The sequence below is a fragment of the Achromobacter animicus genome (genome assembly GCF_902859585.1).
GTDB lineage: Bacteria > Pseudomonadota > Gammaproteobacteria > Burkholderiales > Burkholderiaceae_B > Achromobacter > Achromobacter animicus.
The window spans coordinates 1-57,671 of record NZ_CADIJM010000020.1; the positions used below are offsets into that span (position 1 = coordinate 1).

The following is a 57,671-nucleotide window of genomic DNA, read 5'->3' on the forward strand; positions in this document are numbered from 1 at the left end:
CCTGACAAAGCGCGCAGAGACCATGGGCTACAGCTTGGTACCGTTGGCCACCCCAGAAAAAGCCAATGAAATATCAACAGCTTAGGAGGAGTTTCTTGAGAGGGAAGGCCGTAGGCCTGGACGAAGATGACGACGGGGCAGTCCGGAGCGAAGGCTCCGGACCGCAATCGTGGCCCCGCGCGCCCCGGGACGCCACCGTGCCGGACGCCTCAAGAACGATACTCGCCACCGCACCGGACGTCTCAAAACCCGAAGCACGTCACCGTGCTGGACACGTCAAGAACGAACACCGCATCACCAGCAAGCAACGTACAAAGACCTACGGTGCTAGGTCAAAGCCAGCCAGAAATTACGCAAATCAAAGCACCCGAGCAATCGCATCCCGAGCCTGATGCGACAGCTCCAGCCGCGTCGGCAGACTCCCATCCGGATGACGCGCAGCCAGCGGCGGCAGAAACACCACTTCGACGGATAAACCCGTCACGCCCAGCACCCGCCAAAGGTTACCCACCAAAGACTCCTCGCCCACAAACGCCGCATATCCGCTGCGCTTGCCGTGCTGCATGAACCGCAACGCCACGGGTTGGATTTCAACCGCCGCCGCGCGGGCGGGTTCGAAGAGGCTGGCGTGGAAAGGGAGGAGCTCGAAGCCTTCGGTCGTCGTGCCTTCCGGAAACAGGCCGACCGCGTCGCCCTGTTTGAAGCGCGCCTGCATCGACTCGCCCATCGCGTGCACCGCGTGGCGCTGGCCGCGTTCAATGAACAGCGTGCCTGCGCCGGCGACCAGCCAGCCGATCACCGGCCAGGCGCGGATCTCGCTCTTGGCCACGAAAGACGTCGCGCGGGCCGAGTTCAGGACGAAGATGTCGACCCAGGACACGTGGTTGGCCACCAGCAGCACCGGTCCTTCGAGGCGTGGTTCGCCCTTGAGGATGACCTTGATGCCACAGGCTGCCATCAGCCAGCGCGACCACCGGCGGTTCAGCCGGGCGCGGGCTGCGGGGCGCATCAGGGGGTAGGCCAGGCCCACGCTCAGCAGGCCGAAAATGATCAGGGGCAGGACAAGGCTCAGCCGTAGGACAAAGCGCAGCAGCTTCAAACTGGAGTCTCCCAGGCCGGTTGGCCACCGACCACGGTGGCTCGTACTCGACCGGGCAGCATCATACCTGCGAAAGGTGTCTGGGCGCTGCGGCTTTGCAGCGCTGCCGGCATCACCATCCATTCGGTGTCCAGGTCCGCCAGACACAGGTCTGCCGGCGCGTCCACGCCCAGGTGGCCGCATGGACCCACGTGCGGCGCGACGGCGGACAGCACGGCGGCCGGGCCCGACGTCACGCGTGCCAACGCGTCGCCGACTGAACGGCGGCTGTCGCGCGCCCACTTCAGGGCCAGCGACAGCAGCAGTTCAAGACCGGTTGCGCCCGGTGTGGCGGCCGCGAACGGGGCGGCCTTGCCTCGTGCGTCCACCGGCGTGTGATCTGAGCACAGCGCGTCGATCACGCCCTCCGCCAGCGCCGACTGAAGCGCGTCGCGGTCACGCTGGCCGCGCACCGGCGGCGACAGGCGATGATTCGTGTCGAAGAAGCCGATGTCCACGTCCGTCAGCAGCAGGTTGTTCGTGGACACATCCGCCGTGACCGGCAGCCCTTCCCGGCGGGCCGCGCGCAACAGTTCCACGCCGGCCGCTGTCGACAGGCGCGACAGGTGCACGCGCGCGCCGGTCGCGCGCTGCAATTCGAAGATCGTCTGCAGCGCCACCGTCTCTGCCTGCGCCGGCATGCCTTCCAGGCCCAGGCGTTCCGCGTACGCGCCGCTGGCGGCCGAGGCGCCCCGTGCAAGCCAGGGGTCTTGCGCACGCAGCCATAGCGTCTGGCCCAGACCGCTTGCGTAACGCATCGCGCCCCAAAGCACCCGCGTGTCCGCCACGAGCGACTCGCCCTGTGCGAACGCGATGCAGCCTGCCCGCGCCAACAGCGCCATTTCGGTCAGTGTTTCGCCGGCCAGGCCCACGGTCATCGCGCCCAGCGGGTGGATTGCGCACTGCCCCGCCTGCGTGTGGCGCAGCAGCGCCTCGAGCTTGGTCGGTTCGTCCGGCGGATTTTCGGCATCGGGCGGCAGCACCAGGCGCGTCACGCCACCGGCCAAGGCCGCGCGCAGTTCGCCGGGCGCAAATCCCGCGTTGCCCGGCTGCGTCACGCGCGCCGACAGATCGATCAGGCCCGGCAACACGGCCAGGCCCGTTGCATCAATACGCCGATCCGCCTGGAAGGCGTCGGGCGCCGCGCCCACCGCGACGATGCGGCCCGCGGCAATGTAGAGATCATGCTGACCATCCACGCCGTTTGCGGGATCGATCAGCCGGCCGTTGGCTATGTGCAGTCTCATGGCGCCGCTCCGGCCAGCACGCGCAGCACCGCCGTGCGCAGGGGTTGTTCAAGCGCCGCGACGCGTGCCTCGGCGGGTTCGAGGGCGGCGGCGATGTCGCCATCCACTTCCACGCCCGGCACCAGCCCGCCCGCGGGCAGCAGCAGCACATCCGGCTTGGCAAACGCCAGCGCCGCGAGCGTGATGCCGTGGGTGCAGGCATATTCGCGCGCCGACGGAAGCTGCGCGCCGCTGATTTCTTCGACATTCAGCGGCAGCGCGATCACCACGTCCGCATCGCTCAGGCTTTCCTGCAGCGTTGCGCACGCGCGCACGCCCAGTTGGGCCAGGCCGTCAGGCAGCAGCGTGCGCGGCGCGGCGACGCGCACTTCGGGCACGCCCAGAGTGGTGAGCAGATGGATGACGGAACGTGCCACACTCGAATGGCGGATGTCGCCCACCAGCGTCACGACGAGGCTGGTGAGGTCAGGTTTGATCTCGATGATGGCCTGTACCAGCGCCAACGCGGGGACGGGATCGGCATGCCGGCCGTCGCCCGCATTGAGCACGTGCAGGCCGGGCGCGGCATGGGCCGCGGCGCAATGGGCCGCGCCGCTCTGGCCGTGGCGCAGGATCAGCACACCCGGCGCCAGCGCAGCGGCCGTTTCCGCAAGCGCCTCAATGGCTTGCGCTTCCAGCGGCACCGGCAGCATCGCCAGGCTGGCCGCGGCAGCGGCGTAGGCGTCGCGGGCCGCGGTGTCCGTGTCGGGCAGACACAGAAATACCGGCATTTCCGGCGCGATGGACGGCGGCGAATCGTCGGACGCCGACGGCGCGCGCGCCATCTCGAGCAGCCGCTCGACGTGCCGGCGCGGCAGTCCTTCGGTAGTCAGCAGATGCGTGAGTTCGCCGCGGCGGTCGAGTTGCGGATTGAGCATGGGCAAGACAGGCCGCGGCCGTCAGACCGCGGGCAAGGCATCCAGATAGCGTTGCAGGATAACCGCCGCCGCCATCGCGTCGTCCGCGGCATGTGTGCCGAGCAGGCGTTGCGCCTCCATGCTGGAGCCGCGTTCGTCCACCAGTTCCACGGCGATGCCGAAACGGCCATTCAGTTGGTTGGCAAAGCGGCGGCAGCGTGCCGTGGCGGGTTGTTCGCCGCCTTCGGCGTCCAGCGCCAGACCGACGACGACGCGGTGCGGCTGCCATTCCTGCAGCAGTGCCGCGATGCGGCCGAAGCGCGCGTCGCGGACTTCACTGAAGATGATTTCGAGCGGACGCGCCTGCCGCGTCAGCGTATTGCCGATGGCAATGCCGATCTTCTTTTCGCCGAAATCGAAGGCAAGCAGGGTTTCTTCAGGCATGGCCAGCGTCGCCCGCCAGCATGACCGGGTCGATGCCCAGCAGCTTGAGCGCGGCGGGGTAGCGTTCCTCGGGCGGCACGTCGAAGATGATGTGCGCGTCCGCGCTCACGCTCAGCCAGGCGTTCTGGCCCATTTCGCTTTCGAGCTGGCCTGCGCCCCAGCCGGCGTAGCCCAGCGTGACCAGCATGCGTGCCGGCCCGTTGCCATCGGCCACCGCCTGCAGCACATCGCGCGAGGTGGTCAGCGCCATGTCGCCCAGCTTGATGCTGGAACTGTAGTCGCCGGCGGGCGCGTGCAGCACAAAGCCGCGATCCGTCTGGACCGGTCCGCCAAAGAAGACGAACGTGTCCTTGACGGGTCCGATCTCGAGCGTCAGGTCGATGCGTTCGAACAGCGTGCCCAGCGTGAGATCGGTGGGACGGTTGATGACCAGTCCCAGCGCGCCGCGGTCAGTGTGCTCGCACACGTAGATGACGGAACCCGCCAGGCTTCCTTCGACCATGCCCGGCATGGCGATCAGGAACTGGTTGGCGAAGTTGGCCGCCTCGGTGCTGGCGTTTTCGTGGTGTTTTTCCGTCATGGCAACCCCTTCATGGGTAGTCTGAGAAAACCGTTGGGAGTGATTGCGCAGACGCAAACGTCATGCCTGGCGGCAGTCCGGCGGTTACGAAGAATGGGGTATGCCCCATCTTACGAGCCCTGGCGGAAGTTGTCGGCGTGACGGTTTCAGATTTCCATCAGTTCGAAGTCCTCTTTGCGGGCGCCGCATTCGGGACAGACCCAGTTTGGCGGCACGTCTTCCCAGCGGGTGCCGGGTGCAATGCCTTCGTCGGGCAGGCCGGCCTCTTCGTCATAGACCCAGCCGCAAATCAGACACATCCAAGTACGCATAGTTCTCTCTTACATCAAAACCCCACCGGCGTCCCCGCGGTGGGGCAAAGGTGAGGGGCTTCCATTAGAATGGGGACAATCTTACCGAAACCCAATAGGGGTTCCCCTGATTCATGCCAAATGAGCCGGGGCGCCCTCAATCAAGCACTGTCACGTGGCCCCCGTTACTCCCCCTCTCGTTTTGGTCTTCGGCCCGCTCGATCCCTCGGGATCAGACGGTTTGCCCGCGGATGCCGTCACCTGCGCCCGTCTCGGCTGTCATGGCCTGGCGGCCGTGACCGCGCTGACCGTGCAGGACACCGCCGGCATCGAAGAAATCCACCCCGTTTCCCCCGATCTGCTGGACGACCAGGCGCGTTGCCTGCTCGAAGACATGTCGGTTCAGGCCATCAAGGTGGGCGGACTATACACCGCGGAAACGGCAAGCGTGGCGGCGCAGGTTGCCGCCGACTACAGCCAGGTCCCGCTGGTGCTGCACCTGGGTCAGCGCGCGCAGGTGCCCGCCAATGCCGCCGACGAGGACGAAGCCGACGACCTGCTGGCCGCGACCCTCGAACTGGTGCTGCCGCAGACCGACCTGCTGGTCATTGAACACCTGCGCCTCGCCCAGTGGCACGCCGACGGCGACATCGATATCGGGGACGCACCTACTCCCATGCACGCCCTCGTGGCGGCCGGCGCGGCGTGGGTCCTGGTGCTGGGCAGCCCCCAGCGCCCCGGCCACTTCGCCAACGTACTGCTCGGACCCGGCGGCCAGACCCATACGTGGCCCTGGCAGGCGCCCCCCGACCGCAACGGCGATGCCGGCGGCCTGGCCGCCACCGCGATCACCGCCATGCTGGCGCAGGGCCTGGAAATGCCGGAGGCCGTGCGCCAGGGTCTGGTCCACGCCGACGCCGCCGTGGCCGCCAGCTTCCTGCCGGGCATGGGCCGGCGCATTCCCAACCGGATCCTGCCCCAATGAAATCGCTGCGTTTTCCCACCGGCCTGTATGGCGTGACGCCTGAATGGGACGACACCGACCGCCTGCTGAAGGCTGTGCGTGACGCGGCTGCGGGCGGCATGCGGTCGCTGCAATTGCGCCGCAAGAACGTGCCCGACGCCGTACGCGCCGCGCAGGCCCGCGCCCTGGCGCCGCTGTGCCGCGAACTGGGTGTGGTGTTTCTCATCAATGACGACTGGCGCCTGGCGTTGGACGTCGGCGCAGACGGCGCGCACGTGGGGCGCGACGACGAAAGCCTGGCGCACATCCGCCGCGAAGCCGGCCCCGATCTGATCCTGGGCGGCTCCAGCTACGACGACCTGACGCGGGCACGTGAATTGCTCGACGCGGGCGCAGACTACATCGCGTTCGGCGCCATGTTCGCGTCCACCGTCAAACCCGACACGGTGCGCGCGCCGCTTTCCGTCCTGACCGAAGCCCGCCGCCTTGCCGACGAGCGCGACGCGCCCCGGCCCGCCGTGGTCGCCATCGGGGGCATCACGCCCGCCAATGCGCCGCTCGTGGCCCAGGCCGGCGCCGACGCCATCGCCGTCATCACGGCGCTGTTCGAGGCGCCCAGCGTCCGGGCCGCCGCCGCGGCCTGCTCCGCGCCCTATTCCGCCAACTCCAACCGTAAGCCTTGATCGCCATGTCCAGTAACGCTCAGCTCTTCGACCGCGCCTGCCGCAGCATCCCCGGCGGCGTCAATTCGCCCGTGCGCGCTTTCCGCTCCGTGGGCGGCACGCCGCGCTTCATCAAGCGCGCGCAAGGTCCGTATGTGTGGGACGCGGAAGACAAGCAGTACATCGACTACGTGGGTTCGTGGGGCCCGGCCATTCTGGGCCACTCGCACCCGGAAGTGGTGCGCGCGGTGCGGGAAGCGGCCGTCAACGGCCTGTCGTTCGGCGCGCCGACTGAAGCGGAAATCGAGCTGGCCGAAGTGCTGATCTCGCGCCTGCCGTCGCTGGAACAGGTGCGACTGGTCAGCTCGGGCACCGAAGCCACCATGACGGCGATCCGTCTGGCACGTGGCGCCACCGGCCGCGCCAAGATCGTGAAGTTCGAAGGCTGCTATCACGGCCATTCGGACAGCCTGCTGGTCAAGGCCGGCTCGGGACTGTTGACCTTCGGCAATCCCAGCTCGGCCGGCGTGCCGCCTGAGTTCGTCTCGCACACGCTGACCCTGGAATACAACAACCTGGATGCCGTGCGCGAAGCCTTTGCGCAGCACGGCGCCGACATCGCCTGCATCATCGTGGAGCCGGTCGCCGGCAACATGAACCTCATCAAGCCCGCGCCCGGCTTCCTGGAAGGCCTGCGCGAGGTCTGCACGCAACACGGCGCGCTGCTGATCTTCGACGAAGTCATGACGGGCTTTCGCGTGGGACCGCAAGGCGTGCAGGGCCTGACGGGCGTCAAGCCCGACATCACCACGCTGGCCAAGGTGATCGGCGGCGGCATGCCGGTGGGCGCCTTCGGCGGCAGCGCCGAAGTCATGAAGCACATCGCCCCGCTGGGCGGCGTCTACCAGGCCGGCACGCTGTCCGGCAATCCGGTGGCCGTGGCAGCGGGTCTGGCCACGCTGCGACTGATCGGCGCGCCGGGCTTCTACGAGAATCTGTCGGCGCAGACCGCCAAGCTGGCGCAAGGCTTGCAGCAACGCGCGCGCAAGGCCGGCCTGCCCTTCTCGGCGGACTCGGTGGGCGGCATGTTCGGCATCTACTTCAGCGACAGCATCCCGGCCTCGTTCGCGCAGGTCTCGGCCTGCGACACGGCGGCATTCAACCGCTTCTTCCATGCCATGCTGGACAACGGCGTGCACTTCGCGCCGTCCGCGTTCGAAGCGGGCTTCGTGTCGGCCACGCACGACGACACCGTCATCCAGGCCACGCTGGATATCGCGGACAAGGTGTTCGCAGGGCTTTAAGCGGTTGTCCGGAGCGGGCTTCGCGCCCGCTTGCGTCACGGCGCCTTGTACTGCTCGTACAGCGCCGTCACATTCTTCACATAGGCCTGGGTTTCCGCATACGGCGGCACTGCGTCGTACTTGCGCACCGCGCCCTCGCCCGCGTTGTACGCGGCCAGCGCAAGATCCAGGCGGCCCGGATACCGGTCGATCAGCCGGCGCAGGTGGCGCGATCCGGCCTGCACATTGGTCGCCGGATCCACCAGCGCACGTTCCACGTCATCCACCGATAGCAACGGCGCCGCCGTGGCCGGCATCAATTGCATCAGGCCCAACGCACCCTTGGGCGAGCGGGCATCGCTGCGAAAGCCCGATTCGATGGCGATGACGGCCGTCAGCAACGCCTGGTCGACTCCCGAATCCAATGCAGCGCGGGCGATCAGATTGTCGTGCTTGGTCGTGGGTTTGACGGTGCTCCAGCGCAACGCCGGTTCGGCGGGCGCGCGTGTGACGCGGCGGGCGCCATCACCGGCTTCCGGCTCACAGGTCAGGCACAATTTCTCGGCGCCGCCGCGCAGCGCGGTTCTTGCTTGCGCGCGCTTGTAGTATTTACCGGTGCCGGTTGGCACCTTCATCGTGCGCCAGACGCCGAACGGATCCTTGTAGCGGTAGGTGTCGGCGGCCTGCACGGGCGGGGCGGCCGCCAGCGCCAGAGCACCCGTCGCCAGCGCCGCCATCCCGCCGGCGCGCGCCAGGATGGCGCGCGTGGCCGAAAGAATGGAGGAAGGTGGTTGGAACATGGGACGGGGCTCCGGCGGCGTCCTGAGACGCGTTGGCGAGCCCTTATGCTGCTTGCGCCATCCCGGTCCTGTCTTTCCTGCCGATGATCTAGATCGCGATGGCGCGCACGTTTCCCAGGGAAAATCGGGGACGCGACTAGGCCATGCGGCCGATAAATTTTGACTGTTACCGCCGGTAAAGATCGTCCCGGCAAAGAATATGACGTAATATTTCGTTCAATTACCAAATGATTGAACCGGCCGCTCGTGCCGGAATCGGAGAGAGGGTGAAATGGGCGCAGAAAACTTGCTCCAGTTGATACTGGATGCCGACACCAACGTCCTGACGGCGGTGTATACGCCGCCACCTCGTCCCGAATCCGCCGTCGCCGACGGCGCACCCGGCACAGCGAAAGCGGAAGGCGGCGACCCTGCCGATGCACCGGCTGGTTCACCGCCCGCCTCCCGGGCCGATGCCCAGACCGCCGACGAGGATGCCGACGTTGCGGTTGCCGACGAAGCCGACGCCCTGCCGGTCAACACCGACCTTCCGACGTGGGACGTGCTGGTCGCTGCCGCGGCCGCGCAAGGCTGGGGCCCCGATGCGCTCGACAATCACGCCATCGTCGCCTTCATCGACCTGTGCCGCACGGCCACCGAGCCCGTCCAGAGCCCCGTCGGCAAGGTCGTGGACGGCAGCTTCGACATCGAGCTGAACGCCACCCTCATGGCGGCAACGCTGACGCTGCACCCGCCCAAGGGCGGCAAGCCCATCACGCTGGAAGCGGTGCGCCAGGCCCTGGCGGATCAGGGCATCGTGCATGGCGTGCTGGACGGCGCGCTGGCCGAGGCCGTGGCGTTGGGACGCGCAGAAACCATCCTGGCCGCGCAGGGCACGCCGCCCACGCGCGGCACGCCCACCCGCTTTGAAAGCCTGCTCGACCGCCTGAAGCCTCGCGCCGAGGACATCGACGAATTGGCGCAGGTGGATTACCGCGATCTCGGCAGCCTGCTGCTTGTGTCGCCCGGCACGCCGCTCATGCGCCGCTTTCCGCCGCTGCCCGGCGTGGACGGCACCAACGTGCTGGGCGAGCCCGTGCTGCCCGACGAGTTGCCGGACACCCCGTTTTCCAAGGAACTGTCCGGCGTCGAGATCGATCCGGTAGATCCGCTGCTGCTGCGCGCGGCCATTTCCGGCACGCCGACGCTCATCACCCACGGCGTGCAGGTCAACCCCATGGTGGAGGTGGACGCCGTCAACCTGTCCACCGGCAACATCAACTTCGAAGGCTCCCTGCAGGTGCGCGGCGACATCGCCGCCACCATGGAAGTGCGCGTGACCGGTGACGTGGTCGTCAACGGCACCATCGAAGCCGCGCTGGTCGAGGCCGGCGGCAGCGTCACCGTCAAGGGCGGCATCATCGGCATGGCCGAAACCGTGCACGACGCCTCGGGAACGCCGCGCACCGCGCACATCGTCTGCGGCGGCACGCTGCGGGCCAAGTTCATCGAGAACGCCGTCATCAGCGCGGGCCAGGACATCGACGTCGAACGTGAAATCCGCCAGTGCAGCATCGCCGCCGGCGGCAGCGTGAACGTCGGCCCGCCCAACACGCAGCAAAGCGCCATCACGGGCGGCGAGACCCGCGCGCTGCTGGCGGTGCGCGCCGGCACCATCGGCTCGCCCGCAGGCATTCCGACGCTGGTGCAGGCAGGCCTGGACCCGCACGCAGACATCAAACGCTCGGCGCTCACGCGCAAGCGCCTGAAGATGAACGAGGAAAAGGCCAAGCTGGAACAACTGCTGATGTTCCTGCAGGCGAACCCGCAACGGGCCACGGGCGACGTGGTCGAACGCGCGCGCAACACGCACACCAAGCTCATCGGCGACCTGGCCGGGCTGGAAACCGAGGAAGCGCAACTGGCCCGCGACCTGCTGCCCCAGCAGAACGCCACCATCGCCGCCACGCGGCGGTTCTGTAGCGGCACCAAGATTCAGCTGGGCAACAAGATGCAGGAGTTCCTGGAAGACCAGGTGGGCGGCAAGGCTGGCCTGGAAGAAGGCGAGATCGTGATTCGCTGATGGGCGCGCGAAGGCGTTGGCAGCCGCGCAGCCCTCGTGCGGAACGGACATAGCACCCAATCGGGGGGCTGCCCCCCCTGCGGCTTACCCCTCCGACCGGCTTAGGACTAAGTCGGGTGTCTGACACCCTCTCAGGCGGCCCTCTCAGGCGCCCCTCTCAGGCGCCGTCGTCCGGCATCAATTCCTTGAACCACACGCGCGGCGAGATGCCGCGGTCCGGGCCCAGGATCGAGAAGCCGCCGTCCACGGGAATGTCGACGCCCGTCATCCACGATGCCGCGTCGGAGCACGCAAAGCACACAGCAGCCGCGATCTCCTCGCCGGAACCCACGCGGCCAAGCGGATGAAAATGCGCGCCCACCGCATCGGCTGCCTGGCGCGATCCGCCCGACAGCTGTTCCACCGACGGCGACCAGGTCCACGCCGGCGACACGGCCAGCACACGCACACCGGCCGGCGCCAATTCCACCGCGAAATTCTTCGTGATCTGCAGCAGCGCCGCCTTGGACGCCGGATACAGCGCGCGTCCGGCCGCGCCGAACTTGCCGCCCGTGCTGCCCAGATTCACGACCACGCCGCCGCGGGGCAGATGCGCAGCCGCCAGCTGCGTGAAGATCGCCGCCGACACGAGGTTCGTGTCCAGCGTCCGATGCCATTCCTCCCGCGACGATGCCAGCCCGCGGTCCGCATACTGGCAGGCGTTGTTGACCAGGAAATCCAGCCGGCCAAAGCGCGCCAGCGCGGCGTCGATGCAGGCCTGGATCTGGGCGTCCTCCCCGATATCGGTTTCGCAGAACAGCGCGCGTTCGCCCAACGCCTTGGCCAGCGCCTCGCCTGCCTTGGCGTTGCGGCCGACCAGCACGACGTTGGCGCCCGCCGCCGCCAGGCCGCGCGCGATATCCGCGCCCAGGCCTTGCGTACTGCCGGTGACGATGGCGGTCTTGCCCGCCAGGCCGGGAAAGCCTGAGAAATCCATGTGTCTTCCTTGTCAGTTTGGCGCGGCGGCCCAGCGTACCGCGTCGTGCACCGAGCCCGTCTGCGCGATCAGCCGCATGCTGGCCAGCGACGCCTCGTGCACCGCCGGATCGGCCGACGCGCAGGCATCTTCGGCCACCATCACCGAGAAGCCGATATCCGCGGCATGGCGCACCGTGCCCTCGACCACCGAATGCGTCGCCACGCCCGCCACCACCAGCCGCCGCGCGCCCAGCAGCCGCAGGGTTTCCTCCAGCGGCGTGCCGTAGAACGCGCTGATGCGCGTGTGCTTGACGACGAACTCGCGCGCGCTGCCCGCCAGCGGATGCAGGCCATCGTAGAACGCGCTGCCCCACTGCCCTTCCGGCACCGCGCCGATCGTGGCCACGTTGCGGAAGATCTCGCAATTGGGCAGCAGGTCCGCGTAGTCCGGACGAAACGCGATGCGCACGTGCACGATGGGCAGCGCGTGCGACCGCGCGCCCGCTAGCAATGCCGCGGCGTTGTCCAGCAGGCGCTGGCGCGCCCCGCTGTCGGCATCCAGCCCGACGCGGATCTTGCCATCCGGATGCAGCACATCGTTCTGATAGTGCAGCGCCAGCACCGCCACGTCCGCGCTCATCACACAAACACCTCGAACGCATCGTGCGCATCGTCGCAGTTCACGAGGTCCACGCGCTTCATGCGGATGCGCCAGCCATCGCCCTCGGCGGCCAGCTTGTGCGTATAACGGCCTGCAAGCTGGCGCGGCTGCCGCTTGCGCCATTCGGTCATCTGAAAGACCGAGTGCACCACCAGGTTGCCGGCTGCATCCACACCCTCGACCTGCACGCCGCCCACCAGCCGCACGCTGCGCGTCGGCGGTTGCTGCGACCAGTTGCGCGGATGCTCCAGGCGCCGGATGCGCACGTCGCGCAGCATGCGGTCTTCCCAGAAGATCGAGATGAAGTCGTACGGACTTTCCTGACCATGCTTGCGCGGCATCCAGTACATGCCGTCCTCGGTCCACAGCGCCTGCCACTCGTCATAGCGCCGCTCGTCCAGCAACCGCGCCTCGCGGTACAGGAACTGCGCGATGCGATGGTAGGCGTCGGCGGGCACGTCGGCCGGCGCAAGATTCGCGGTGCCGACGTCGAAATCCAGATCTAGCAGCATGCGCCGTCTCCCTTGGCCGTGGCGTCTGCGCCGGTCCCGGCGCCCGCCTCCATGTAAGCCTTCCACGCGCGGAACTGATTGCGCATGGGCAATTCGCTGGTGCCGTTCACGGACACCATGCCGTCGGGCTCGACGCGGTCCGTGCCGTGATACCGGTGCATGCTGACCCAGTCGCCGCCCCGCGTCGCGTTGCCTTCCTGGCAGCGGTTGTAGAGCTCGATGTCGTCCGGCATCACGTTGGACGACGGCGAATTGATGACGTTGGCGTACAGCATCGCGCGCTTGAACACGCCCTCCGGCGCGCCCTTGCAGCGAAACGTCTGGATCTCGATCAAGGTGCGATCCACCGCCACCGGACGGATCACGCGGAACTGCTGGAACACCGTGTGGGGCGAACCGCTGCCGTAGATCACCGTGTTGTGGCGGTTCATCCCCAGGATCTCGCGAGCGCGTTGCTCGCCATAAGCGCCGGTCAGCGACTCGAAGTGCGCGCGCGACACCGGATCGCGTTCGGCGGCGCCCGGATTGAAGATGCCTTCCATGTAACCGTGGCCGTTGTCGTAGGCGCGCAGCTCCAGCTTCTCCCAGAATTCGTAGGGCTCGCCGTTGCCATCCATGATGTGCAGCTCGAGCGGCATCTCGCCCATTTCCTTGGCCTCGTCGCGCGCCGCGGCATACGACGATTCATGCGTAACGCGCGCGTGCATCGTGTCATGCAGGTTCTCGTAGAACACCTTCCAGTTCGACCGCTGCATCACGCGGAAGATGCCGCCCGCGACTTCCACCTCGCCCACCGGCGAACGGTCGCACAGGTTGTCGATGGACGAGCGCACGCCGCCCAGAAAATCCACAAGCGGCTGCCCTTCAGCGGATTGGCTCGCGAACACGAAGCCGCGGTAGCTCTCGACGCGCGGCAATCGCCGCATCGAAAACGACGGATCCGTGGGATCGTACGACGTGCCTTCCAGCCCTTGCTTGAGCGGCACGCCCAGATGGCTGCCGTCCAGCTTGAACGTCCACGCGTGGTACGGGCAACGGAAAAACTTGCCCGCACAGCCTTCGCCGTCGGCCACCACCTTCGCGCCCTTGTGCGGGCAGCGGTTGTACAGCACGTGCACGCGCCCATCGGCCGCGCGCACCATCAGCACGTCCTGATCGCCCAGGCGCGTCGTGTGATAGTCGCCCGTCTTGGGCACCTGGCTTTCGTGGCCCACGTAGATCCACGCGCGGCCGTAGATGCGCTGCATCTCGATGTCGAAGATCGCCGGATCGGTGTACAGGGCCCGGTGCACGCTGTCGCCGCGCACCAGCCCCGCCAGTTGTTCGTCGGTATATGGCATGTCGTCTCCCTACTTGTTCGCGCTGTCCTTCCAGCGCGCCATCAGCGTGTTGGAAGGCAGGGTTTCGTCCAGCAGCTTGGCCGCCGTCTCGCGGCCCGCAGTGGGCAGGCCGGCCGGATTCAGCAGGCCCACCTGAACCAGCACGCTCGCCTGATCCCAATAGATGTGCTCGTGATAAAGCTTGTCGCCGCGGAACTTCACGATGGCCACCAGCGGGATCTCCACATACTTGCCCGTCGGCGCTACGCCCGGCAGCATCCAGTCGATCTCGGTCGTGTGGGTAAAGCAGAACAGCAGTTCGTCCACGATCTGCGTCGCGCCCACCGTGCGCGACAGCGGCACCAGCCGCGTGTCCGGCGGGTTGCTGTTCACGAAATGATGCTGATAGAAGCGCGACAGCTCCTTGTGCCCCACACCGCCCGTCATCGTCGGAATGTGGTTGACGTAAGGCTCGGCCACCATCGTCGCCATCGTCGCCGCCACGTCGCGCGTGCCGAATTCATATTCGCAGTGCTTGTCCCACAGATACGAATAATCGAACTCCGGCCCGATCGTGCGCTGCAGCGCCGCCATGCTGCGCTGGTGCGCCATCAACGCCGACGGCTTGTCGTAGTGATCGCCGCCCGTGCGTGCAAACGCATGGTCCACGCCGGGATACACGTACAGCTCCACGCCCGGCTTGCCGCCCAGCGCTTCCAGGATGCGCTTGCGCGCCTCGGGCGGACAGAACCCGTCCTGCTCGGCAATGTGCAGCACCAGGCGGCCACGCAGGTTGCCGGCTTCCTCAAGGCTGTCCTCGATGCCCACGCCGTAATACCCCACCGCCACATCCGCGTCCGTGCGGCACGCCGCCAGATAAGCCAGCTTGCCGCCCAGGCAATAGCCCAGCACGCCAGCGCCGCCTTCCTGTTCGGGCAGCTCGCGCAGCACCGCCAGCGTCGACGCAATGTCCTTGATGCCCAGATCCACGTCAAAGCCCTTGTACAGCTCGAACGCGCGCGGCATGTCCGCCGGCCCGTCCGTCAGCTGGATGCCCGGCTGCTGACGCCAGAACAGATCCGGCACCAGCACCACATAGCCTTCCTCGGCCAGCAGTTGCGCGCTGCGCCGCATGAAATCGTTGACGCCGAAAATCTCCTGGCACAACACCAGGCCCGGGCCGCGGCCCGAGGCTGGCACCGCCAGATAGGCGCCGAAGGACTTGCCATCGTGCGAGGCGATCGTCACCTCGCGCGTCGTAATGCGTTCAGTCATGCGTATCTCCTGTTTTGCAAAGCCGCGGCGGCCTACTTCATCTGGCATGCGGCGGCGAAGGGATCCTGGTATTGCGTCAGCACCGTGCCCGACAGCTTGTTCGACAGCTTGCCGCTGGCGTCCGCCTCGACCACGCGCAGGTAATAGTTCTGCACCGGGTACTGATTGCGGTTGAACTTGAAATCGCCACGCACCGACTTGAAGTCCGCACGCCGCAACGCCGGACGCAGCGCCTCGGCATCCAGCTTGCCGCCCGTCTGGCGCACCGCGCTGTCCAGCAGCATCGCCGCGTCATACCCCTGCGACGCATACAGCGACGGGCTGCGGTTGTAGGTCTTCTTGAAATCCTCGACGAACTTGCGGTTGGCCGGGTTGTCGAGTTCGGCCGCCCATTGCGCCGTATTGCGCAGGCCCTTGATCGGCGCGCCCACTGCCGCGATCGTGTCTTCATCCCCGGAAAATCCCGGCGCCAGCAGCGCGATGTCCTTGGACAGCCCCGCGCCGTTGAACTGCTTGATGAAATTCACGCCCATCCCGCCCGGCAAAAAGAAAAACACCGCGTCCGGCTTGCTCGCGCGCAGCTGCGTAATCTCCACGCCATAGTCCAGCTGGCCGAGCTGCGTGTAGATCTCCTCGGCCACGCCGCCCTTGTACAGACGCTTGAAGCCGTTCAGCGACTCGCGCCCGCCCGGGTAATCCGGCGCGATCAACGCCACGCGCTTGTACCCCTGATCGGCCGCGTACTTGCCCATCGCCGCCGGAATGTCCTCGTTCTGCCAGGCCACCGCAAAGAAATTCGGATTACAGCCCGCGCCCGCATAGTTTTCCGGGCCAGTATTGGTGCTGAGATAAATCGTGTCCGACTGCAGAATCGCCGGCATCACCGGCAGCAGCACATTCGAAAACACGATGCCCGTCATCACGTTCACGCGGTCACGCTTAAGAAGACGTTCCACCGCCTGACGCCCGGTATCCGCCTTCTGCTGGTCATCGGCCACCACCACTTCCGCCGCCAACCCGCCCAGCTTGCCGCCCGTATGCTGCAGCGCCAGATTGAAGCCGTCCCGGATCTCGTTGCCCAGCGCCGCGCCCGGCCCCGACAACGTCGTCAGCAGCCCCACCTTCACCTTGTCGGCCGCTGACGCCACACCCGGCGCGCCCACCGCAGCGCCCATGCAAACCAATGCCGCCAGCGCGCGCCGGCTCCATCCATTTCGATTCATGTGCCACCCCGTATTCGCCGCCAGCCACGCTGGCGGAAAGCTGACAGAACCCGTCTGCCGTCGGTACACGCATGCCGCCGATCCAAGTCGCCCAGCTTACGCGCCGCGGCGCCTCCATTCCAACAGGCCCGCCCACCGTGCACGCGCCTCCCGGCAAGATTAGGCCCGCGCCCCCCCCCGCTCTATCCGAATTCCGCCAGGCTTATCCGGGATTCACTTAATTCCCAATGACGCGCGATTCCATTACGCTGCCCCCAGATACGGGATCGGTCCCGTCCCGGAGGCTTCCATGCACGGCTGGTCCCGACTAGAGCTGGCGCCCTTGCTGAAACGGCGCGTCTTCAGCTCCACGCAACAGGATGAGACCCGCGCCCGCGTGTCCGAAGCCCTCAAGGACCACCGCCTCACCTGGAAAGGCGGCCGTGTCGACGCCGAACTGAACCGCGGCCGCTTCGGCTCCCTCACCGTCTGTACGTTGCGCTACGGCGCCGAAGTCCACATCGAACCCGACCGCCTCCAGGACTTCATGCTGGTGCAGGTCCCCCTACGCGGCCGCGCCCGCATCGAATGCGGCGACGAAGGCGTCAACGCCGACCCCGACTGCGCCGCCGTCATCGCCCCCAACCGCCGCCTTCGGCTGCACTGGGAAGCCGGCTGCGAACAACTGCTGCTAAAGATCCCAAGAGGCAAACTGGAAGCCATGGGCCAACGCGCCTTCGGCGAAGCCGCCACCCGCCCCCTGGACTTCAGCCCCGCCCTGCGCCTGGACACCCCCATCGGCGCCGCCTGGCGCAGCATGATGGGCAGCCTGATCCACTTGCTGCCCACCTTGGACGACGGCGCCCGCCGCCCGCCCGCGGCGTGGCTGGAGCATCTGGAAGACACGCTGGTTTTGCACCTGCTCTACAACCAGCCCAATACTTGGCAAAACCACGCGGGCCAGCCCAACACGGTCCCGCGCCGCTTGAGCGTCGCCGAGGCCTTCATGCGAGAACGCCTGGGGGCTCCTCTGACGCTGAACACCATCGCGCGCCACGCTGGTGCCAGTGCCACCGCGCTGACCCGGCTTTTTCAGGAACACCGGAATACGACGCCGATGAATGCGCTACGCGCATTCAGGCTGGATGCGGCGAGGAGCCGGCTGAAGACGCAGCCGGATGCGAGCGTCACGGAGGTGGCGCTGAGCGTGGGGTTTGGGCATCTGGGGAGGTTCTCGGAGTATTACCGGGAACGGTTCGGGGAACTGCCGAAAGAGACGCGACGCGCGGGCAACTGATCCCGGATTGCGGTGTATGACACCCGAATCTGTCCTACGTGCCTGCGATAGGCGTCCGACACCGGCATCAGCCCTCGCGCCGCAAGCGCGCAGCGCAGGCCCGTGACGCGAGACGCTGCGTAAGCCCCACCAGGCCGCCCGCGCGGCCGACGTGGGGCGGGCCCCGCAAGACGCTTCATGCCCGTGCAACCGCAGCCAAGAACCTCAAGAACTCAATCCCCCCCGCCGTCCGACGAGCTGAAACCGCCCCAGCCCGGCGTGGCGGCGGTCTGGGGCGCGCGGGGCGTGTAGATGCGCCCGAGGGAATCGGAAGGCAGTCGCCGCAGGCGACAACGACGATGACGACGGGGCAGTCCGGAGCGAAGGCTCCGGACCGCAATCGTAGCCCCGCGCGCCCCAGACCGACGACGCGCCGGGCGTCTTAAGAACCGCGACCGGCGAATCATCGACGACGGCCAGACATCTAGCAAACGGACCTATGCACTGCGCAGGGTGTCAGACACCCGAATCAGTCCTACGCATCGCGCACGGTGTCAGACACCCGGCGAATACCGCCGCGCAATGACGACTTTCTCATGCGGGTGTCAGACACCTGACTTCAGCGGCATGCTCACAAGAAAATCCGCCCCACAAGCACCGAAGGCCCGCCGCCCTCGCCGCCCGGTGCCGGCCGGGAAGCAAAAGCGGCGAACCTTCGATACACCGTCAAACCATAAAAACTACTGCGCAGGCACAACCGCGGTGACCTCGATCTCCACCTTCGCGCGATCCTCCACCAGAGCGGCCACTTCCACCGCCGTCATCGCCGGAAAATGCCGACCGATCAACTCCCGGTAGTGTTTACCAATGCCCGGATAAGCAGCGACGTACTCCTTCCTGTCCGTCACATACCAAGTCATCCGCACGATATGCTCAGGCTTCGCCCCACCCTCGGCAAGAATCTGCACGATGTTCAGCAGCGCTTGACGCACCTGGTCCGCGAAGTCATCGGACTCGAACTGCTGCTGCCCGTTCCATCCCACCTGTCCGCCCACAAACACGATCTTGCTGCCCACCTGCATCTCGGTCAGCACACCATTCGAATAGCCCCGGGGCGCCATCCAATCCGGCGGTTGCAGAATCTTCATAACGTCTCATCCTATTGATCAAATAAACAAACCACAGGGTGGCGCCCGCTTATGCCGCGGTTGCCAGAAAATGCTGCATGCGTTCCCGCAGATCCGCAGGCAGCGGCATCGACTTCATCGTCCGCAGATCCACCGTCACAATCGTCAGCGTCGCCGACAACCGCAACTGCCCCTCCGGCCCTTCAAACCGCACCAGCGCCTTGAACGACGCCCCACCGATGCGCTGCACCGACAGCGTCTGGTGCAGCTTCTCGTGCCACCGGCTCGGTGCGCTGAAATCGCACGTCACCGACGCCATCGGCGTACCGATATGCCGCTCCACATGTAGCGCATGAAACGGCAACCCCATTCCCTTGTCGAACCACTCCTCGACGAAATCATTGATCATCTCGAAATAGCGCGGATAGAACACGATGCCCGCCGGATCGCAATGACGGAATCGGACTTCTACCTGGCTCACGAAAGGAGCCGTCGTGATGGGTGCTGCCATGATGTTTCCTTGATGCTTGCGATGCCTATGCCATCTTGCGCAGCGCAAACCGCTGCAACTTGCCCGTCTCGGTCCGCGGCAACGTATCCACGAACTCGATCGCGCGCGGATATTTGTAGGGCGCAATATTCGCCTTCACGAACGTCTGCATCGCCGTCACCAGCTCTGCGCTTGGCGCAAACCCCGGCTTCAGCACCACAAACGCCTTCACCACCTGACCGCGCTCGTCGTCCATCGCGCCCACCACCCCGCACTCCGCCACCGCCTCATGGCGCAGCAGCGCGTCCTCGACTTCCGGACCCGCGATGTTGTAGCCCGCCGACACGATCATGTCGTCGTTGCGCGCTTGGTAGAACAGATAGCCGTCGTCATCCTGCACGAACGTATCGCCCGGCAGATTCCAGCCGTCTTGCACGAACCGGCGCTGGCGCTCGTCCGCCAGATAGCGGCAGCCCGTCGGCCCCTTGATCGCCAACCGGCCCACCGTCCCGTTCGGCACCGGCTTCATCTCATCGTCAACGATCTGCGCCACATACCCCGGCACCACGCGGCCAATCGCACCGCGGCGCACCGACTCCGGCGGGCTCGACACGAACACGTGGATCATCTCCGTGCCGCCGATGCCGTCGATCATCTCGATCCCCGTTGCGTCCTTCCAGAGCTGACGCGTCGCATCCGGCAGCGCTTCGCCCGCCGACACGCTCTTCTTCAGCGACGACAGATCGAACTTGCCCACCAGCGCCGCCATCTGGCGGTAGAAGGTCGGGGCCGTGAACACGATCGTCGCGCGGAACTCCTGGATCAGTTCCAAGAGGCTTTCCGGCGACAGCTTCTCGGCCAGCACCGTGCTCGCGCCCACTCGCAGCGGGAAGCACAACAACCCGCCCAACCCGAACGTGAACGCCAGCGGCGGCGTGCCGCAGAAAATGTCGTCCGGCCCCGGCTTGATCACATGCTTCGGGAAAAGGTCGCACATCGCCAGCACATCGCGATGAAAGTGCATGCAGCCCTTCGGCGAGCCCGTCGTGCCGCTGGTGAACGCGATCAGGCACACATCGTCCGCCGCCGTATCGCACGCCTCGAACGTGTCAGGCTTGCCGGCCGCCAGCGCGTCCAGCGCATCCGGCGCCGAATCGTTGAAGTACATCACCTGCGCCAGACCCGGGCAGTGGTTCTCGTGATCCGGCTGCGCGCAGAACTGCGCCTCGTCCTTCAGGCGCACGTCGCACAGCACCGCCTGGATCTGCGCCTTCTCGATGATCTGCTTCAGTTCCTTCGAACGCAGCAGCGGCATCGTCGGCACCGTCACCAGGCCCGCCTTGATCGCCGCCAGCCACGAGGCCGCCATCATCGGATTGTTCGGGCCGCGCAGCAGCAGGCGGTTTCCGGGCACCAGCTTCATGTCCTCGGTCAGCACGCGCGCGATGCGGTTCGTCAGCGCGGCCAGTTCGCCGTAGGTCATCGTCGCCGGCTTGCCGTCCTGGCGCCAGCGCAGCGCCACGCGATCGCCGTGGCCTCGGCCGACCATCGCGTCAACCAATTCCACCGCGCAATTGAAACGCTTTGGATAGGCCACGTCGGGGCCGTCCAGCAGGAACTCAGGCCATTGTTCGCCCGGGGGCAGGTTGTCCCGGGCAAAGGTGTCGATGTGGGCGGATACTTCCATGAAAATTCCCCTTGGCTGTGCGATGCGGTTTACGTTGCAAAAAGCAGGCGCTCGATGGCCCTTTATGCCTTCAGCAATTCACGGGCGATGATCAACTTCTGCACTTCCGTGGCGCCTTCGTAGATACGCAGCGCTCTGATTTCCCTGTAAAGCTTCTCCACCGGCATCCCCGACACCACGCCAGCGCCGCCGAACATCTGCAACGCCCGGTCGATCACCGTCTGCGCCGACTCGGTCGCCGTCATCTTGGCCATCGCCGCTTCGCGCGTGGTGCGTAGCTTCTGCACGTCGCGCATCCACGCGGCGCGGTACGTCAGCAGCGCCGAGGCGTCGATGGCGGTTGCCATGTCGCCCAACGCGGCTTGCGTCAGTTGCAGGTCGGCCAGCGTCTGGCCGAACATGCGGCGCGACTTGGCGCGCGCCAATCCTTCATCCAGCGCCCGGCGCGCAAACCCCAGCGCCGCCGCCGCCACCGACGCGCGGAAGATGTCCAGCGTCATCATGGCCAGCTTGAAACCTTGCCCCGCGTCGCCCAACCGGTGCGTCACCGGGATGCGGCAGTTGTCGAACGTAATGGTCGCCAGCGGATGCGGCGCGATCAGGTCGATGCGCTCGGCCACCTCGAACCCCGGCGTGTCCGCATCCACCACGAACGCGCTGATGCCCCGCGCGCCCGGCGCTTCGCCTGTGCGCGCGAACACCACATAGAAGTCCGCAATGCCGCCGTTCGAAATCCACGTCTTGGCGCCATTCAGCACATAGTGATCGCCGTCCAGCGTCGCCTCGCAGGCCAGCGCCGCCACGTCCGAGCCCGCGTCGGGCTCCGACAGCGCAAAAGCCGCAATCGCCTCGCCGCGCGCCACGCGCGGCAGGTAATGCTGGCGCAGCGCATCCGAGCCCATCAGCGAAATCGCGCCGCTGCCCAGGCCCTGCATCGCAAACGCAAAGTCCGCCAATCCTTCATGCCGGGCAAACGTCTCTCGCAGGATGCATACCGCGCGGGAGTCCACCTCCGGCAGCGCGCCGCCCCAAGCCCCGCCCGGGCCTCCTGCCACCGCGTAACGCAGCCACCCGGCCTGGCCCATGGCCTTGACCAGCTTCTTGCATGCCGCATCTGCGTCGTGATGGTCCACGTCGCCCAGCGACTGCTCGCACCAGGCGTCCACGTCATGCGCCAGCTTGCGATGCGCGTCGTCGAAAAAGGGCCAGTCCAGCCAGCTTGCGTCGCGCATCATCAGTTCCCCTCAAAGACAGGCTTCTGCTTGGCCACGAAGGCCTCGTAGGCGCGATGGAAATCGCGCGTCTGCATGCAGATGGCCTGCGCCTCGGCTTCGGCCTCGATGGCCTCGTCCACACCCATGTTCCATTCCTGGTGCAGCAGCTTCTTGGTCACGCCGTGTGCGAAGGTCGGACCCGCGGCCAGTTGCGCCGCCAGCGTCTGCGCCGCTTCCAGCAGCTTGCCGGACTCGTGCAGCGCATTGAAAAACCCCCAGCTCGCGCCCTCGTCGGCCGTCATCGCGCGGCCGGTGTACAGCAGTTCCGAAGCACGGCCCTGACCGATCATGCGCGGCAGCAACGTGCACGCGCCCATGTCGGCCCCCGCCAGCCCCACGCGGGTAAAGAGGAACGCGGTCCGAGCGGCGGGCGTGCCCAAGCGCATATCCGACGCCAGCGCCACCATCGCCCCCGCGCCCGCGCACACGCCGTCCACGGCCGCCACGATGGGTTGCGGGCAAGCGCGCATGGCCTTGACCAGATCACCCGTCATGCGCGTGAAATCCAGCAGTTCCGGCATGCTCATCTTCGTGAGCGGGCCGATGATCTCGTGCACGTCGCCGCCCGAGCAGAAATTGCCGCCCGCGCCCGTCACCACCACCACCTTGATGTCGGTGGCATACACCAGCGACCGGAAGAAATCGCGCAGTTCCGCGTACGAATCAAACGTCAGCGGATTCTTGCGCTCGGGACGGTTCAGCGTAATGGTGCCGACCTTGCCGTCGTCCGACACCTGCCACAGGAACGTCTTCGCCTGGTAGCCGGCGATGGGACGCTTGTGATGCTTCATGGTGTGCTCTTCGGGCTGGGTGCTCATGGTGTCTCCGTTCATGAATGCTGGGTGGATGGAACGCCGGCCTCAGCCGGTCATCACTTCGCCGCCGTCGACGGCGATCGCCTGGCCGTTGATCGAAGCGGAGGCCGGCAGCGCCAGCCACGCGACCGTCTCGGCCACTTCCTCGGGCTGCACCAGGCGGCCCTGCGGGTTGCGCTCCGCCAGTTTCAGGCGGGCGGCTTCCGGCGTCATGCCGGTCTTCTCGACAATGTTGGCGACGGCGCCGCGCACGATGTCGGTCTCGGTATAGCCGGGACACACCGCGTTGACCGTCACGCCCTTCTGCGCCGTTTCCAGCGCCAGCGATCGGGTCAGCCCTATCACGCCGTGCTTTGCAGCGCAGTAGGCGCTTACATACCCATAACCGATCAGCCCTGCGGTGCTGGCCACGTTGATCACCCGGCCCCACTTTTCCTGCAGCATTCCCGGCAACGCCGCCTGGATGCAATGGAAGGTGCCCGTCAGGTTGACGGCCAGCATCTGGTTCCACAGCGCGGCGTCCGTGCGGTCAAAGCGCTGACTGACCGCCTGCCCCGCGTTGTTCACCAGGATCAGCACCGGGCCGAACTCGGCTTCGGCCTGCGCGAAGGCGGCGCGCACCGAGGCTTCGTCGGCAATGTCCGCGCTGACCGCCTGCACCTGACCCAATCGGGCCAGCTCGTCGGCGGCCGCGTCCAGCGCGCCGCCATCGCGGCCCAGCAGCGTGACGCGGGCGCCGCGCTGCAGCAGCGACCGGGCGGCGGCCAGGCCGATGCCGCGGGCGCCGCCCGTCACCAGGGCGTGACGCCCGGCGAGCGGTAGCGGTTGTGCGTTCATTTGATATCCAGTTGCGCCATCGCGGCGGCGCGTTCGAAGTTGGTCTCAAGCTGGCGCTTGCCGGCGAAATACTGGCTCGGCCACGACACATCAACATAGCCCACGCGCGCCGCTTCGCGCAGCGTCCAGGAGGCGTCAGCCAAATGGGGACGTGCCAGCGCGCACAGGTCCGCACGGCCCGAGGCGATGATGCCGTTGGCGTGGTCGGCCTCGAAAATGGCGCCCACCGCAATCGTGGGGATGCCGGCTTCGTTGCGGACGCGATCGGCAAACGGCGTCTGGAACATGCGGCCGTACACCGGCTTTTCTTCCTTGCTGACCTGACCGGACGAGCAATCGATCATGTCGGCGCCCGCCGCCTTGAAGTGACGCGCGATCTCGACCGCATCGTCCGCGGTGATGCCGCCTTCCACCCAATCGCTGGCCGAGATCCGCACCGACATCGGCTTGTCCTCGGGCCACACCGCGCGCACCGCATGGAACACCTCCAGCGGGAAGCGCAGCCGGTTTTCCAGACTGCCGCCGTATTCATCCTCACGCCGATTGGTCAGCGGCGAAATAAAGCTGGACAACAGATAGCCGTGCGCGCAGTGCAGCTCCAGCCAGTCGAAGCCCGCAGCCGCCGCGCGGCGCGCCGCCGCCACGAAGTTGTCGCGCACTTCGTCCATATCCGCGCGCGTCATGGCGCGCGGCGTCTGCGACACGCCTTCGATGTACGGCAGGGCCGACGCCGACACCAGCGGCCAATTGCCCTCTGCCAGCGGATGATCGATCTTCTGCCAGCCGAGCTGCGTCGACCCCTTGCGGCCCGCATGACCCAACTGCATGCCGATGCGCGCATCGCTGTTGCCGTGCACAAAGTTGACGATGCGGGCAAACGCCTGCTGCTGCTCGTCGTTCCACAGCCCCGGGCACCCCGGCGTGATGCGGCCATCGGGCGACACGCAGGTCATTTCCACCATCACCAACCCGGCGCCACCCATGGCGCGCGCGCCCAGGTGAACCAGATGGAAATCCCCCGGCACGCCGTCCGTGCACGAATACATGGCCATCGGCGACACCAGGATGCGATTCTTCAGCCGAACGCCGCGCACCTGATAAGGCGTCAGCATCGGAATCGCCGGACGCCGGCCCTCGGGCGTGGCCGCGCCCGCGCGTTCCGCGATCCAGCGCTCAAAGCCTTCCAGCCAGGCCGGATCGCGCAGGCGCAGGTTCTCGTGCGAAATGCGCTGCGAACGGGTCAGCAACGAATACGCGAACTGCTCGGGCTCCAGGTCGGCGTAGCGCTCGACATTCTCAAACCATTCGGTGGAGTTGCGCGCGGCGTTCTGGATCTTCAGCACCTCAACGCTGCGCACTTCCTCGTAATGATGCAGTCCGGCTTCGACACTGCCTTCCGCGCCGCTCAGGCAACGCGCCAACTCGATCGCGTCTTCCAGTGCCAGCTTCGTGCCCGACCCGATGGAAAAGTGCGCCGTGTGCGCGGCATCGCCCATCAGCACGACCGGCACGCGGCGCTCGCCACGGGCGGTGTCCAGCTTGTTCCAGTGGACCCACGTATTGCAGATGACGCGCGGGAAACGGATCCAGATCGCCGAACCACGCAGGTGCGACGCATTGCTGATCAGCGGATTGCCGTCCAGCCAGGGCGCAAATAACTTCTCGCAATAGGCGATGCCCTCTTCCTGGCTCATCTGCTCGATGCCCGCAGCCTGCCAGGTTTCCTCCGGCGTCTCGACGATAAACGTCGACATGCCGTCCTCGTACCGGTAAGCATGCGCCTGGAACCAGCCGTGCTCGGTCTGCACGAACGCAAAGGTAAAGGCATCGAACACCTTCTTGGTGCCCAGCCAGACGAAGCGGCAGCGGCGCTGGTCGATGTCGGGATGGAACGTATCGGCGTACCGGGTGCGAATCTGGCTGTTGATGCCGTCCGAGGCAATGACGAGATCGGCGTCGTACTCGCGGGCGATGGCCTGGTCGTCCTGGACGAAGTTCTCGAACACGAGCTTCACGCCCACGTCTTCGCAACGCGCCTGCAGGATGTTCAGAAGCTTCTTGCGCCCAATGCCGATGAAGCCGTGGCCGCTGCTGCGGATGCTGCGTCCCTTGAAATGGATGTCGATGTCATCCCAATGGTTGAACGCATCGCCAATGGTTTGCGCCGAGACGGGATCGGCCTCACGCAAATTCTGCATGGTGGCGTCGGAGAAGACCACGCCCCAGCCAAAAGTGTCATACGGACGGTTGCGTTCGATGACGGTGACTTCGTTGGCGGGGTTCTGCAGTTTCATGAGCAGACCGAAATACAGGCCGGCGGGACCGCCGCCGATGCAGACTATCTTCATTGCCGTATACGCTCCAAGTACGCGACAGTCGCTCTGTGGTGCTGGAGCGGAAGCCGCAGATATTTAGGTCTGGATAGTTTAGGCTTGAAATATATATCGGAAGTGGTGGGTGTGCAAATGAGGGAAAGTATTTAGTGATGCTGGAGGGGAAGGGGAAATGGGGACGATTGGAGTGCGTGTGTTGGGGCGGGGTTGGGCGTGAATGGCTGTGTGCGACTAGGTGTGGGGCGCGTGGCGTCGAGGCGGCATTGACTGTGGCTCTGGTTGGCTGTGGCTTTGGATTGACGGTTGCTGCGATCTTCTCCCGCCCCTCGGCACGGGCGACAGGGGGCCGAGCGCCCACGATTGCGGTCCGGAGCCTCCGCTCCGGACTGCCCCGTCGTCATCTTCGTCCGCCTTCGGCTCCCTTCAGATTCCCTCGGGCGCATCGACGGCGCTCGGCCCCCTGTCGCCCGCACCGAGGAGCTGCGGTGTGCATGATTCGGGGCGCTGCTAGAGCAGTGGTCAGGGACGAGTCTTGCGGGGCCCGCCGAGTCGCGGCCGCGCGGGCGGCCACGATCGGCATACGCGCTGTGGGTCGACGTGGAGGTAGTCGCTTGCGCGCTTGCGGGGAGTGGGGTTCTAAAGCTCCAGCATCACCGTGGGGAGAGCCGTGATGGGCGGCGCGGCGACGGTTCGCCACAGCCTGCCGACCTGTACGCGCGCCGCCCATCGGGCACTAGAGTTCAAGTGACGATTAGCAGCGAATCGTGCTCGCATGGGTGTCTGACACCCTGGAAGCACTCTTCAAGCTGTAGTCCATCTATGCAGGTGTCGTCTGTGCGGGTGTCTGACACCCAAGCGCCACCTACGCGCGAAGCGTCATCACCACAACGCAAGACGCCGCGTAAGTCTCCGGAGGCCGCCCGCGCGGCCGAACGGAGACGGGCACCGCAAGATGCTTCTGGCCCGAAGTGCTCTGCGCAAAAATGCCAAGCACGCCGACCGCCCCCGCTGCCTGAAAACTCGAATTGCCAGAGTCCGGTGCGGTGGCGTCCCGGGGTGCGCGGGGCGTCGATAAGCCCGAGGGAATCTGAAGGGAGCCGAAGGCGGACGAAGATGACGACGGGGCAGTCCGGAGCGAAGGCTCCGGACCGCAATCGTGGCCCCGCGCGCCCCGGGACGCCACCGTGCCGGACGCCTCAAGAACTCAACCCGGCAAAGGAAGAGAACCAATCACCCCCGAGCCCGCAACCACTCCTCAAGATCCCCAGCAGGCAACGGCGGCGAAAACAGAAACCCCTGCCCCGCAGCACACCCTTGCTCGATCAGAAACCGCCGCTGCTCTTCGTTCTCAACGCCCTCAGCCACAACCGGCAGACTCAAGCTCTCCCCGATCCGAATCACAGCGCTAGTCAACGCCCGAGCCGCATCATCGCTCTCCAGCCCCTGCACGAAACTGCGATCCAGCTTCAGTTCATCAACGATCAAGCGCCGCAAATGCCCCAGGCTGGAATATCCAGTCCCGAAGTCATCCATCGACAGCCGTACGCCCAACCGATGCAGTTCAGCAATCGTGCGCAACGTCCCAGCCGTGGCATCGAGAACAACGCCCTCGGTAATCTCCAGCATCAAATCCGCAGGCGCCAACCCGAATTCCGCCAACGTCGCCGCAATCATCCGCGGCAGGTTCAGATTGTGGAAATTCGTCGCCGACAGGTTCACCGACACCGAAGGCACTCGCAGACCGTTATTGCGCCAGATCGCCAATTGCGAGCAGGCCTCGCGCAACGCCCAGTCGCCCAGATCACCGATCAGCCCACACTCTTCCGCCAGCGGTACAAACCGCGCCGGCGAAATATCCCCCAGCGTCGGATGGCGCCAACGTGCAAGCGCCTCCACCCCGTACAGGCTGCCGTTCTTCAAGCCAACCTGCGGCTGGTAATGCAAACGCAACGCCTTCGCTTCCAACGCATCCCGCAGCGCCGCTTCCAGCGCCAACCGCTCCTGCGCCTGACGATTCATCTCGGCGCTGAAGAACGAAATGCGATTGCGGCCCGCCGTCTTCGCCTGATACATCGCCATGTCAGCATGGCGCAGCAGCGTATCCATGTCCCGGCCATTCTCCGGGAACACGCTGATCCCGATGCTCACCGACGGGTTCAGCGTGATGCCGCCTACCGAGAACGGCTGTGCCAGCGCCACCAGGATGTGTTCCGCCGCCGCGGTCAGGCGGCCATGTTCGAACTCCGGCATCAGCATCACGAACTCGTCGCCGGAAAGCCGGCCCACGATATCCGTCGCCCGCGCCAACCGGCGCAGACGCTGCGCCACATCCCGCAGCAGCGCGTCCCCGATCGGGTGGCCCAGCGTATCGTTCACCTGCTTGAAGCGGTCCAGATCCAGGAACAACACCGCCACCCGCTTACGCTCCGGCTCCGCCCGCGCGATCGCCTGCTCCGCCTGCGCCAGCAGCAGATTGCGGTTCGGCAGACCCGTCAGTTCGTCATAAAACGCCAATTGCCGGATGCGCGCGCGCGCTTCCTCGCGTTCCAGCGCCAGCGCGCACAGGTACACGCACACGTCCACCAGACGGTGATGGAAATCATCAGGCAGCCGGCGCTCGCGGAAATAGAAACCGAACGTCCCGATCACCCGGCCATCGCTCGACTTGATCGGCGACGACCAGCACGCCTTGTATTCTTCCGGCAGCGGAAGATGGCGGTAATCGTCCCACAGCGGGTCTGTTGCAATGTCCGGCACGATCACCGGCCGGCCCAGAAACGCCGCCGTCCCGCAGGCGCCCACCTGCGGCCCGATCGGCACGCCTTCCAGCGCGTCCGAATAGCCCTGCGGCAGGCTCGGCGCCGCCAGCGGGCGCAACAGGCCCGCGTCGTCCACGCGAACCACTGACGCCGCCACTTCCGGCGCCAGGCGTTCCACCTCGCGGCACACCATGTTCATGACCTCGACCACCGAGGCCTCGTTCACCATCGCTTGCAGCACCCGGCGCTGCAGCACCTCGTGCACCTTCGTCGGCGTAATGTCCGTCAGCACGTCCACGATGTTGACCAGCGTCCCGCGCTCGTCGAACACCGAGTTGGCCATCACCGACACCCACAGCGGCTTGCCGCCACGGTCATAGACCAGCACGTCCTTGTGGTAGCCCTCGCGACAGGCCACGCGGCGGTGCAGTTCCTCACGCGTGCCGCCGTCCGCGCGGCCGCCGGAGAGCAGTTCGCCCAGATCCTGGTCCAGCGCATCGCTACGGGAAAAGCCGAGCATCCGCTGAAAGCCGTCGTTCACGTAGACGATGCGGCCATCGGAGCCCGACACCGCCACCGCGTTGCCCGTTTCGTTGATGCCCAGCATCAGCAGGCGGATTTCTTCCTGGCGTTCGGCGTCCGCGATCGACTTGCGCGAAATCACCGTCACGCGGCCCACCTCGCCCGCGTCGTTCAGCAGCGGCAGGTAGGTCGCCTCGATCCACAGCGAGCTGCCATCCTTCTTGCGGTAGCGGCAGGTGCCCGAAAAGTGCTGGCCGCGGCGCAGCCGGTCCCAGACCTGTTCGCCGCTGCGCGTACCCTTGCCTTCGTCCATGCTGTCGCACAGCAGCTCGTGGCGCAGGGTCAGCGCCTCTTCGCGGGTGTAACCCACCGCGGCCAGGAAATTGGTATTGCCGTTCAACAAGGAGCCGGCTGCGTCGAAATCGAACAGCAGCAAGGCGCGGTCCATCGACGTCAGATAATTGCCCACATGCCACGCGGCGCCTTGGGGGTTCGACTGCGAACCGCCAAGATGAGAATCAAGCATAAGGGGCTCCAACCCGGATAACAGCTGTTCCGGTTTCATTCAGCGCCTCGGAAAACCAAGGGCGACGCGATCGCGTCCGTCCTGCTTGGCCAGATACAACGCCTGATCCGCCCGGCTGAGCGTCTCCGAAAACGTTTCGCCCAACTGGTGATACGCCATGCCGATACTGACCGTCAGCCGCAGGACTTCGTCGCCGGCCGGCATCGCCAGCCCCCGCACGTCGCTCACCAGGCGGTCCATGACCGCCTGCGCCGCGTCCGGGTCCGTATGGGGCAGCAGCACGAGAAATTCCTCGCCGCCCCAGCGGCCGCACAGATCGTATTCGCGCAGGCTTTCGCCCAGCACGCCGGCCAGTTCGACCAAGGCGCGGTCGCCCGTCTCGTGGCCGAAACGGTCGTTCACGGCCTTGAAGTGATCCACGTCCAGCATCGCGACGACAAAGCTGTCGCCGCTGCGCGCAGCGCGCTGGACTTCCTGCTTGATCATTTCCATCAGCGCGCGCCGGTTCAACAGGCCCGTCAGGGGGTCGCGGCTGGACGTTTCCTCGAGCGCGCGGTTCAGGTCGCGCATCATGTTCTGGTAGTGATCCGAGATCCGCGCGATGCGGGTCAGGCGGCGCAGCTGGCGGTCGAACTGGTCGCACAGGCCCAGTTCACGTTCGTGCGCCATGCTTTGATAGGCGTCCGAAAGCTGCGTGACGCGCTGGATGCGCGCCATCTGTTCCTCGGTGTGCCGCCAGAGCGCTTCCAGCGCGTCGCGCAGCGGATGGCCGGCATGCGCCGGATCCGCCAGCAGCTCGGCGATACGCTGATCCAGTTCGGCGGCGCCCGGTTTCATTGGCGGCCAACCACCGAGAACGGGAACGTGCAGTCTTCCTTGAACTCTTCAGCCAGTTCGCCCACGCGCTCGTTGCGCATGTCGTAGAACCAGGTGACGCCGACCTCGCGGCCCTTGCGGTGCGCGGCTTCGAGCACATCGAAGATGTCCATGACGGACTTGATGCTGCTGGTGTTCAGGTACAGGAGTTCCAGCTCCAGCTTCAGCGGCGTGTCGCGATCCTGCAGGTACGTCTCGACCCATTTAATGACCGGGCCGAACAGCTCGAAGGAATTCTCGGGGTAGGAGTCGCCGCGCATCGCCAGCACGCCGGCGGCAGCGTCGGCGGTGATGGCGGGCGTGGACTGGGTCCCGGGAATGTTCAGGTCTTTCATCAAATACTCCGAAAATAATCCTGTTGAGCGCGCGTCCTCAGACCACCACGCTCAGGCTGAAGAAGGCCTTGCCCGGCTGTGCAGCGGGGGTCAGGCTGGCTTCCAGCGGCGCGCCGGCGCGGCGCGCGATGTCAATGAGGCCCAGGCCCGCGCCCGACGCGACGCCCTGCGTACGCGGCTTGTGCAGTTGGGCCTTGTATTCGGCTTTCAGGGCCGGCTTGTCCAGCGCGGCCAGTTCCTGGATGCGGGCGACCAGGCTGTGGCCGTCTTCCGCGCTGACCAGATTGCCCGCCGACACCACGTAGCGGCTTTCGTCGCGGCGGCCGATCACCACCGTGGCGGAGGCGTCCGCGTCGCCGTTCTGCGCAGCGTACTGGCGGATGTTCTGAATCATCTCGATGTAGACCGAGAACACGTCCATGGCTTCAGCGGGCCGGACGTGCTCGGCGTTCAGGTAGTTCTTCAGCGCATTGCCGATTTCCTCGATCAGGCTGCGCGAGATCGGCCCGTTGAAACACAGCAACGTGCGGTTCTGGTCGAATCGCGCGCCCAACGCGTAAAGATCGGAGGCATTCATGGAGGGTACCGCCTTGATAACGATTATTCGAAACGGAAAGACAGCAAGGTGATGTCGTCGCGCTGGGGCCGGCCACCTTGGTACTCGGCGAGCGCCTGGCTGAACGCGGCCGCCTGTTCGGTTAACGGCCGGCGCGCGTGTGTCTTGAGCATGTCCGCAAAGCGCGTATTGCCAAAGCCGAACCCGTGCTCGCCGCCCGCCTGATCCAGAAAACCGTCGGTCGCCAGGTAATACGTCCAGCCCGGCTCCATCTGCAGCGTGTTGTTCTCGTAAACCCCCATACGCTTGTCGCCCAGCGCACGCCGGCCGCCGGGCACCTCATGCAGGTTTTCGCCGTCACTTGCGTACAGGCTGATCTTCGCGCCTGCGTACAGCAGCCTGCCGGCTTGCCGGTCAATATATACCAGCCCCGCATCGGTATTGGTCGCCAGGGCCCGGGGCAGCTGCGCGTCGGCCAGCATGGCCCGGATGGCGTTGTCGGTACGCGTCAGAATGCCCGCAGGATCGCCCGGTCCGACCTCGGTGATCGCCAGATCGATCGCCGCACGCGCCAGCATCGTCATCAGCGCGCCGGGCACGCCGTGACCCGCGCAGTCCATGATGCCCAGCAGGCAGTTGGCGCCGTCCTCGCGGAACACGTAGAAATCGCCGCCAACCACGTCGCGCGGCTTCCACAGCACGAAATGGTGCGCGCCCAGCGACTGCGTCAGCTGGCGGTCCGGCAGGATCGCGCGCTGGATCAGGCTGGCGTAGTCGATGGAGTCGCCGATCTTCTTGTGCGCCGCGGCCATGGCGCGGTTGGCGTCTTCCAGTTCCGAGGTGCGTTCGCGCACCTTGGTTTCCAGCTCGGCCGTGTGCTTGCGGACCTTGTCGGCCATCACGCCGAACGCGCGGCTCAGGTCGCCGATCTCGTCCTGGCCGCCCGGCGGCAGGCGCACGTCGTAGCTGCCGTCCGCGATTGCCCGCGCGGACTGCTGCAGGCGGCGCAAGGGGCGCAGCATCAGGCGCTCGATGGCGTAGCCGAAGCACAGCAGCATCGCGGCAAACAGCAGCACCAGGCCGATGGCCGCCGGCCACAGCCAGCCGGTATCCAGCACCCGGGCCGCGCCCAGGTCGACCACCGTCAGGACGTGCCAGTGCAGCTCCGGCATGTACGCCACGGACACCAGCTGGCGCACGCCGTCCATCTTGACCCAGGCCGATTGCACGGACTGCGGATCCGCCTGAGCGGCATGCATGGCCGACAACAGCTCGGCGCGGCCTTCGCCCTGATCGAGCAGGCTGAAGACCATGCCCTTGCCGCCCGCCCCGCCCGCGCCCGAGTTGTAGGCGATCAGCGCGGGGTTCATGTGCGCCTGGATCGCGCCTTCCTCGTCCACGATGATGGGCGTGACCCCGGGCTGGCCGCTGTTCACGAATTCCTTCAGGAACCCGCCCACGTCCAGACCGGCGCCCGTCAGCCCCATGACCGTCTCGCCGTCGCGGATCTGTACGTTGATCCAGACCTTGGTGGTCTTGAGCTTCAGGTCCGGGTTGACGTTGATGTTGTAGCGGGCGGGCGACTTGATCGTGGCGTAGAACCAGCCGTCGTCGGCCGCGCTGGGGCTGAGCGTGTAGCGCGGCGTCTCCGACAGCGGCTTGTCGTCGTTGAAGTAGTAGTTGCCGGAACTGGCGCTGGCGATGAAGTACGCGCCGCCGAGCAGATCGCGCCGGTAGCCGTCGGCCTCGCGGAAGAACAGCTCGCGCGCGGCGGGATCGTTTTCATTGCGGAGCCAGCGGCGCGTGACCTCGCTGTCGGCCAGGCGCTGCGACAGCGCCAGTTCGCGCGACACCGGCGCCAGGATGCGCTGGCGGTTCAGTTGCGTGAAGTTGTCGGAAAAGGCGCGGCCAAAGTGCTCGCGGACGCCGTCCAGCACCTGCCAGCCAATCAGCGCGGCCGGCGCCAAGGCGACCAGGCACGCCAACAGCAGCGCCATCAGTGATTTCCTGCGCAATCCCCATTTCGCCATGCAAAATCTTCCTGACAACTTGATGCGATGCCACGCGCGAAAAAGGGGACGCAGATAGGACGCGCTGACCTTACGAGGCGCCGTACCCGTGCTTCGCCCCGCCTTTTGAGCCATGAGCCTGAACGCCGGCGCCCCGTGCGGGCAACCGGCGCGGCTAGTGTAGATGCCAGGGGGGTTTATTGATACAGGTGCAAACGTCTGGATGCGTTCGAGACACCTTAAGTTTCACCGCAGCAATATATATCGTGATTTATTGCGTTTTATATCAGCGGCTGTTACGCCTGGCAGGTCCGAATTGCAGCTTTATTACGACACGTTGTTAGACGCCCAGATAGCGTTCCCAGAGGCTGCGGTCGGCGTCCAGGGCCTGCGAGTCCCCGGTCCACACCACTTTGCCGCGCTCCAGGATGACATGGCGATCCGCCAGGCTGAGTAACCTTTCGACATATTTGTCGATCACCAGGATCGTCTGGCCGGCCTGACGCAGACGCGCCAGGCAGTTCCAGATCTCTTCCCGGATTTTCGGGGCCAGCCCTTCGGTGGCTTCGTCCAGAATCAGCAGCCGGGGATTGGTCACCAGGGCGCGGCCGATGGCCAGCATCTGCTGCTCACCGCCCGACAACTGGTTGCCCATGTTTCGGGCGCGTTCAGCCAACCGGGGGAAGAGTTCGAAGACGCGATCGGGCGTCCACGGTTCGCCGATCTCCGGGTTGCGCCCGGCCACGAAGGCCGTCAGGTGTTCGCGCACCGTCAGATTGGGAAAGCACTGGCGCCCTTCCGGGACGATGGCGACGCCGGCCCGCGCGATGCGGTCCGGGCTCCATCCGCTGATGTCCTGCCCCGCGAAATGGATCTTGCCGCCGCGCAGCGGCAACTGGCCGAACAGCGTACGCAGCAGCGTCGTCTTGCCCATGCCGTTGCGGCCCAGCAGCGTCACAACCTGCCCCGCGCCAATCTCCAGGTCCACGCCAAACAGCACCTGGCTGGCGCCGTAGCCGCTCTTGGCTGATTCGATGGTCAGCATCATGCGGTCTCCTCGTCGCCCAGGTAGGCCTGGCGCACTTCGGGGTTGGCGCGGATCTCGTCCGGCGTGCCCGAGGCAATCACCCGCCCGTACACCAGCACGGACAGGCGGTCGGCCAGACGGAACACCGCCTGCATGTCGTGTTCAACCAGCAGCATGGCGGCGCGTCCCCGCAAGGATTCGATCAGTTCGGTCAGGCGGACGGTCTCGTCTGGCCCCATGCCTGCCATGGGTTCGTCCAGCAGCAGCACCTTGGGCCGGGCGGCAAGCGCCAGCGCGAATTCCACCTTGCGCTGCTCGCCGTGCGGCAGCGTGCCCGCGGCGCGGTCGAGCAGGCTGGCGTCGATGGCGCATTCGCGGGCCAGCTCGCGCGCCTGTTCGTACAGCGCCGATTCCGCGGCGCGCGGCTTCCAGAAGCGGAAGCTGCTGCCGGCGTGGGCCTGCACGGCCAGCACCAGGTTATCCAGCACGCTGGACTGCTTGAAGATGTTGGTGATCTGGTAGGACCGCGACAGGCCCGCCGCCACGCGCTGGTGCGCGTTCATTGCGGTGACGTCGCGGCCGTCGACTTCCAGCGTGCCGGCGTCGGCGGACAGCGTGCCCGACAGCAGGTGGATCAGCGTGGACTTGCCCGCGCCGTTGGGGCCGATCAGGGCATGGATCTCGCCCGGCGCCAGCGACAGCGATACGTTGTCGGTGGCCACCAGCGCGCCAAAGCGCCGGACCAGTCCGCGCGCCTGCAGGGCGTGCGTCACCGGGGCGTGTGTCCCCGCGGGTTGTGTCCCCGAGCGGTGCGTCCCCGCGGGTTGCGTCCTATTCGCGGCTGCGCCAGTCGTGGCATTCATCGGATTGCTCATGAGCCCACCTTGCCGGATTGCGGCGCAGCGCGCCCGCTGAACAGCGGCCCGAACAGGCCGACCAGGCCGCGCGGCGCGCCAAACACCACGCAGAGCAGCAGCACGCCCAGGGGCAGGTGCCAGTATTCGGTCCACAGGCGCAGCACTTCTTCCAGCGTCAGCATCACGACCGCACCGGCCACGCCGCCATAGCGCAGGCCGATGCCGCCCACCAGCACCATGATCAGCAGGTTGGCCGACTGGGTCCAATGCATCAGGCTGGGCGATATGAAGAGGTTGTGGTTGGCCAGCAGCGCGCCGGCCAGCCCCGCTGCCGCACCGCTCAGCGTGAACGCCATCAGCTTGATGCGGTACACGGGATAGCCCATGGACTCCATGCGCGATTCGTTCTCGCGGATGCCCTGCAGCGCCATGCCGAAGCGCGAGGCGACGACGTGACCGAAGGCCCACATCAGCAGCGCGAACAGGGCCAGCACGAGGTAATAGAAGCTGACATCGTGGGCAAGGTCGATGCCCGGCAGCGTGGAATATCCCGGCAGGTTCAGGCCATCCTCACCGCCGTACTGGCGCAGCGAGATGAAGATGTAGAACAGCATCTGCGCGAACGCCAGCGTGATCATGATGAAGTACACGCCTCGTGTGCGCAGCGAGATCGCGCCCGTGATGCAGGCCAGCACGCCCGCCAGCAGCATGGCCACCGGCCAGGACACCAGCGCGGACGTGACGCCCGACATGGACAGGATGCCCACCGCATAGGCGCCCGCGCCGAAGAACGCCGCGTGACCCAAGGCCACCATGCCGCCATACCCCAGGATGAGGTTCAGGCTGGTTGCCGCCAGCGCGTAGATCAGCACGCGCCGCACGAAGGAAATGTAGAAGTCCAGGCCCAGCATGGGCGCGACCAGCGGGAACACCGCCAGCGCGGCCAGCAGGACCACGGTCCAGATCTTGGTTTTCATGGTCAGCCCCGCGCCGGAAAGAGGCCAGAGGGCCGGAACACCAGCACTGCCGCCATCAACACGTAGATGGCGATGGCCGCGAGCGTCGGACCGACGCTGGAGGCCACGGCCGGCGAAAACACCTGGCGCAGCAGCATCGGCAGGAACGCCCGGCCGGCGGTGTCGACCATGCCGACCAGCAGCGCGCCCACGAAGGCGCCCCGGATCGAGCCGATGCCGCCGATGACGATGCACACCAGCACCAGGATCAGGATTTCTTCGCCCATGCCCACCTGCACCGAGGTGATCGGCCCCAGCAGCGCACCCGCCACCGCGGCCAGCATCGCGCCCAGCACGAACACGCCCAGGAACAGCAGCGGCACGCGCACGCCCATCAGCGTGGCCATTTGGCGGTTCGACGCCCCGGCCCGCACCAGCACGCCGGCACGGGTCCGCGTCACGAACCAGTACAGGCCCGCGGCCGCGGCCACGCCGAAGACGATGATCATCAGGCGGTAGGCGGGATACATCAGGTCGGGCAACAGGCGCACGGGACCGGACAGCATCGCGGGCATGTTCAGCATGACCGGCGCCGGACCCCAGATCATCTTGACCAGGTCATTGGCGATGAGGATGACGGCGTAGGTGCCCAGCACCTGGGCCAGGTGGTCGCGCAGCGCCAGGCGGCGGATGAGCGAGAGCTCCAGCACGATACCGACGATGCCCGTGGCAACCGCCGCCACAAGAACCGCGGCGGTGAACGAGCCGGTGCGTTGCATGGTTTCGGCGGCGACATAGGCGCCAGCCATATAGAGCGAGCCGTGAGCCAGATTCATGATGTCCATGATCCCGAACACCAGGGTCAGCCCGGCCGCAATCAGAAACAACATCAACCCAAACTGCAGACCGTTCAGCAATTGCTCGACGATCAGCGTAAACGTCATGAAAACTTCCCCCTTGCCGCGCGCCGCCGAAGGGCCCCCGCGATCAATTCACCAAAGCTATCCCACCTGCATCAGCGACGCATCCCCGCGCCCAAGCCGCCGCCCCCAAGCGGGGTCGCGCGGATCCGGCTTCGCCGGTCCGCTGCGACGCCCCCTGGGGGAAAGCGCGCAGCGCTTCGGGGGGATCAGAGCTTGCAGTCGCCTACGTACACGTCCTGGTACTTGTCGAACACCTTGCCCACCAGCTTGTTGGTGATGCGGCCGCTGCCGTCTTTCTCGACGACGCGCAGGTAGTAGGCCTGGATCGGGTAGTGGTTCTTGCCGTAGGTGAAGCTGCCGCGCACCGAGGGGTAGTCGGCCTTTTCCAGCGCCTTCACGATGGCATCACGGTCGGTGGCCTTGCCGCCGGCCTGCTTGACGGCGGCGTCCATGGCCATGATCACGTCATACGCCTGGGCGGCGTACACCGACGGGTAACGGCCGTTGTATTCCTTGCGGAAGGCCTCGACGAAAGCCTTGTTCTGCGGCACGTCCAGGTCATGCGCCCATTGCGCGGTGTTGTACATGCCCAGCATGGGGTCGCCCACGGCCTGGATTACGTCCTCGTCGGCCGAGAAGCCCGGGCCGATCAGCTTGACGTTCTGCGACAGGCCGGCGGACACGAACTGCTTGACGAAGTTGATGCCCATGCCGCCCGGCAGGAAGATGTAGACGGCGTCCGGCTTGGCGGCGCGGATCTGCGCGATCTCTGCGGCGTAGTCGATCTGGCCGAGCTTGGTGTAGACCTCGTCGCCCGGGGCGGTCTTGTAGCCGCGCTTGAAGCCGGTCAGCGCGTCCTTGCCGGCCGGGTAGTCCGGGGCCATGATGAACATCTTCTTGAAGCCGCGATCGGCCGCGACCTTGCCGGCCGCTTCGTGGAAGGCATCGTTCTGGTACGACGTGCCGAACCAATAGTTGTTGCACTGGGCGCCGGCGAACTGGCTGGGACCGGGGTTGTTGGACAGGTAGGGCACCTTCGCGGCGAACAGCGCGGGGCCGACGGCCAGCGCGACGTTCGAGCCGATGGGACCCGTGAAGAAGTCGACCTTTTCGCGCTGAATGTAGCGCGTGACGAGCTGGCGGGCCTGGTCCGGATTGCCGCCCATGTCGGTTTGCAGGAATTCCGCGGGCTGGCCGCCCAGCTTGCTGCCCAGTTGCTTGATGGCCAGGTTGAAGCCGTCGCGGGCTTCGGCGCCCAGCGCCGAGAACGGGCCCGAGATGTCGTTGGCGATGCCGACCTTGACGGTGTCGGCCTGTGCCAGGGCCGGAATCAGGGCGGCGGCAGCCAGGAAGGAAGTGATCAAACGCATGGTGGTGTGCTCCGTGCGCGAGCCCGCGCAGAGGGTGTTCTTTTTGAAAGTGCGATGCGAAAGACTTCTATGCCCGGCCCGCTGGCGCGATGGTCGCCGCCGTCAGGCCGGTGCCTGCAGAACGTATGCTCTGCAACGCCCCAATCCCCTTATGCAGCACAGGGAAAACTGGCGTGGTTCATAGTTTAGGTTTAAAGTAATCGGCAAAACAAGTCTAGGGTTTTTACCACCTGCCGCCATGGTCACCCTCTACCGCAACTACGATCGCGCCGAACTGGACGTCCAGTACAACGCTCGCGCGACAGTACCCGACATCCAACCGATACTCAAGAAATACGCCGAGGACAGCGCCACGGCGCGCAGCACGCTGGAATGCGCGCTGGACGTGCCTTTTGGCGATCATCCGGATGAACTGCTGGACATATTTCCAGCCGCGGCCGGCAAGTCCGGCGCGCCCGTCTTCGTGTTCATACACGGCGGCTACTGGCGCCTGTTGTCCAAAAACGAATCCAGCAACATGGCGCCCGCGTTCACGCAGGCGGGCGCGGTGGTGGTGTCGGTGAATTATTCGCTGGCCCCCGCCGTCACGCTGGACCGTATCGTGGACCAAAACCGGCGCGCGCTGGCCTGGATTCACCACCACATCGCCGAGTACGGCGGCGACCCGTCGCGCATCCACATCTGCGGCAGCTCGGCGGGCGGTCATCTGGTCGGCGCCCTGCTCGCCGGCGGCTGGCATGCCAGCTACGACGTGCCGCCCGGCGTCGTCAGGGGCGCCGCGCCCCTGTCGGGCCTGTTCGACCTGCGCCCGCTGGTGCACACCCACATCAACGAATGGATGCGCATGAGCGAAGCCGATGCCATCCGCAACAGCCCCGCCTTGCATTTGCCGCAGGCGGGCTGCCCGCTGGTGGTCAGCTACGGAGAATCCGAAACCGACGAATTCAAGCGCCAGAGCGATGATTATCTGGCCGCATGGCGGGCGCGCGGTTTTCCCGGTAGGTATGTACCAATGCCAGGCACCAATCATTTTGATATTGTCCTGACGCTCAACGATCCGAACAGCCCGCTGACCCAAGCCATCTTCGAACAGATGGGTCTGGCGCCCTCTTCACCCCCGCATTCCCGGTAATCTTCCGAGCCATGACCGATACCCCCGACCTGGAATCCCGCGCCGCGCCCGACGACCATCACGCGCTGCGCCTGTGGCTGCGCATGCTGACCTGCGCCAACCTCATCGAAGGCGAGATCCGCAGCCGCCTGCGCAACGACTTCGACACCACCCTGCCGCGTTTCGACCTGATGGCGCAGTTGCAGCGCGCCCCCAAGGGCATGAAGATGGGCGAGTTGTCGCGCCACATGATGGTCACCAACGGCAATATCACCGGGATCACCGACCAGCTCGAAAAAGAAGGCCTGGTGGTGCGGACCAAGGTCGAGACCGACCGCCGCAGCTCGCTCATCAAGCTGACGCCGCAAGGCAAGAAGAGCTTTGCGCGCATGGCCCGCGCCCACGAGAACTGGGTCAAATCCATGTTTGCCGAACTGCCAGAGGCCAGCCGCAACGCCCTGTTCCAGGCGCTGGGCGAACTGAAGCTGCAGGTGGTGGCCACGCGCTCGGCGGCGGCCCGCGACTGAGGGCGGACCAGGACTTTTTCGCGACGGTCCGGCCTGCCGGATTGGCGCATAATTGCCGCCATGATTCCGGTTTCTCTTCCTGGCGGTAATTTCTATGTGCTGATGGCGGCTTCGCTCGCCTGCCTCGCCACGCTGTTCACCTGGCTGGCCGCCCTGGCCACCTCGCCCGGCGCGCGAGACTGGCTGTCCGGCCACCGGCGCGCCGGCACCGTCCTGATGGCCGTGCTGGCCGTCATCGGCGCCATCTTCCCGTATCAGCAGTTCAGCCAGTGGTTCTCGGTCCAGCGCGAAGCGCAGGCCGACGACGCGCGCAAGACGGTGCTGTCACAACCCACGCAACTGGCCGGCGTCCAGATGCCCACCGGCACCACGCTTCGGCTTGCCACGCCCGGTGAACTGGCATCGTTCGACCGGGCCATCTTTCCCGAATCCCACCCGGCAGACATTAACGGCGTCGCCGCGACGCGCCTGTTCCGTTACCCCGCCACGCCCAAGCAGCCCGAAACCCTGTCCGCCGAGATCGCGCGGGACCAGGCGCTGGAAGGCTGGCTCTGCGCGCACGGCCATCGCATCGAATTCGTGGTGCAAGGCGGGCATCCGCAGTTTTCCAGCTGCCACCTTGCCATCGGCAATACGCTGGACCAGCAACCGGTGCCCGCGGGCGCTTGGCTGAAGGTCGACCCCGCCGCCCGCGGCACGCCGCTGGACAAGACCGGCACGGCGCCCCGCTGGCTGCTGCGCACCGAAGGCAGCGACGCCCTGACCGTCGCCGGGATTCCCTTGCTGAAGGTCGACCTGCAACTGGACGCGCAGCGCCGGATGCTGGGCTTCGAGGGTCTGGCGGCGCGCGACACCGTCCTGGGCGAAATGACCTACCCGCCGGGCACGCGCGTACTGGCCGCCAACCCGCGCCTGCAGGGCGCCCAGCCCGGCGATCTGCTGTTCTCGCCGTCCCGTGGGCGCTCGGCGCGCCGGGCCGGCGGCGAAGACGTCCCGGCCGGCAAGTCGGTGCTGCAGGCGCCCGACGGCACGGTGCGCAGCGTGCTGAGCAACCGCGAAGCCGGCGTGCTGGACGTGGCCGCCATGCGCATGGCTCCCTGAGGCCGGCGCCTGGGGCCGCCTCCCCTCGGGTTGCCGAGGGGACCGGCCACCCCCGCCGGATCCGGTGGGATAATACGAACCTTTCCCGCGCGCCGCCGTGCCTGGCGGCGGTTCCGTCCCGCTCACACCAAGAGACGAAGTCATGGCCGTTAATCTGCAGATCCCCTCCGAGTCCGAAATTTTTCCTGTTGCCGGCGTAGAAATCGGCGTCACCGAGGCCGGCATCCGCAAGGCCAACCGGCGCGACCTGACGGTGTTCCGCCTGGCCGAAGGCACCAGCGTGGCGGGCGTCTTCACGCGTAACCGCTTCTGCGCCGCCCCGGTGCAGGTCTGCCAGGCCCACCTGGCCGCCGGCGGCCCGATCAGCGCGCTGGTCATCAACACGGGCAACGCCAACGCCGGCACCGGCGAAGAAGGCCTGAAGAAAGCCAAGGACACGTGCGACGCCCTGGGCAAGCTGCTGGGCGTGCCCGCCGCGCAGATCCTGCCGTTCTCCACCGGCGTCATCCTGGAACCCCTGCCGCTCGACCGCCTGGTCGCCGGCCTGCCCGCCGCCATCGCCGACCTGGCCGCCGACCACTGGTCCAGCGCCGCCCACGGCATCATGACCACCGACACGCTGCCCAAGATTTCGTCCGCCAAGGTGCAGATCGATGGCAAGACGGTCACCTTCACCGGCATCAGCAAGGGCGCGGGCATGATCCGTCCCAACATGGCCACCATGCTCAGCTTCCTGGCCACCGATGCCGGCATTGCCCAGCCCCTCCTGCGCAAGCTGGCCGTGGAGATCGCCGATGCCTCGTTCAACCGCATCACGGTAGACGGCGACACCTCCACCAATGACTCCTTCATCATTGCCGCCACCGGCAAGTCGGGCGTCAACGTCAACAGCGAATCCGACGCCGCCTACGCCGCCGTGCGCGAGGCCCTGACCGCCGCCGCGCTGGAACTGGCCACCAAGATCGTGCGCGACGCCGAAGGCGCCACCAAGTTCATGACGATCCGCGTCGAAGAAGCCGGCACCACCGAGGAAGCCCTGAAGGTCGCGTATGCCGTGGCGCACTCGCCGCTGGTCAAGACCGCGTTCTTCGCATCCGACCCCAACCTGGGCCGCATCCTGGCCGCGGTCGGCTACGCCGGCATCGACGACCTGGACGTGTCCAACATCCGCCTGTGGCTGGACGACGTGCTGGTTGCCAAGAACGGCGGCCGCAACCCCGACTACCAGGAAGCCGACGGCCAGCGCGTGATGAAGCAGGCCGAGATCTCGGTGCGCATCGCGCTGGGCCGCGGCCAGGTCAGCGACACGGTCTACACCTGCGACTTCTCGCACGAGTACGTGTCGATCAACGCCGACTACCGCTCCTGATCGACCATGACGGCTAACGAGTTCACCACGCTGATCCAGCGCGCCGAACGCGTGCTGGCGCAGCTGGAGGCCTTCCTGCCTCCCGCCCCGCCCGATATCGACTGGACCGCCCACGCGTTCCGCTGGCGCAAGCGCGGCGCGCGCGGCTGGCTGGACGCCGTGCGCCACGTGGCGCGCATCGACATGCAGGACCTGCAGCACATCGAGCGCCAGAAGGCCACCATCGACCGCAACACGCTGCAGTTCCTTGAAAAGAAGCCCGCCAACAACGTGCTCATGACCGGCGCGCGCGGCACCGGCAAGAGCTCGCTGGTCAAAGCCATGCTGGCCGCCTACGGCGACCGCGGCCTGCGCCTCATCGAAGTCGACAAGTCCGACCTCGGCGACCTGGCCGACATCGTCGAACTGGTCGCGGCGCGGCCCGAACGCTTCATTGTGTTCTGCGACGACCTGTCCTTTGAAGAAGGCGAGGCCGGCTACAAGGCGCTCAAATCGGTGCTGGACGGTTCGGTGTCGGCCTCGGGCGACAACGTCCTCATCTACGCCACGTCCAACCGGCGCCATCTGATGCCGGAATACATGAGCGAAAACCTGCAGGCCAAGCACCAGCCCGACGGCGAAATCCACCCCGGCGAAACCGTCGAGGAAAAGATCTCGCTGTCCGAGCGCTTCGGTCTGTGGCTGTCGTTCTACCCGTTCAAGCAGGACGACTACCTGGACATCGTATATCACTGGCTGCGCGAGCTGGGCTGCCCTGAACAGCACATCGAACCCTCGCGCACCGAGGCGCTGCAATGGACCATCGAACGCGGCTCGCGTTCGGGCCGCGTGGCGTATCAGTTCGCACGCGACTGGGCGGCCCGCCATGTCTGAAAAGATCGTCGACGTCGCCGCCGGCCTGATCCTGCGCCCGGACGGCAAGCTTCTGCTGGGCCAGCGGCCCGAAGGCAAGCCGTGGTCCGGCTGGTGGGAACTGCCGGGCGGCAAGCTCGAACCCGGCGAGACCGTGCTGCAGGCGCTGGCCCGTGAACTCCAGGAAGAAATCGGCATCCGCGTCACGCAGTCGCGCCCGTGGGTCACGTACGTGCATGCCTACCCGCACACCACGGTGCGCCTGGCCTTCTGCCACGTCACCGGCTGGGAAGGCGAACCGCAAAGCCTGGAAAATCAGCGGCTCGAATGGGTGGATCCGGCCAATGCGGCCTCGGTGGGCGACCTGCTGCCCGCCACCCTGCCCCCGCTGCGCTGGCTGCAATTGCCCACCACCTACGGCATCAGCGCCATCGGCTCGCGCGCGGGCATCGCGCCGTTCCTCGGCCGCCTGGACGCCGCGCTGGCGCGTGGCGTGAAGCTGGTGCAGTTCCGTGAACCGCAATGGCCGGACGGCGTGGGCGCCAGTTCGCTGCACGAAGTGCTGCAACAGGTCATCAAGCGCTGCCGCGCCGCCGGCGCGCGCGTGCTGGTCAACAGCATCCATCCCGTTGCATGGTGGAAAGAAGCCGACGGCGTGCACCTGCGCACGGCAGACGCGCTGCGCCTGACCGCCCGTCCGGAATTGCCCCGCAATGCGCTGGTCGGCGTCTCCGCGCATGACAACGCCCAGGTCGTCCACGCCCGCGAACTGGGCGCAGACTTCGCCGTGCTGGGCCCCGTGCTGGAAACGCCCAGCCATCCCGGCGCGCCGACGCTGGGCTGGGAAGGGTTTGTGGAAGGCAACCGGGATGCCGGCATACCGGTGTTCGCGCTGGGCGGTCAATCCACCCAGACCGTCTCGCAAGCCTTGCGCCACGGCGCGCACGGCATCGCCGGGATCCGCGGCGTGCTCTGACACGCATCGCACTTCGCCTGGCCGTCCGACGGCCCATGCCCCGCATGGGCCGTTTTGCTTTTGACTCGCGCGGGAAAGCGCGCATAGACCAAACCCCCGCGCCGATGCACCCTACATGCCGAGACCGGCCGCCATCACGCGGACGGGGTTGCATGCGCCTGGCAGACAGACGCATGGCATCGCATCGAGGGAATCCATGTCTGACATCGCATTTGCCACCCTGGCCGATCTGGCGGATGGCCTGGCACAGGGCCGCTACAGCTCGGTGGAATTGACGCGCCACTTCCTGGACCGCATCGACCGGGCAAATCCCACACTGGGCGCTTTCATCAGCGTGGACAACGCGGGTGCACTGCGGCTGGCCGAAGCCGCCGACGCGCGGCGGCGCGCGGGCTACGGGCTGCTCAGCCCGCTGGACGGCGTGCCGGTGGCGGTCAAGGATTTGTGCGACATCCAGGGCCACATCACCACGGCGGGGTCCGAGGCCTGGCGCGAACGCCGCAGCGGCGTCACCGCCACCGCAGTCACGCGGTTGCTGGACGCGGGGATGGTGATGCTGGGCAAGACCCATATGGTGGAATTCGCCTTCGGCGGCTGGGGCACGAATCCCGTCATGGGCACGCCGCGCAACCCCTGGGACCTGGAGCGTGCGCGCGTGCCCGGCGGCTCATCCAGCGGATCCGGCGTCGCCGTGGCGGCCGGCCTGGCGCCTGCGGCCCTGGGATCGGACACCGGTGGTTCGGTCCGGATCCCGGCCGCCCTGAACGGCATCACGGGCCTGAAGACCACGCGCGGTCTCATCAGCCTGCACGGCGCGGTGGCGTTGTCGACCACGCTGGACACCTTGGGCCCGCTGACCCGCGACGCCCGCGACGCGATGCTGCTGACCGCACTGATGGCCGGCCACGATACCCAGGACCCGTTGACGTTCGGCATCCCCGCGTTCGACTACCGGGAGCCGGCCGGCGGCGCGCAGCCTCTGCGCGGCGTACGCATCGCGGTGATGCCGACGGCACAGCATCCCATCGCCGTGGACGCCGACGCGCTATCGGCGCTGGACGACGCGCGCCGCGTGCTGGCCGCGCTGGGTGCGGATGTGGCCGAGACGCCCCTGCCCTTCGACTTTCGCGAGATGATGCAGCGCAACGGCCAGATCATCTCGGCCGAAGCCTACGCGCTGCATCGCGGCTACATCGAGGACCCTGCCAAGCCCATCGGGCAGTATGTGCGCGCGCGCGTGCTGTCGGGCAAGGGGATCTCGGCCGCCGACTACATCGCGGCGTTGCAGGCGCACGCACAGGCGCGCCGCGACTGGCTGGACTGGATGCAGGAGTTCGACGCCGTGCTCACGCCAGCCGCCCCGTTCGGCGCGCGTCCGCTGGCCGAGGTGGACGAAGCGGCCACTCCGCTTGCGGCTTTCACCCGCCCAGGCAATTACATGAATGCAGCCGGGTTGGCGCTGCCCGCGGGCTTTACCAGCGACGGCTTGCCGCTAGGCGTGCAGTTGCTGGGCAAGCCCAACGCGGAAGGCGTCCTGGGCAAGATCGGCATCGCATTCCAGGCGGTCACGGAATGGCATCGCCAGCGGCCGGATCTGAAGGCGGTTGGCTTGTAAGGCCACCGCCTGGCGCAGGGGCGCCGGCCCCGCGCGCGGTTACTGCGCCGGCGTTTGCGCGGCAGGTGTTTGCGCGGCGGACGTCTGCGTCACGGCCGGCCCGGCGCCGTCAGCACGCGCCGTCTCGACCGGCAGTCCTTCCCAACCGCCACCCAGCGCGACGATCAGATTGACGCTGGCCACCAGCCGGTTGCCCAACAGGCTCAGCGCATTGCGCTCGCTGCTGAGCGCCGTGGCGTCCACCACGGCCACGCTCAGGTAATCGACCAAGCCCGCCTTGTACTGGTTCTGGATCAGGCGCAACGATTCGCGCGCCGATTCCAGCGCGCGGCGCTGCACGATCTGCTCCTGCTCCATCACGCGAAGCTGGATCAGGTAGTCCTCGACCTCGCGCAGACCGGTCAACGCCGCCTGCCGATAAGCCGCGGCCTGCGAGTCATACGAAGCGCGGGCCTGCTCGACCTGCGCCTCGCGCGCGCCGCCGTCGAAGATCGTCAGCGCCAGGGCCGGCCCCAGCGACCAGAAACGGGCGGGCGCCGTCAGCAGCTCCGCGAATTCGCCATTGCGAAAACCGCCGTCGGCCGACAGCGTCAGGCTGGGGAACCACGCGGCCTGCGCCACGCCGATCTGCGCGTTGGCGGCCGCGGCGCGGCGTTCGGCGGCGGCCACGTCGGGACGGCGCTCGAGCAGCTCGGACGGCAGGCCCACCGGAATCTGCGGAAGCCGCAACGTGAACACCGCGGGCGGCAGGCTGAACTGCGAAGGCGCCTGGCCCATCAGCACCGCGATCGCGTGCTCGTACTGACCGCGCTGCCAATCCAGGTCGATGGACTGCGCGCGGGTGCTTTCAAGCTGCGTGCGCGCGACGGCCACGTCGGCCTGTCCCGCGACGCCGACTTCGTAGCGGTTCTGCGTGAGCTGCAATGACTTTTCGTACGCGGCCACGGTGGCGTCAAGCAGGCGCTTCTGTTCGTCCAGCACGCGCAGTTGCAGATAGGTCTGCACCAGCGCGGCCTGCGCGCTCAGGCGGGTCGCGCCCAGGTCGGCCAGGCTGGCGGCGGCGCTGGCTTCAGAGGACTCGACGCTGCGGCGCACCCGGCCCCAGACGTCCAGTTCCCAGCTGACGCTGCCCGTCAGCGAATACTGGTTGGACACGTTGCTGCCGGACCCCGTCGACGAACCGCTCTGCCCGCCATTACCGCCCCGGGTCATGCCCGCCCCCGCGCCCACGGTGGGGTAGAAGCCCGAACGCGCGCCGCGCACCAGACCGAGCGCCTGGCGGTAGTTCGCCTCGGCCTGCGCGATGGTCTGGTTGGATGTGTTCAGCCGGTCCACCAAGCCATTCAGCGTGGCGTCGTCGTAGACCTTCCACCACGCGCCGCGGTCGGCGTCGTCGCGCGGCTGGGCCGGCTTCCAGCCGGGCACCTCGACCTGGCCTTCCTTGTAGGCCGCGCCCACGTCCAGCGCCGGGCGCTGATAGTCGGGCCCGACCGCGCAGGCGCCCAGCAGCGCGCAAAGCGCGAGCGTGGCGGCGGCGCGGGCAAGAGTGGCGGAGGAATACGGCTTGGTACGGATCATGTGTGTTCTATGGATGCGGAATTCCCGCCCCGCGAGGCGCGCCGGCGCGCGGCCCACAGGCGGAAGCGGTCCAGATAAAGATAGACCACGGGCGTGGTGTACAGCGTGAGGATCTGGCTCAGCACCAGGCCGCCCACGATGGTAATGCCAAGCGGCTGGCGCATCTCGACGCCGGCGCCGGTGGCCAGCACCAGCGGCAGCGCGCCGAAGATGGCCGCCATCGTCGTCATCATGATCGGACGGAACCGCGTGAGGCACGCCTGGAAGATGGCGTCGCGCGGCGTCATGCCGTGGTGGCGTTGGGCGTCCAGCGCAAAATCCACCATCATGATCGCGTTCTTCTTGACGATGCCGATCAAGAGGAACACGCCGATCAGCGCAATCAGCGTGAAGTCATATCGCACCAGCAGCAGGGCCAGCAGCGCGCCCAGCCCCGCCGACGGCAGCGTGGACAGGATGGTGAGCGGGTGGATGAAGCTTTCGTACAGAATGCCCAGCACGATGTACATGGTGACCAGCGCGGCCAGGATCAGCCAGGGTTGCTGCGCCAGCGTCTGCTGCAACGCGGCGGCGGTGCCCTGAAAGCCCGCCTGGATCTGGTCAGATGGCAAGCCCAGGCGCGCCACGGCATTGTCGATCGCGGTGGTCGCTTGCCCCAGCGATACGCCGGGCGCCAGGCTGAACGAGATGGTGTCGGCCACGAACAGGCCCTGGTGACTCACGCTGAGCGGCGCGTTCGCGTTTTCAAGCTTGGTGAACGCCGACAGCGGCACGCGGGCGCCGTCCGCGGTGATGACCTCGACCTGGCGCAGCGATTCGATGTCCTGCGCGAACTTCGGGTCCACGCCCAGCACCACGTGATACTGGTTGAGCGGCCCGTACATGACCGACACCTGGCGCTGGCTGAACGAGTTGTTCAGCACCGTGGAAATGGTGGCCATGCTGATGCCCAGCCGCGTCGCGGCTTCGCGGTCGATGACCAGGTTGATCTCGCGGCCGCGGTCCTCGACGTCGGCGTCCACGTCGGTGATCTCCGGAATCTTGGCCATCGCCTGCTGCACCTTGGGCATCCAGTTGCGCAGCAGTTGCAGATCGCCCGACATCAGCGTGTAGTCGTACGAACCCTGGCTTTGGCGGCCACCGATGCGGATGTCCTGCTGCGACACGAGAAACAGGCGCGCGCCCGGCATGTTCTGCAGCTTGGCGCGCAGGCGATTGATGACCACGTCGGCCGAAACCTTGCGCTCGCCCAGCGGCTTGAGCTGGATCTGCATGAAGCTGCTGTTGCTGCCGCCGCGCCCGCCCGCGTATCCGGTCATGCTTTGCACGGCCGGATCGTCCAGCACCACCTTGCGCAGCGCTTCAAGCTTGGGCAGCGTGGCCTGGAACGACGTGCCCTGGTCGACACGGAAAAAGCCCAGCAGCTGACCCGTGTCCTGCTGCGGGAAAAAGCCCTTGGGCACCACGGTGTACAGATAGACGTTCAGGCCCACGGCGATCGCCAGCGTCAGCATCATCAGGCGGCCGTGCGCCAGCGCCCAGCCCAGCGAGCGGCGATAGCCGTCCTGCATGGACTGAAAGCTGCGCTCGGTCCAGCGCGCCAGCCGGCCCCGCGGCTTGGGGTCCTTGGGTTCGGGCCGCAGCAGGCGCGCGCACATCATGGGCGTGAGCGTCAACGACACCACCAGCGACACCAGGATGGCGGCGGACAAGGTGACGGCAAACTCGCGGAACAGACGCCCCACCACCCCGCCCATCAGCAGGATGGGGATGAACACCGCCACCAGCGACAGGCTCATCGACAGCACCGTGAAACCGACCTCGCGCGAGCCGCGCAAGGCGGCGCGCATCGGCGACATGCCGTTCTCGACGTGGCGCATGATGTTTTCAAGCACCACGATCGCGTCGTCCACCACGAAACCCGTGGCGACGATCAGCGCCATCAGCGAGATGGTGTTCAGCGTGTAGCCGCACAGGTACATGATGCAGAACGTGCCGATCAGCGACACCGGCACCGCGACGCTGGGAATGATGGCCGCGCGCCAGCGCCGCAGGAACAGCAGCACCACCAGCACCACCAGCCCGACGGCGATGATGAGCGTCACCTCGGCCTCGTGCAGCGACGCGCGGATGCTGGGGGTGCGGTCCTGCGCGACCGTCATGTTGACGTCGGCGGGCATCAGCGCCTGCAGCACGGGCAACTGCGCGCGCACGGCGTCCACGGCTTCGATGATGTTGGCGTCGGCCTGCCGCCGCACGACCATCAGGATCGCGTTGCGGTCGTTGAAAAAGCCGGTCTGATACAGGTCTTCGACCGAGTCTTCCACCTTGGCCACATCGGACACGCGCACCGGCCGGCCGTCGCGCCAGGCGACGATCAGCGGCCGGTATTCCTCGGCCCGGCTGAGCTGGTCGCTGACCATGATCTGCCAGTGGTAGCGGTCGTTTTCAAGCACGCCCTTGGGGCGGTTGGCATTGGCGTTGGCCAGCGTGGCGCGCAGTTCGTCCAGCGACACGCCCTGGTTGGCCAGCGCCCCGGGCAGCACCGTCACGCGCACCGCCGGCAGTGAGCTGCCGCCCACCGTGACCTCGCCCACCCCGTCCACCTGCGACAGCTTCTGCGCCACGATAGTGGAGGCCAGGTCGTACAGCTGGCCCTGGCTGAGCGTGTCGGACGTCAGCGCCAGCGTCAGGATCGGCGCGTCCGACGGATTGGACTTGTTATAGGTGGGATTGCTGCGCAGGCCGGTCGGCAATAGCGAACGCGCCGCGTTGATCGCGGCCTGCACGTCGCGCGCCGCGCCGTTGATGTCGCGCGACAGGTCGAACTGCAGCGTGATGCGCGTGGAGCCCTGCGAGCTGCGCGAGGTCATTTCCGTGACGCCCGCAATGCTGCCCAGCGAGCGTTCCAGCGGCGTGGCGACGCTGGATGCCATGGTCTCGGGACTGGCGCCCGGCAGGCTGGCCGACACGGAAATAGTGGGGATGTCCACCTGCGGCAGCGGCGCCACGGGCAACAGAAAGAACGCAAGCATGCCGGCCATCACGACCGCCAGGCTCAGCAGCGTGGTCGCCACCGGCCGGACGATGAAGGGGGCCGACAGAATCATCGCGCGTCTCCGGCGGACGGCGCACCCGCGCCGCGCCAACGGCGGGACATGCGATCGAACATCAGGTAGATGACCGGCGTGGTGAACAGCGTCAGCACCTGCGACAACAGCAGGCCGCCGACCATCACCAGGCCCAGCGGCTGGCGCAGTTCAGCGCCGGTGCCGGTGGACAGCATCAGCGGCAAGGCGCCGAACAGCGCGGCCAGCGTGGTCATCAGAATGGGCCGGAAGCGCAGCAGCGCGGCCTCGTGGATGGCCTCGCGCGGCGCGAGTCCCCGCTTGCGTTCGGCGTCCAGCGCGAAATCGATCATCATGATCGCGTTCTTCTTGACGATGCCGATCAGCAGGATGATTCCGATGATGCCGATCATGTCCAGTTCCGTGCCGCTGATCAGCAGCGCCAGCAACGCCCCCACGCCCGCGGACGGCAGCGTGGACAGGATGGTGATGGGGTGGATGTAGCTTTCATAGAGCACGCCCAGCACGATGTACATCGTGACCACGGCCGCCAGAATCAGCCACAGCGTGCTGGACAGCGAATTCTGGAACGCCAGCGCCGCGCCCTGGAAGCGCGTTTCGACACTGGACGGCATGCCGATTTCGGCTTCGGCCGCCTTGATGTTTTCCACAGCGTCGGACAACGAGGCGCCGGGCGCCAGGTTGAACGACACGGTCACCATGGGGAACTGGTCAAGCCGGTTCACGGCCAGCACCGTCCGGCCTTCGCTGATGTGCGCGACCGACGACAGCGGCACTTGCGCGCCCGTGGACGTGGGCACGTGGATCTGCCCCAGCGCGCTGGGCGACATCTGGAACTGCGGCAGGACTTCCAGCACCACGCGGTACTGATTGGACTGCGTGAAGATCGTGGAGATCAGCCGCTGGCCGAAGGCGTTGTACAGCGTCTCGTCGATGACGGCGGCGGTGATGCCCAGCCGCGAGGCCGCGTCGCGGTCGATCTCCACCCACGTCTGCAGGCCGTCGTCCTGCAGGTCGTCGGCCACGTCCATCAGGCCCGGCACGGCGCGCAGACGCTCGACCAGCTTGGGCGTCCATTCGCTCAGCACTTTCAGGTCGGGGTTGGACAGCGTCATCTGGTACTGCGTGCGGCTGACGCGGTCTTCGATGGTCAGGTCCTGCACCGGCTGCATGTAGACGGTCAGGCCGTCCTGCTTGTTCAGGCTTTCCTGCAGGCGGGCCATGACGGTGCGCAGATCGCCATTGCGCTCGGCCTGGGGCTTGAGCGAAATCTGCATGCGGCCGGCGCTGAGCGTGGCGTTGCTGCCGTCCACCCCGATGAAGGACGACACGGCCTGCACGTCGGGATCCTCCAGCACCAGGCGGGCCGCCGCCTGCTGGCGCTCGGACATGGCGGTAAACGAAATGGACTGCGGCGCCTGCGTGATGGCCTGGATGAGGCCGGTGTCCTGCTGCGGGAAGAAGCCTTTGGGCACCACCAGGTAAAGCAACACGGTCAGCGCAAAGGTGGCCACCGCAACAATCAGCGTCAGCGTCTGATGGCGCAGCACGACCTGCAGCATGCGGTCATAGCCGGCGATGATGCGGTCGATGAAGGCGCCCGTGGCCTGATGAAAACGCCCGTGCTTCGTTTCGGATTCGGCGCGCAGCAGGCGCGCGCACATCATGGGCGTCAGCGTCAGCGACACCACCAGCGAAATCAGGATGGCCACCGCCAGCGTGATCGCAAATTCGCGGAACAGCCGGCCCACGACCTCCGTCATGAACAGCAGCGGAATCAGCACGGCGATCAGCGACAGGGTCAGCGAGATCAGCGTGAAGCCGATCTGCGACGCGCCTTTCAGCGCGGCCTGCATCGGCTTTTCGCCTTCTTCAATGTGGCGGGCGATGTTCTCGATCATGACGATGGCGTCGTCCACCACGAAGCCGGTGGCAATGGTCAGCGCCATCAGCGTCAGGTTGTTGATCGAGAATCCGGACAGATACATGATCCCGAACGTGCCCACCAGCGACAGCGGCACGACGACGCTGGGAATCAGCGTGGCCGTCAGGCTGCGCAGGAAGATGAACGTGACCATGACCACCAGCCCGACGGCCAGCAGCATTTCAAACTGCACGTCGGCGACCGAGTCGCGGATGGTCTGCGTGCGGTCCGACACCACCGTCACGTCCAGCGTGGCGGGCAGCGCGGCGCGCAACTGCGGCATCAGCGCCTGGATACGGTCGACCACGTCGATCACGTTGGCGCCGGGCTGGCGCTGGATGTTCAGCAGGATGGCGGGTTTGTCGCCGGCCCACGCGGCCTGGCGGGTGTCTTCGGCGCCTTCGACCGCGCGCGCCACGTCGGCCAGCCGCAGCGGCGCGCCGTTCTTGTACGCAATGATCAGGCTGTTGTAGTCGGTGGGCGACTTGAGCTGGTCATTGGCGTTGATGGTGGTGGAGCGCTGCGGACCGTCCAGGTTGCCCTTGGGCTGGTTGACGTTGGCGCCGACGATGGCGGTGCGCAGGTCGGCCAGCGACAGGCCATTCGCTGCCAGCGCCTGCGGATTCACCTGGACGCGCACGGCCGGGCGCTGCCCGCCCGCCACGCTGACCAGGCCAACGCCCGGGATCTGCGACAGCCGCTGCGCCACGCGCGTATCGACCAGGTCGCGCACCTGCGGCAGCGGCATGGTGGGCGACGTGATCGCCAGCGTCAGCACCGCCGCGTCGGCCGGGTTGACCTTGTTGTAGGTGGGCGGCACCGGCAGGTCGGACGGCAGCAGGTTCGACGCCGCGTTGATGGCCGCCTGCACCTGCTGTTCGGCCACGTCCAGCGGCAGCGTCAGGTTGAATTGCAGGGTGATGACCGAGGCGCCGCCCGAACTGGTGGACGACATCTGGTTCAGGCCGGGCATCTGGCCGAATTGCCGCTCCAGGGGTGACGTGACCAGCGACGTCATGACGTCGGGACTGGCGCCGGGATACAGCGTCACGACCTGGATCGTCGGGTAGTCGACTTCGGGCAGCGCCGAAACGGGCAGGAAACGGTAGGCGATGAGGCCCGCGATCAGGATGGCCACCATCGACAGGGTGGTGGCCACGGGGCGCAGAATGAAAAGGCGCGACGGGCTCACGGCGTTCTCGGCTTACTTGGACGCGGGCGTGGTGCCAGCCGGCGCCCCCGCGCCCAGCGTCTTGTCGCGGGTGGCGGGAATGACTTCGGCGCCGCCCAGGATTTCCACCTTGGCGCCAGCGCGCAGGCGGTCGGTGCCTTCCGTGACGACGCGGTCACCCGCCTTCAAGCCTTCGTTCACGGCGACCATGCCGCTGTTGATGGCGCCCAGCTTGACCTGGCGCACCGCGATCGTGTTGTCGTCCTGCACCAGGAAGACGAACGCGCCGGCCGAGCCCTGCTGGACCGCCGCCGTCGGAATGGCGGTCACGTCCTTGCGGGTCAGCACGTGCAGGCGCACGTTGACGAACTGGTTGGGGAAAAGCGCATCGTCGGCGTTGTCGAAGCGTGCCTTGAGCTTGAGCGTGCCGGTGGTCACGTCGATCTGGTTGTCCAGCGTTTCGAGCGTGCCGGTCGCGATGCGGCGGGTGTCGGCGCGGTCGTAGGCGTCGACCGTCAACGTCTTGCCGGCGGCGAGTTCCGCGCGCACTTCGGGCAACTGCGTCTCAGGCAGGGTGAAGACCACGGAAATCGGCTGAGTCTGGGTGATGACGACCAGACCGTTGGTGTCCGCGCTGGACACGAGATTGCCGCGGTCCACCTGGCGCAGACCCAGACGGCCGCTGATCGGGGCGGTGATGCGCGCGTAATCGAGTTGCAGCTTGGCGTTGTCGACATTGGCCTGATCGCTCTTGACCGTGCCTTCGTACTGGCGCACCAGCGCGGCCTGCGTGTCGACCTGTTGGCGGGCAATGGAATCCTGCTTGAAGAGGGCCTGGTAGCGCTGCAGGTCGCGGCGGGCGTTTTCCAGCTGGGCCAGGTTCTGCATCTGCGTGCCGCGCGCCTGATCCAAGGCCACCTGAAACGCACGCGGGTCCACCTGCGCGAGCAGGTCGCCGGCCTTGACCTGCTGCCCTTCCTGGAAGGCGACGTCGACGAGTTCGCCGCTGACGCGGCTTCGGACGGTGACGGTGTTGTAGGCGGTGACGGTGCCCAGCGAGCGCAGGAAGATGTCGATGTCCTGCTGGGCGGCGGTGGCGATCCGCACCGGCACCGGCAAGTTGGCCATGGCCGCCATGGGAGGCCGGCCGCCGGCACGTCCGCCGGGACCACCCTGCTTGGCCGAGGGCCGGAGCACCAACCACGCGATTGCCGCCACAACGAGGAGCAGCAGACCCAAGCCGACCACGCGGCGACGGCTCCAGCGGGTGGGTGGGGATACAGGACGGCTATCGGACATGGAAACGGTTCCGGCACACTCGGAAGGAAAGCCGTATTGTCTACTAGACCGTCCCGATTTCGGCCCTGATGACCGTCATGCTGAAACTACCCGCAACAGGAATCCGGGCAGCGAAACCCTGCGTAACTTCAGCCTAAGAGCTACAGAGGGTCATCTGGAATGACACATCACGGGCCACCTGCTGGGGTTTGAACTCCCCGTCCTGGGTGGAAAAACGTATCCAGATCATGTACTTATTGGCGCTGATCTCGGGGAAGACGCCGTGGGTGGGGTCCACCCAGACGCGCAGCAGCTGGAACTGTTTGCCGCCCAGCATCTGCTGATAGGCGCCCTGCTCGGCCACGATGTCGGTTTTGCGTCCGGACTCGCGCAACAGGCGCAGCGCCAGGGTCAGGCCATCGTAAAGGGGAATGAAGGGGGACACCCACGCCTGCAGGTCCGCGCAGCGCGCGGCCTCGGGCTTGTTCTGCCAGGCATAGTACGAAGGCATGTCGACCTGCGTGGCGCTGCCGGGCACCGACAGGCGTCCGCGCAGGCTGGTCAGCCATTCGTTCTCGCGCAGCGACTGGCCGGTCTTGCCAGGGGCAGCCAGGGCACTGGCCACCTTTTCCATTTCGCGCAGCATGCCTTCCAGCGCGTCCTGCGCCACGCCGGGATGATCGCGCAGCCCGACCAGCGCCAAGCGCTGGCGTTCAAGGTCTTGCAGGACCGCGCCTTTTACGTCGGTGCGTTCGCACGCGTCGAGCAGATCGAAAAGGGAGGTGACGGCAACCTGATGCTGGCGTGAGTCACCCTCGCGAGCAAAGAAGAAGAGCCTGTCGAACAGGTATTCCAGCCGCAGATAAGCACGGATGCGCTCGTTGAAGGGATATTCGTAAACGATCACGCTTTTTTACAGGCCCTATCAAGTGGTTGGCCGGCGGGCCAAGAATTTTCAGGGGTGCCGGCAGCCGCTGGCTTACCGGCCCGTGGTGGTCGCCAGCGCCAGCCAGCGGTCATGCAGGGTCAACGCCCGCGCGCGCAACTGTTCCGGTGTTGTCGTTGCGTCGTTGAGTATGACGTCGTCCGCGACCTCCAACCGGCGTGCCCGCGCAGCCTGTGCCGCCATGATACGCCTGATGTCCTGCTCCGTCAGCCCGCTGCGCTGCTGCACGCGAGCGACCTGGGTTTCGGGATCGCAATCGACCACGCAGATACGATCCACGCGGTCACGCCAACGGTCCAGGGACTCAACCAATAGCGGCACCACAAAGACCAGATACGATCCGCGAGCGGCCGCCGCCTGCCGCTGCGTTTCGCGGCCGATGGCCGGGTGCAGCACGGCCTCCAACCGCCGCCGCACCTGCGGATCGGCGAATGCCTGCGTGCGCATCCACGCGCGGTCCAGCGCGCCGTCGGGCGTCAGCGCCTGCGGTCCGAATTCGTGTTCGATCGCGGGCATGGCAGCGCCGCCGGCGGCGGTGAGCAATCGCGCGATCTCGTCGGTGTCGACCAACGCCGCGCCCCACTCCGCCAGCATGTCCGCCACGCGGGACTTGCCCGAGCCAATGCCGCCCGTCAGACCAATGTTGAACATGCTGCCTTTCCTTTGTCTCTTGCTTAGTGCCGTTGCATGGCCGTCGATACCAGCGGCCCTCGGCTGGCCGATCGTCCTGACCGGCCGTCGTGACTGGTCGCCCCAACTGGCCGTCCGGACCGGCCGTCCTGACCGGCCGTCCCTAGTTCATGAACTGCCATATGCCTTGTTCGCCGCCCAGCAGCAGCATGACCAGGCCGGCCAGCGCCAGGTACGGCCCGAAGGGCAAGGGCTGGCCGCGGCTGGCGCGGCCGGTGAGCGTCAGCGTCCCGCCGATCAGCACGCCCACCAGCGACGCACTGAGCAGCAACATCGGCAAGGCCTCGACACCAAACCACGCGCCCAGCGCGGCCAGCAGCTTGAAGTCGCCTTGCCCCATGCCTTCGCGCCCGGTCAACAGGCGGAACACATGAAAGATAACCCACAGGAAAAGATACCCGGCTGCCGCGCCGACCACCGCCGTCTGCACGCTGGTGAATGCATCAAACAGGTTCACCAGCAGGCCCGCCCACACCAGCGGCTGCGTCAGAACGTCGGGCAGCAACGTCGTTTCGAAGTCGATCCATGCCAGCGCCACCAGCATGGCCGACAAGCCCATGGCCGCCAACGCGATCGGCGTTGCGCCAAAGCGCAGCG

Annotated in this window: 48 protein-coding genes and 1 pseudogene (1 of these 49 running past the window's edge); 12 read left to right on the forward strand and 37 right to left on the reverse strand. The window is 66.7% G+C overall.

All coding sequences use genetic code 11. The features are described 5' to 3' along the window. Positions 1-358: 358 nt before the first annotated feature. The 6 genes from HV681_RS25550 to HV681_RS25575 form a co-directional block, all read right to left on the reverse strand. Complete coding sequence (locus HV681_RS25550; protein WP_175125917.1) at positions 359-1,099, reverse strand: lysophospholipid acyltransferase family protein; 741 nt, start codon at positions 1,097-1,099, stop codon at positions 359-361. After that, a complete protein-coding gene (locus tag HV681_RS25555) occupies positions 1,096-2,385 on the reverse strand; it encodes a dihydroorotase (protein WP_175125918.1) in 1,290 nt (429 codons plus the stop codon). Before HV681_RS25555 ends, HV681_RS25550 begins: the two co-directional genes overlap by 4 nt. Beyond that, positions 2,382-3,302 carry an aspartate carbamoyltransferase gene (locus HV681_RS25560; protein WP_175125919.1) on the reverse strand — a complete coding sequence of 307 codons (921 nt, stop codon included), beginning with the start codon at positions 3,300-3,302 and terminating at the stop codon, positions 2,382-2,384. The genes HV681_RS25555 and HV681_RS25560 overlap by 4 nt, the downstream gene beginning before the upstream one ends. Positions 3,303-3,323: 21 nt before the next feature. Next, a complete protein-coding gene (gene ruvX, locus HV681_RS25565) occupies positions 3,324-3,725 on the reverse strand; it encodes a Holliday junction resolvase RuvX (protein ID WP_175125920.1) in 402 nt (133 codons plus the stop codon). Next, a complete protein-coding gene (locus HV681_RS25570) occupies positions 3,718-4,305 on the reverse strand; it encodes a YqgE/AlgH family protein (RefSeq protein ID WP_175125921.1) in 588 nt (195 codons plus the stop codon). Before HV681_RS25570 ends, ruvX begins: the two co-directional genes overlap by 8 nt. A gap of 146 nt (positions 4,306-4,451) precedes the next feature. Further along, the gene (locus tag HV681_RS25575) at positions 4,452-4,616 is read right to left on the reverse strand and encodes a rubredoxin (protein ID WP_003814980.1); all 165 of its coding nucleotides are present in this window, start codon (positions 4,614-4,616) and stop codon (positions 4,452-4,454) included. Positions 4,617-4,755: 139 nt separating this feature from the next. Here HV681_RS25575 and HV681_RS25580 point away from each other — a divergent pair, with 139 nt between their 5' ends. From HV681_RS25580 to hemL, 3 genes are read left to right on the forward strand one after another with little or no spacing between them, the layout of a single operon-like run. Beyond that, positions 4,756-5,580 (forward strand): hydroxymethylpyrimidine/phosphomethylpyrimidine kinase, encoded by an 825-nt coding sequence (locus tag HV681_RS25580; protein ID WP_349677776.1) that lies wholly within the window; start codon positions 4,756-4,758, stop codon positions 5,578-5,580. Then, entirely contained in the window at positions 5,577-6,242 is a 666-nt protein-coding gene (gene thiE / locus HV681_RS25585; RefSeq protein ID WP_175125923.1) for a thiamine phosphate synthase, read from the forward strand. The genes HV681_RS25580 and thiE overlap by 4 nt, the downstream gene beginning before the upstream one ends. Before the next feature lie 5 nt (positions 6,243-6,247). Further along, positions 6,248-7,525, forward strand: coding sequence for a glutamate-1-semialdehyde 2,1-aminomutase (gene hemL, locus HV681_RS25590; RefSeq protein ID WP_175125924.1), 1,278 nt, complete (start codon positions 6,248-6,250; stop codon positions 7,523-7,525). Between the two features lie 35 nt (positions 7,526-7,560). Here hemL and HV681_RS25595 read toward each other — a convergent pair whose 3' ends face one another. Next, on the reverse strand, positions 7,561-8,304 hold the full coding sequence (locus HV681_RS25595; RefSeq protein ID WP_175125925.1) for a lytic transglycosylase domain-containing protein: 744 nt from the start codon (positions 8,302-8,304) through the stop codon (positions 7,561-7,563). 271 nt (positions 8,305-8,575) lie between these two features. Here HV681_RS25595 and HV681_RS25600 point away from each other — a divergent pair, with 271 nt between their 5' ends. Next, positions 8,576-10,366, forward strand: coding sequence for a flagellar assembly protein A (locus HV681_RS25600; RefSeq protein WP_175125926.1), 1,791 nt, complete (start codon positions 8,576-8,578; stop codon positions 10,364-10,366). Positions 10,367-10,523: 157 nt separating this feature from the next. Here the strand turns inward: HV681_RS25600 and HV681_RS25605 are convergent, their stop codons facing one another. From HV681_RS25605 to HV681_RS25630, 6 genes are read right to left on the reverse strand one after another with little or no spacing between them, the layout of a single operon-like run. Beyond that, positions 10,524-11,342: an SDR family oxidoreductase gene (locus HV681_RS25605; RefSeq protein WP_175125927.1), complete on the reverse strand. Its 819-nt coding sequence runs from the start codon at positions 11,340-11,342 to the stop codon at positions 10,524-10,526. A gap of 12 nt (positions 11,343-11,354) precedes the next feature. After that, on the reverse strand, positions 11,355-11,963 hold the full coding sequence (locus HV681_RS25610) for a cysteine hydrolase family protein (protein WP_175125928.1): 609 nt from the start codon (positions 11,961-11,963) through the stop codon (positions 11,355-11,357). Next, a complete protein-coding gene (locus HV681_RS25615; RefSeq protein ID WP_105237233.1) occupies positions 11,963-12,496 on the reverse strand; it encodes an aromatic-ring-hydroxylating dioxygenase subunit beta in 534 nt (177 codons plus the stop codon). The genes HV681_RS25610 and HV681_RS25615 overlap by 1 nt, the downstream gene beginning before the upstream one ends. Continuing rightward, positions 12,487-13,836 (reverse strand): aromatic ring-hydroxylating dioxygenase subunit alpha, encoded by a 1,350-nt coding sequence (locus HV681_RS25620; protein WP_175125929.1) that lies wholly within the window; start codon positions 13,834-13,836, stop codon positions 12,487-12,489. Before HV681_RS25620 ends, HV681_RS25615 begins: the two co-directional genes overlap by 10 nt. Positions 13,837-13,845: 9 nt before the next feature. Then, a complete protein-coding gene (locus tag HV681_RS25625) occupies positions 13,846-15,090 on the reverse strand; it encodes a dienelactone hydrolase family protein (protein WP_175125930.1) in 1,245 nt (414 codons plus the stop codon). A gap of 32 nt (positions 15,091-15,122) precedes the next feature. Next, a complete protein-coding gene (locus HV681_RS25630) occupies positions 15,123-16,313 on the reverse strand; it encodes an ABC transporter substrate-binding protein (protein ID WP_175125931.1) in 1,191 nt (396 codons plus the stop codon). A 289-nt stretch (positions 16,314-16,602) separates the two neighbouring features. Between HV681_RS25630 and HV681_RS25635 the strand changes: the two genes are divergently transcribed. Beyond that, positions 16,603-17,589, forward strand: coding sequence for an AraC family transcriptional regulator (locus HV681_RS25635; RefSeq protein ID WP_175125932.1), 987 nt, complete (start codon positions 16,603-16,605; stop codon positions 17,587-17,589). Between the two features lie 719 nt (positions 17,590-18,308). Here HV681_RS25635 and HV681_RS25640 read toward each other — a convergent pair. From HV681_RS25640 to HV681_RS25720, 17 genes are all read right to left on the reverse strand, one after another. Continuing rightward, positions 18,309-18,716 carry a RidA family protein gene (locus HV681_RS25640; protein WP_175125933.1) on the reverse strand — a complete coding sequence of 136 codons (408 nt, stop codon included), beginning with the start codon at positions 18,714-18,716 and terminating at the stop codon, positions 18,309-18,311. Between the two features lie 49 nt (positions 18,717-18,765). Further along, complete coding sequence (locus tag HV681_RS25645; RefSeq protein ID WP_175125934.1) at positions 18,766-19,206, reverse strand: acyl-CoA thioesterase; 441 nt, start codon at positions 19,204-19,206, stop codon at positions 18,766-18,768. A gap of 25 nt (positions 19,207-19,231) precedes the next feature. Continuing rightward, the gene (locus HV681_RS25650) at positions 19,232-20,872 is read right to left on the reverse strand and encodes an AMP-binding protein (protein WP_175125935.1); all 1,641 of its coding nucleotides are present in this window, start codon (positions 20,870-20,872) and stop codon (positions 19,232-19,234) included. A 62-nt stretch (positions 20,873-20,934) separates the two neighbouring features. Then, positions 20,935-22,104 (reverse strand): acyl-CoA dehydrogenase family protein, encoded by a 1,170-nt coding sequence (locus HV681_RS25655; RefSeq protein ID WP_175125964.1) that lies wholly within the window; start codon positions 22,102-22,104, stop codon positions 20,935-20,937. Positions 22,105-22,106: 2 nt separating this feature from the next. Then, positions 22,107-22,964 carry an enoyl-CoA hydratase family protein gene (locus HV681_RS25660; protein WP_175125936.1) on the reverse strand — a complete coding sequence of 286 codons (858 nt, stop codon included), beginning with the start codon at positions 22,962-22,964 and terminating at the stop codon, positions 22,107-22,109. Between the two features lie 42 nt (positions 22,965-23,006). Continuing rightward, positions 23,007-23,798 (reverse strand): SDR family NAD(P)-dependent oxidoreductase, encoded by a 792-nt coding sequence (locus HV681_RS25665; RefSeq protein WP_175125937.1) that lies wholly within the window; start codon positions 23,796-23,798, stop codon positions 23,007-23,009. Then, complete coding sequence (locus tag HV681_RS25670) at positions 23,795-26,146, reverse strand: bifunctional salicylyl-CoA 5-hydroxylase/oxidoreductase (protein ID WP_175125938.1); 2,352 nt, start codon at positions 26,144-26,146, stop codon at positions 23,795-23,797. Before HV681_RS25670 ends, HV681_RS25665 begins: the two co-directional genes overlap by 4 nt. A gap of 1,215 nt (positions 26,147-27,361) precedes the next feature. Beyond that, the gene (locus HV681_RS25675) at positions 27,362-29,938 is read right to left on the reverse strand and encodes a sensor domain-containing protein (RefSeq protein WP_239216081.1); all 2,577 of its coding nucleotides are present in this window, start codon (positions 29,936-29,938) and stop codon (positions 27,362-27,364) included. 39 nt (positions 29,939-29,977) lie between these two features. Beyond that, positions 29,978-30,775, reverse strand: coding sequence for a biofilm regulation diguanylate cyclase SiaD (gene siaD / locus HV681_RS25680; protein ID WP_175125940.1), 798 nt, complete (start codon positions 30,773-30,775; stop codon positions 29,978-29,980). After that, complete coding sequence (gene siaC, locus HV681_RS25685) at positions 30,772-31,149, reverse strand: biofilm regulation phosphoprotein SiaC (protein WP_175125941.1); 378 nt, start codon at positions 31,147-31,149, stop codon at positions 30,772-30,774. The genes siaD and siaC overlap by 4 nt, the downstream gene beginning before the upstream one ends. A 37-nt stretch (positions 31,150-31,186) precedes the next feature. Continuing rightward, positions 31,187-31,726 carry a biofilm regulation protein kinase SiaB gene (gene siaB / locus HV681_RS25690; RefSeq protein WP_056564586.1) on the reverse strand — a complete coding sequence of 180 codons (540 nt, stop codon included), beginning with the start codon at positions 31,724-31,726 and terminating at the stop codon, positions 31,187-31,189. 23 nt (positions 31,727-31,749) lie between these two features. Next, positions 31,750-33,735 carry a biofilm regulation protein phosphatase SiaA gene (gene siaA, locus HV681_RS25695; RefSeq protein WP_217467870.1) on the reverse strand — a complete coding sequence of 662 codons (1,986 nt, stop codon included), beginning with the start codon at positions 33,733-33,735 and terminating at the stop codon, positions 31,750-31,752. Positions 33,736-34,054: 319 nt separating this feature from the next. Continuing rightward, entirely contained in the window at positions 34,055-34,759 is a 705-nt protein-coding gene (locus tag HV681_RS25700) for an ABC transporter ATP-binding protein (protein ID WP_175125965.1), read from the reverse strand. Beyond that, positions 34,759-35,616: an ABC transporter ATP-binding protein gene (locus HV681_RS25705; RefSeq protein WP_414631956.1), complete on the reverse strand. Its 858-nt coding sequence runs from the start codon at positions 35,614-35,616 to the stop codon at positions 34,759-34,761. The genes HV681_RS25700 and HV681_RS25705 overlap by 1 nt, the downstream gene beginning before the upstream one ends. Then, on the reverse strand, positions 35,613-36,575 hold the full coding sequence (locus HV681_RS25710; protein ID WP_175125944.1) for a branched-chain amino acid ABC transporter permease: 963 nt from the start codon (positions 36,573-36,575) through the stop codon (positions 35,613-35,615). Before HV681_RS25710 ends, HV681_RS25705 begins: the two co-directional genes overlap by 4 nt. A 2-nt stretch (positions 36,576-36,577) precedes the next feature. Further along, positions 36,578-37,498 carry a branched-chain amino acid ABC transporter permease gene (locus HV681_RS25715; RefSeq protein WP_063953921.1) on the reverse strand — a complete coding sequence of 307 codons (921 nt, stop codon included), beginning with the start codon at positions 37,496-37,498 and terminating at the stop codon, positions 36,578-36,580. Between the two features lie 185 nt (positions 37,499-37,683). After that, positions 37,684-38,847: an ABC transporter substrate-binding protein gene (locus HV681_RS25720; protein WP_175125945.1), complete on the reverse strand. Its 1,164-nt coding sequence runs from the start codon at positions 38,845-38,847 to the stop codon at positions 37,684-37,686. A gap of 238 nt (positions 38,848-39,085) precedes the next feature. On the opposite strand from HV681_RS25720, the gene HV681_RS25725 reads away from it, so the two are divergent. The 7 genes from HV681_RS25725 to HV681_RS25755 all read left to right on the forward strand — a co-directional run bounded on the left by HV681_RS25725 (position 39,086) and on the right by HV681_RS25755 (position 46,398). Beyond that, positions 39,086-39,979 (forward strand): alpha/beta hydrolase, encoded by an 894-nt coding sequence (locus HV681_RS25725; protein WP_175125946.1) that lies wholly within the window; start codon positions 39,086-39,088, stop codon positions 39,977-39,979. 11 nt (positions 39,980-39,990) lie between these two features. Next, a complete protein-coding gene (locus HV681_RS25730) occupies positions 39,991-40,485 on the forward strand; it encodes a MarR family winged helix-turn-helix transcriptional regulator (RefSeq protein WP_175125947.1) in 495 nt (164 codons plus the stop codon). 60 nt (positions 40,486-40,545) lie between these two features. Further along, positions 40,546-41,586 (forward strand): hypothetical protein, encoded by a 1,041-nt coding sequence (locus tag HV681_RS25735; RefSeq protein ID WP_175125948.1) that lies wholly within the window; start codon positions 40,546-40,548, stop codon positions 41,584-41,586. 142 nt (positions 41,587-41,728) lie between these two features. Next, entirely contained in the window at positions 41,729-42,955 is a 1,227-nt protein-coding gene (argJ, locus tag HV681_RS25740) for a bifunctional glutamate N-acetyltransferase/amino-acid acetyltransferase ArgJ (RefSeq protein ID WP_175125949.1), read from the forward strand. 6 nt (positions 42,956-42,961) lie between these two features. After that, positions 42,962-43,828 carry an ATP-binding protein gene (locus tag HV681_RS25745; protein ID WP_175125950.1) on the forward strand — a complete coding sequence of 289 codons (867 nt, stop codon included), beginning with the start codon at positions 42,962-42,964 and terminating at the stop codon, positions 43,826-43,828. Continuing rightward, positions 43,821-44,783 carry a Nudix family hydrolase gene (locus HV681_RS25750; RefSeq protein ID WP_175125951.1) on the forward strand — a complete coding sequence of 321 codons (963 nt, stop codon included), beginning with the start codon at positions 43,821-43,823 and terminating at the stop codon, positions 44,781-44,783. The genes HV681_RS25745 and HV681_RS25750 overlap by 8 nt, the downstream gene beginning before the upstream one ends. Positions 44,784-44,979: 196 nt before the next feature. Next, positions 44,980-46,398 carry an amidase gene (locus HV681_RS25755; protein ID WP_175125952.1) on the forward strand — a complete coding sequence of 473 codons (1,419 nt, stop codon included), beginning with the start codon at positions 44,980-44,982 and terminating at the stop codon, positions 46,396-46,398. Between the two features lie 39 nt (positions 46,399-46,437). On the opposite strand, the gene HV681_RS25760 is transcribed toward HV681_RS25755, so the two are convergent. From HV681_RS25760 to HV681_RS25790, 7 genes and pseudogenes are all read right to left on the reverse strand, one after another. Then, positions 46,438-47,976: an efflux transporter outer membrane subunit gene (locus HV681_RS25760; RefSeq protein ID WP_254595070.1), complete on the reverse strand. Its 1,539-nt coding sequence runs from the start codon at positions 47,974-47,976 to the stop codon at positions 46,438-46,440. After that, positions 47,973-51,086, reverse strand: a complete 3,114-nt coding sequence (locus HV681_RS25765) for a multidrug efflux RND transporter permease subunit (RefSeq protein ID WP_175125953.1) — start codon at positions 51,084-51,086, stop codon at positions 47,973-47,975. Before HV681_RS25765 ends, HV681_RS25760 begins: the two co-directional genes overlap by 4 nt. Next, complete coding sequence (locus HV681_RS25770) at positions 51,083-54,181, reverse strand: MdtB/MuxB family multidrug efflux RND transporter permease subunit (RefSeq protein WP_175125954.1); 3,099 nt, start codon at positions 54,179-54,181, stop codon at positions 51,083-51,085. The genes HV681_RS25765 and HV681_RS25770 overlap by 4 nt, the downstream gene beginning before the upstream one ends. Positions 54,182-54,193: 12 nt before the next feature. Continuing rightward, positions 54,194-55,459, reverse strand: a complete 1,266-nt coding sequence (locus HV681_RS25775; RefSeq protein WP_175125955.1) for an MdtA/MuxA family multidrug efflux RND transporter periplasmic adaptor subunit — start codon at positions 55,457-55,459, stop codon at positions 54,194-54,196. Positions 55,460-55,592: 133 nt separating this feature from the next. Further along, positions 55,593-56,345: a cell division protein ZapD gene (gene zapD, locus HV681_RS25780; RefSeq protein ID WP_175125956.1), complete on the reverse strand. Its 753-nt coding sequence runs from the start codon at positions 56,343-56,345 to the stop codon at positions 55,593-55,595. Next, positions 56,342-57,035, reverse strand: a pseudogene (coaE, locus tag HV681_RS25785) (dephospho-CoA kinase). Before coaE ends, zapD begins: the two are co-directional and overlap by 4 nt. Before the next feature lie 142 nt (positions 57,036-57,177). Then, on the reverse strand, positions 57,178-57,671 hold the 3' portion of the coding sequence (locus HV681_RS25790) for a prepilin peptidase (protein WP_175125958.1). Its footprint extends 355 nt past the window's final position; 494 of the gene's 849 nt are visible here — the last part of the coding sequence; its start codon lies off the right edge, out of view — the gene reads right to left on this strand; it ends in the stop codon at positions 57,178-57,180.

Coding starts and splice junctions, on each gene's coding strand:
- HV681_RS25555 (WP_175125918.1), bottom strand. CDS start 2,385: ATGAGACTGCACATAGCCAACGGCCGGCTGATCGATCCCGCAAACGGC.
- HV681_RS25560 (WP_175125919.1), bottom strand. CDS start 3,302: ATGCTCAATCCGCAACTCGACCGCCGCGGCGAACTCACGCATCTGCTG.
- ruvX (WP_175125920.1), bottom strand. CDS start 3,725: ATGCCTGAAGAAACCCTGCTTGCCTTCGATTTCGGCGAAAAGAAGATC.
- HV681_RS25570 (WP_175125921.1), bottom strand. CDS start 4,305: ATGACGGAAAAACACCACGAAAACGCCAGCACCGAGGCGGCCAACTTC.
- HV681_RS25575 (WP_003814980.1), bottom strand. CDS start 4,616: ATGCGTACTTGGATGTGTCTGATTTGCGGCTGGGTCTATGACGAAGAG.
- thiE (WP_175125923.1), top strand. CDS start 5,577: ATGAAATCGCTGCGTTTTCCCACCGGCCTGTATGGCGTGACGCCTGAA.
- hemL (WP_175125924.1), top strand. CDS start 6,248: ATGTCCAGTAACGCTCAGCTCTTCGACCGCGCCTGCCGCAGCATCCCC.
- HV681_RS25595 (WP_175125925.1), bottom strand. CDS start 8,304: ATGTTCCAACCACCTTCCTCCATTCTTTCGGCCACGCGCGCCATCCTG.
- HV681_RS25600 (WP_175125926.1), top strand. CDS start 8,576: ATGGGCGCAGAAAACTTGCTCCAGTTGATACTGGATGCCGACACCAAC.
- HV681_RS25605 (WP_175125927.1), bottom strand. CDS start 11,342: ATGGATTTCTCAGGCTTTCCCGGCCTGGCGGGCAAGACCGCCATCGTC.
- HV681_RS25610 (WP_175125928.1), bottom strand. CDS start 11,963: ATGAGCGCGGACGTGGCGGTGCTGGCGCTGCACTATCAGAACGATGTG.
- HV681_RS25615 (WP_105237233.1), bottom strand. CDS start 12,496: ATGCTGCTAGATCTGGATTTCGACGTCGGCACCGCGAATCTTGCGCCG.
- HV681_RS25620 (WP_175125929.1), bottom strand. CDS start 13,836: ATGCCATATACCGACGAACAACTGGCGGGGCTGGTGCGCGGCGACAGC.
- HV681_RS25625 (WP_175125930.1), bottom strand. CDS start 15,090: ATGACTGAACGCATTACGACGCGCGAGGTGACGATCGCCTCGCACGAT.
- HV681_RS25630 (WP_175125931.1), bottom strand. CDS start 16,313: ATGAATCGAAATGGATGGAGCCGGCGCGCGCTGGCGGCATTGGTTTGC.
- HV681_RS25635 (WP_175125932.1), top strand. CDS start 16,603: ATGCACGGCTGGTCCCGACTAGAGCTGGCGCCCTTGCTGAAACGGCGC.
- HV681_RS25640 (WP_175125933.1), bottom strand. CDS start 18,716: ATGAAGATTCTGCAACCGCCGGATTGGATGGCGCCCCGGGGCTATTCG.
- HV681_RS25645 (WP_175125934.1), bottom strand. CDS start 19,206: ATGGCAGCACCCATCACGACGGCTCCTTTCGTGAGCCAGGTAGAAGTC.
- HV681_RS25650 (WP_175125935.1), bottom strand. CDS start 20,872: ATGGAAGTATCCGCCCACATCGACACCTTTGCCCGGGACAACCTGCCC.
- HV681_RS25655 (WP_175125964.1), bottom strand. CDS start 22,104: ATGCGCGACGCAAGCTGGCTGGACTGGCCCTTTTTCGACGACGCGCAT.
- HV681_RS25660 (WP_175125936.1), bottom strand. CDS start 22,964: ATGAGCACCCAGCCCGAAGAGCACACCATGAAGCATCACAAGCGTCCC.
- HV681_RS25665 (WP_175125937.1), bottom strand. CDS start 23,798: ATGAACGCACAACCGCTACCGCTCGCCGGGCGTCACGCCCTGGTGACG.
- HV681_RS25670 (WP_175125938.1), bottom strand. CDS start 26,146: ATGAAGATAGTCTGCATCGGCGGCGGTCCCGCCGGCCTGTATTTCGGT.
- HV681_RS25675 (WP_239216081.1), bottom strand. CDS start 29,938: ATGCTTGATTCTCATCTTGGCGGTTCGCAGTCGAACCCCCAAGGCGCC.
- siaD (WP_175125940.1), bottom strand. CDS start 30,775: ATGAAACCGGGCGCCGCCGAACTGGATCAGCGTATCGCCGAGCTGCTG.
- siaC (WP_175125941.1), bottom strand. CDS start 31,149: ATGAAAGACCTGAACATTCCCGGGACCCAGTCCACGCCCGCCATCACC.
- siaB (WP_056564586.1), bottom strand. CDS start 31,726: ATGAATGCCTCCGATCTTTACGCGTTGGGCGCGCGATTCGACCAGAAC.
- siaA (WP_217467870.1), bottom strand. CDS start 33,735: ATGGCGAAATGGGGATTGCGCAGGAAATCACTGATGGCGCTGCTGTTG.
- HV681_RS25700 (WP_175125965.1), bottom strand. CDS start 34,759: ATGCTGACCATCGAATCAGCCAAGAGCGGCTACGGCGCCAGCCAGGTG.
- HV681_RS25705 (WP_414631956.1), bottom strand. CDS start 35,616: ATGAGCAATCCGATGAATGCCACGACTGGCGCAGCCGCGAATAGGACG.
- HV681_RS25710 (WP_175125944.1), bottom strand. CDS start 36,575: ATGAAAACCAAGATCTGGACCGTGGTCCTGCTGGCCGCGCTGGCGGTG.
- HV681_RS25715 (WP_063953921.1), bottom strand. CDS start 37,498: ATGACGTTTACGCTGATCGTCGAGCAATTGCTGAACGGTCTGCAGTTT.
- HV681_RS25720 (WP_175125945.1), bottom strand. CDS start 38,847: ATGCGTTTGATCACTTCCTTCCTGGCTGCCGCCGCCCTGATTCCGGCC.
- HV681_RS25725 (WP_175125946.1), top strand. CDS start 39,086: ATGGTCACCCTCTACCGCAACTACGATCGCGCCGAACTGGACGTCCAG.
- HV681_RS25730 (WP_175125947.1), top strand. CDS start 39,991: ATGACCGATACCCCCGACCTGGAATCCCGCGCCGCGCCCGACGACCAT.
- HV681_RS25735 (WP_175125948.1), top strand. CDS start 40,546: ATGATTCCGGTTTCTCTTCCTGGCGGTAATTTCTATGTGCTGATGGCG.
- argJ (WP_175125949.1), top strand. CDS start 41,729: ATGGCCGTTAATCTGCAGATCCCCTCCGAGTCCGAAATTTTTCCTGTT.
- HV681_RS25745 (WP_175125950.1), top strand. CDS start 42,962: ATGACGGCTAACGAGTTCACCACGCTGATCCAGCGCGCCGAACGCGTG.
- HV681_RS25750 (WP_175125951.1), top strand. CDS start 43,821: ATGTCTGAAAAGATCGTCGACGTCGCCGCCGGCCTGATCCTGCGCCCG.
- HV681_RS25755 (WP_175125952.1), top strand. CDS start 44,980: ATGTCTGACATCGCATTTGCCACCCTGGCCGATCTGGCGGATGGCCTG.
- HV681_RS25760 (WP_254595070.1), bottom strand. CDS start 47,976: ATGATCCGTACCAAGCCGTATTCCTCCGCCACTCTTGCCCGCGCCGCC.
- HV681_RS25765 (WP_175125953.1), bottom strand. CDS start 51,086: ATGATTCTGTCGGCCCCCTTCATCGTCCGGCCGGTGGCGACCACGCTG.
- HV681_RS25775 (WP_175125955.1), bottom strand. CDS start 55,459: ATGTCCGATAGCCGTCCTGTATCCCCACCCACCCGCTGGAGCCGTCGC.